This window comes from Clostridium sp. D5 (assembly GCF_000190355.1).
In the GTDB taxonomy this organism is placed as follows: domain Bacteria; phylum Bacillota; class Clostridia; order Lachnospirales; family Lachnospiraceae; genus Faecalicatena; species Faecalicatena fissicatena_A.
Map to the genome: position 1 here is coordinate 1,225,336 of NZ_GL870809.1, position 43,395 is coordinate 1,268,730.

At 47.2% G+C, this 43,395-nt stretch carries 35 protein-coding genes; 27 read left to right on the plus strand and 8 right to left on the minus strand.

Annotated features, from left to right (window positions below):
• Together HMPREF0240_RS25285 and HMPREF0240_RS05140 are read right to left on the minus strand one after the other, a co-directional pair.
• The coding region (locus tag HMPREF0240_RS25285) for an HTH domain-containing protein (RefSeq protein ID WP_347462560.1) at window positions 1-143 on the minus strand (143 nt) is incomplete at its 3' end.
• 155 nt (window positions 144-298) lie between these two features.
• Window positions 299-1,165 carry an Rpn family recombination-promoting nuclease/putative transposase gene (locus HMPREF0240_RS05140; protein WP_050794479.1) on the minus strand — a complete coding sequence of 289 codons (867 nt, stop codon included), beginning with the start codon at window positions 1,163-1,165 and terminating at the stop codon, window positions 299-301.
• A 687-nt stretch (window positions 1,166-1,852) separates the two neighbouring features.
• On the opposite strand from HMPREF0240_RS05140, the gene HMPREF0240_RS05145 reads away from it, so the two are divergent.
• Complete coding sequence (locus HMPREF0240_RS05145; RefSeq protein ID WP_009002383.1) at window positions 1,853-3,238, plus strand: MATE family efflux transporter; 1,386 nt, start codon at window positions 1,853-1,855, stop codon at window positions 3,236-3,238.
• 249 nt (window positions 3,239-3,487) lie between these two features.
• Here the strand turns inward: HMPREF0240_RS05145 and HMPREF0240_RS05150 are convergent, their stop codons facing one another.
• The gene (locus HMPREF0240_RS05150; RefSeq protein WP_009002384.1) at window positions 3,488-4,384 is read right to left on the minus strand and encodes a YitT family protein; all 897 of its coding nucleotides are present in this window, start codon (window positions 4,382-4,384) and stop codon (window positions 3,488-3,490) included.
• 230 nt (window positions 4,385-4,614) lie between these two features.
• On the opposite strand from HMPREF0240_RS05150, the gene HMPREF0240_RS05155 reads away from it, so the two are divergent.
• From HMPREF0240_RS05155 to HMPREF0240_RS05190, 7 genes are all read left to right on the plus strand, one after another.
• Window positions 4,615-6,525, plus strand: coding sequence for an EAL domain-containing protein (locus HMPREF0240_RS05155; protein WP_009002385.1), 1,911 nt, complete (start codon window positions 4,615-4,617; stop codon window positions 6,523-6,525).
• A gap of 162 nt (window positions 6,526-6,687) precedes the next feature.
• Entirely contained in the window at window positions 6,688-7,320 is a 633-nt protein-coding gene (locus HMPREF0240_RS05160) for a cytidylate kinase-like family protein (protein WP_009002386.1), read from the plus strand.
• Between the two features lie 161 nt (window positions 7,321-7,481).
• A complete protein-coding gene (locus HMPREF0240_RS05165) occupies window positions 7,482-8,630 on the plus strand; it encodes a ComEC/Rec2 family competence protein (RefSeq protein WP_009002387.1) in 1,149 nt (382 codons plus the stop codon).
• A gap of 215 nt (window positions 8,631-8,845) precedes the next feature.
• Complete coding sequence (locus HMPREF0240_RS05170) at window positions 8,846-9,838, plus strand: J domain-containing protein (RefSeq protein WP_035312407.1); 993 nt, start codon at window positions 8,846-8,848, stop codon at window positions 9,836-9,838.
• A gap of 660 nt (window positions 9,839-10,498) precedes the next feature.
• Window positions 10,499-11,743, plus strand: coding sequence for an extracellular solute-binding protein (locus HMPREF0240_RS05180; RefSeq protein WP_035312409.1), 1,245 nt, complete (start codon window positions 10,499-10,501; stop codon window positions 11,741-11,743).
• Window positions 11,744-11,745: 2 nt separating this feature from the next.
• On the plus strand, window positions 11,746-12,612 hold the full coding sequence (locus HMPREF0240_RS05185; RefSeq protein WP_242833293.1) for a sugar ABC transporter permease: 867 nt from the start codon (window positions 11,746-11,748) through the stop codon (window positions 12,610-12,612).
• Window positions 12,609-13,439 carry a carbohydrate ABC transporter permease gene (locus HMPREF0240_RS05190; RefSeq protein ID WP_009002391.1) on the plus strand — a complete coding sequence of 277 codons (831 nt, stop codon included), beginning with the start codon at window positions 12,609-12,611 and terminating at the stop codon, window positions 13,437-13,439. The genes HMPREF0240_RS05185 and HMPREF0240_RS05190 overlap by 4 nt, the downstream gene beginning before the upstream one ends.
• A 160-nt stretch (window positions 13,440-13,599) precedes the next feature.
• Here HMPREF0240_RS05190 and HMPREF0240_RS05195 read toward each other — a convergent pair whose 3' ends face one another.
• The 3 genes from HMPREF0240_RS05195 to HMPREF0240_RS05205 form a co-directional block, all read right to left on the minus strand.
• A complete protein-coding gene (locus HMPREF0240_RS05195; protein WP_009002392.1) occupies window positions 13,600-14,202 on the minus strand; it encodes a glycerol-3-phosphate acyltransferase in 603 nt (200 codons plus the stop codon).
• Entirely contained in the window at window positions 14,202-15,332 is a 1,131-nt protein-coding gene (locus HMPREF0240_RS05200; protein ID WP_009002393.1) for a glycosyltransferase, read from the minus strand. The genes HMPREF0240_RS05195 and HMPREF0240_RS05200 overlap by 1 nt, the downstream gene beginning before the upstream one ends.
• Before the next feature lie 65 nt (window positions 15,333-15,397).
• The gene (locus HMPREF0240_RS05205; RefSeq protein WP_009002394.1) at window positions 15,398-16,318 is read right to left on the minus strand and encodes an AEC family transporter; all 921 of its coding nucleotides are present in this window, start codon (window positions 16,316-16,318) and stop codon (window positions 15,398-15,400) included.
• 360 nt (window positions 16,319-16,678) lie between these two features.
• Between HMPREF0240_RS05205 and rhmD the strand changes: the two genes are divergently transcribed.
• From rhmD to HMPREF0240_RS05235, 6 genes are all read left to right on the plus strand, one after another.
• On the plus strand, window positions 16,679-17,872 hold the full coding sequence (gene rhmD / locus HMPREF0240_RS05210; protein ID WP_009002395.1) for an L-rhamnonate dehydratase: 1,194 nt from the start codon (window positions 16,679-16,681) through the stop codon (window positions 17,870-17,872).
• 27 nt (window positions 17,873-17,899) lie between these two features.
• Window positions 17,900-19,282 (plus strand): GntP family permease, encoded by a 1,383-nt coding sequence (locus HMPREF0240_RS05215; RefSeq protein WP_009002396.1) that lies wholly within the window; start codon window positions 17,900-17,902, stop codon window positions 19,280-19,282.
• A 281-nt stretch (window positions 19,283-19,563) separates the two neighbouring features.
• Window positions 19,564-20,319 (plus strand): IclR family transcriptional regulator, encoded by a 756-nt coding sequence (locus tag HMPREF0240_RS05220; RefSeq protein WP_035312411.1) that lies wholly within the window; start codon window positions 19,564-19,566, stop codon window positions 20,317-20,319.
• A 4-nt stretch (window positions 20,320-20,323) separates the two neighbouring features.
• A complete protein-coding gene (locus HMPREF0240_RS05225) occupies window positions 20,324-21,220 on the plus strand; it encodes a dihydrodipicolinate synthase family protein (RefSeq protein ID WP_009002398.1) in 897 nt (298 codons plus the stop codon).
• Between the two features lie 64 nt (window positions 21,221-21,284).
• Window positions 21,285-21,791, plus strand: coding sequence for a YhcH/YjgK/YiaL family protein (locus HMPREF0240_RS05230; protein ID WP_009002399.1), 507 nt, complete (start codon window positions 21,285-21,287; stop codon window positions 21,789-21,791).
• 13 nt (window positions 21,792-21,804) lie between these two features.
• Window positions 21,805-22,956 carry a zinc-binding dehydrogenase gene (locus HMPREF0240_RS05235; protein ID WP_009002400.1) on the plus strand — a complete coding sequence of 384 codons (1,152 nt, stop codon included), beginning with the start codon at window positions 21,805-21,807 and terminating at the stop codon, window positions 22,954-22,956.
• A gap of 349 nt (window positions 22,957-23,305) precedes the next feature.
• Here HMPREF0240_RS05235 and HMPREF0240_RS05240 read toward each other — a convergent pair whose 3' ends face one another.
• Together HMPREF0240_RS05240 and HMPREF0240_RS05245 are read right to left on the minus strand one after the other, a co-directional pair.
• A complete protein-coding gene (locus HMPREF0240_RS05240) occupies window positions 23,306-23,752 on the minus strand; it encodes a GatB/YqeY domain-containing protein (protein ID WP_009002401.1) in 447 nt (148 codons plus the stop codon).
• Window positions 23,753-23,828: 76 nt separating this feature from the next.
• Window positions 23,829-24,476, minus strand: coding sequence for a phosphate propanoyltransferase (locus HMPREF0240_RS05245; protein ID WP_009002402.1), 648 nt, complete (start codon window positions 24,474-24,476; stop codon window positions 23,829-23,831).
• Window positions 24,477-24,699: 223 nt separating this feature from the next.
• Here HMPREF0240_RS05245 and HMPREF0240_RS05250 point away from each other — a divergent pair, with 223 nt between their 5' ends.
• The 13 genes from HMPREF0240_RS05250 (at window position 24,700) to HMPREF0240_RS05310 (ending at window position 42,760) form a co-directional block, all read left to right on the plus strand.
• The gene (locus HMPREF0240_RS05250) at window positions 24,700-26,331 is read left to right on the plus strand and encodes a Na/Pi cotransporter family protein (RefSeq protein WP_009002403.1); all 1,632 of its coding nucleotides are present in this window, start codon (window positions 24,700-24,702) and stop codon (window positions 26,329-26,331) included.
• An 85-nt stretch (window positions 26,332-26,416) separates the two neighbouring features.
• Complete coding sequence (gene spoVT, locus HMPREF0240_RS05255) at window positions 26,417-26,962, plus strand: stage V sporulation protein T (RefSeq protein ID WP_009002404.1); 546 nt, start codon at window positions 26,417-26,419, stop codon at window positions 26,960-26,962.
• A gap of 250 nt (window positions 26,963-27,212) precedes the next feature.
• The gene (locus tag HMPREF0240_RS05260) at window positions 27,213-27,599 is read left to right on the plus strand and encodes a TIGR04086 family membrane protein (RefSeq protein ID WP_009002405.1); all 387 of its coding nucleotides are present in this window, start codon (window positions 27,213-27,215) and stop codon (window positions 27,597-27,599) included.
• A gap of 153 nt (window positions 27,600-27,752) precedes the next feature.
• Entirely contained in the window at window positions 27,753-27,896 is a 144-nt protein-coding gene (gene scfA / locus HMPREF0240_RS05265) for a six-cysteine ranthipeptide SCIFF (RefSeq protein ID WP_009002406.1), read from the plus strand.
• Between the two features lie 189 nt (window positions 27,897-28,085).
• A complete protein-coding gene (gene scfB / locus HMPREF0240_RS05270; RefSeq protein WP_009002407.1) occupies window positions 28,086-29,507 on the plus strand; it encodes a thioether cross-link-forming SCIFF peptide maturase in 1,422 nt (473 codons plus the stop codon).
• On the plus strand, window positions 29,494-31,719 hold the full coding sequence (locus HMPREF0240_RS05275) for a protein translocase subunit SecDF (protein ID WP_009002408.1): 2,226 nt from the start codon (window positions 29,494-29,496) through the stop codon (window positions 31,717-31,719). Before scfB ends, HMPREF0240_RS05275 begins: the two co-directional genes overlap by 14 nt.
• Window positions 31,720-32,495: 776 nt before the next feature.
• Complete coding sequence (gene recJ / locus HMPREF0240_RS05280; protein WP_009002410.1) at window positions 32,496-34,208, plus strand: single-stranded-DNA-specific exonuclease RecJ; 1,713 nt, start codon at window positions 32,496-32,498, stop codon at window positions 34,206-34,208.
• A gap of 168 nt (window positions 34,209-34,376) precedes the next feature.
• Window positions 34,377-36,680: a bifunctional (p)ppGpp synthetase/guanosine-3',5'-bis(diphosphate) 3'-pyrophosphohydrolase gene (locus HMPREF0240_RS05285; RefSeq protein WP_009002411.1), complete on the plus strand. Its 2,304-nt coding sequence runs from the start codon at window positions 34,377-34,379 to the stop codon at window positions 36,678-36,680.
• Between the two features lie 4 nt (window positions 36,681-36,684).
• A complete protein-coding gene (locus HMPREF0240_RS05290) occupies window positions 36,685-37,305 on the plus strand; it encodes an MBL fold metallo-hydrolase (RefSeq protein WP_009002412.1) in 621 nt (206 codons plus the stop codon).
• Window positions 37,306-37,385: 80 nt separating this feature from the next.
• Complete coding sequence (hemZ, locus tag HMPREF0240_RS05295; protein ID WP_009002413.1) at window positions 37,386-38,813, plus strand: coproporphyrinogen dehydrogenase HemZ; 1,428 nt, start codon at window positions 37,386-37,388, stop codon at window positions 38,811-38,813.
• Complete coding sequence (hisS, locus tag HMPREF0240_RS05300; protein ID WP_035312412.1) at window positions 38,804-40,069, plus strand: histidine--tRNA ligase; 1,266 nt, start codon at window positions 38,804-38,806, stop codon at window positions 40,067-40,069. Before hemZ ends, hisS begins: the two co-directional genes overlap by 10 nt.
• Before the next feature lie 76 nt (window positions 40,070-40,145).
• A complete protein-coding gene (aspS, locus tag HMPREF0240_RS05305) occupies window positions 40,146-41,930 on the plus strand; it encodes an aspartate--tRNA ligase (protein ID WP_009002415.1) in 1,785 nt (594 codons plus the stop codon).
• 11 nt (window positions 41,931-41,941) lie between these two features.
• Window positions 41,942-42,760 (plus strand): MurR/RpiR family transcriptional regulator, encoded by an 819-nt coding sequence (locus tag HMPREF0240_RS05310; protein WP_009002416.1) that lies wholly within the window; start codon window positions 41,942-41,944, stop codon window positions 42,758-42,760.
• The last annotated feature ends 635 nt before the right edge of the window (window positions 42,761-43,395 follow it).

Here is a 43,395-nt window from a genome sequence, read left to right on the forward strand (position 1 = left end):
TTTTTGGGGGTATTTCCAGCCTGATAGCTAATCCAAAAATCCTCCTTAAATTTTGCAGTATGGCTCAGCTTAAACTTCGTTACTTTCAGTGTATATGGATTTTTTATTAATTCTTTCATTTCTTTTGGGGTGTATTCTCGCATATCATTCTCCTTTAGATGTGTTTATTATATATCAACATCTATCAGAGATAAAGAACCCCTTCTTTACACTGTCCACTTTTAAGGTTTTATGCCTTCTTTTTAGTGTCCATTTTTAGGGAACCCTTCTTCTTAATGTGTCCACATCTATGGGTACATTATACGATGATTCCCGTTTCAATTCCCTTTTCCAGTCCTTTTTCGATTCCTTCTTCCACGCCATCCTGATACAAATCTTCTAATGCTTTACACATATTCACGGTTCCTCCCTCTTTCGCATTCACCGTTTTCAGATGCTGCCCTGATCCCAGCATCGCACGAACGGCATTATAAGTATCCTGATTAACCTGTGCAAAAAATGTCCTGTTATTCTGCACATAGTTTTTCATGCCCTCTTTATTTTTTCTATATTTTAACATGCCGAAAATGATCTGTAAATCAGTTTGAAAACACTCGAGATTTTCCAGCTTCTTAGGATCTATCAAATTTATCCTGTAATTCGGCACATACTTCTTCAGCATCCGGTAATCTATCCGATCCAGCCCCAGAAGCCCATGCAGATCCAGATTTCCGTCCCATTCGTCTTCGCCATAATAAAAAACAATATTAAGGACAGGTGATAATAAGTCCATCTTCTTCATACCGGAAAGGAATTCGGCCCATCCTTTCATATCTTTTTTACCCCGGTGATTTTTCCGCAGGGCATTGACCTGATCCACATAACTCAAGGCATCGTACAGCATCTCCCGCACAGGCATGGCATAATGAATCTCATCCTGATTCTCACACGCCAGCACTACAATCCTGGTGCCGTCATCCGCTTTCATCATAATGTCGCGGTATCTCTGAACCGCAATCTCTTTCCCATCGGTTTTCCTAAGAACCAGCCCCTGTTCTCCATCTTCCACCGACATATTTTCCGCCGTAAAGACCTGTCTTCCCTGATAAAGAGAACCGTTTATTAAATCAGCAAAACGGTCCTTATCAGAAAGCCAGTGTTTCATATACACATTATTTTTCCCCATATTCAATTTTCTCCTTGTCAGATTTTATAAAGTGAAAACAATTGTGCCCATCGACAAGCATCACTCTTCCAATACGTATCACCTACCTGCATTTTTACATAGTTTTTTTCGGTTTAGCCATACTCCAACCCTAAGAACATAAACTCAGAGCCTTCCCTGTATGCTGTAATCTTTTCCAAACATTGAATAATCCGGCGAATCTGCCAAAAAGAACGAGATCGATGATCCCATATATCATTGAATATAAAGAATGTTTGAAATGCCCCCACACGACTCTTCCGGGGTACATTCACCTTACCATATTCGTGATCCCCTTACAAATAAAATATCTATAAATTAAAAAAGACTAACTGAGATCCCCCAAATACACGCTCCCTATATTAACAATATGATTTAGCTCACGAGCTTTAGCCTCGTGAGCGTATGGCAGGCAAAAATAACAAAATGGCATTGCAGTCTGGCAACAATAACACCTATAAAATTCATACAAGTAAGATACCATCCCCGCAAAGCCAGCCCCATCCGCCTCCTCCGCCCGGCGTCCCCATACCCGCCATTCCCAAAACAACTCATACCCATATCCTGTTTCGAGCAAAATACTACATTCATTGTACAAGAAACTACATTCTGCTTTTACAGTTAATGATTATAATAGAACATGTTTAGAAAAAGACAGGAGGTATAGATATGACGAAAAAAATGACAGAAGGCAGCCCGGCGAAACTGATTGTGATGTTTACGATTCCTTTGCTGATTGGAAATATCTTTCAGCAATTATATAGCATGGTAGATACTTTGATTGTGGGCAGAACCCTGGGTGTGGATGCACTGGCAGCGGTGGGGTGTACCGGAAGCATCAACTTTCTGATCCTGGGGTTTGCAATGGGAGTAAGCACGGGTCTGGCGATTATTACGGCACAGCGGTTCGGGGCAAAAGATGAGGAGGGGGTCAGAAGAAGTGTAGCGGCGGGGGCGTGGATCAGCCTTGGAGTGACAGTTGTGCTTACAGCGGTTTCCGTACCTCTGGCCAGACAGATTCTGGAATTGATGAATACGCCGATGGAAATAATAGACGGTGCATATGACTATATTATTGTAATATTCTGGGGAATTATAGCTTGCATGCTATTTAATTTTCTGTCCAATATTATCCGGGCTCTAGGGGACAGCAGGACGCCACTTTTATTCCTGGTTATCGCGTGTATCCTGAACATAGTACTGGATTTCGGACTGATACTCGGAGCGGGAATGGGGGTAGCTGGTGCGGCCTGGGCGACCATTATCTCTCAGATGGTGTCTGGACTTCTCTGTCTGTGGTATATCAAAAAGAAGCTGCCGATTCTGCACCTGTCGAAGGACGACTGGAAGGTATCCGGATGGGATATGAAACAGCACTTTAAGATATCAATGCCGATGGGATTCCAGATGTCAATTATTGCCATCGGGGCGGTGGTACTGCAGTTTGTACTAAACGGGCTCGGCTCTGCTGCAGTGGCAGCATTTTCAGCTGCGCAGAGGATTGACCAGATTGCCGGACAGCCCATGAATTCTTTTGGCACCACCATGGCTACTTACGCGGCCCAGAATTACGGAGCCGGGGAAATTGGCAGGATAAAAAAAGGGGTGCTGCAGTGCTGCCTGATCTCTGTCGGTTTCAGTATTGCTGTAGGGCTTGTAAATGTCTTTGCAGGTTATCAGATGGCCGGGTTCTTTGTGGGAGACGGAGAACGGGCGGTGCAGTCTATGGCGCAGACCTACCTGCAGATTAATGGGGCAATGTATTTTGTGCTGGCGTTGCTGTACATCTTCAGGTTTACACTTCAGGGTCTGGGAAAAGGATTTATGCCGACGGTAGCCGGTGTTATGGAATTGATTATGAGAACATTTGCAGCCGTCTTTTTGACTGCGGCTGTCGGCTTTGCCGGAGCATGCTGGGCAAGTCCGCTGGCATGGGTTGGCGCGTGCATACCTCTGGCTGTAGCATATTTCCTGACTATGCGGCGGCTGTCGGCTGGATTGAATAAGAGGGAAAACGGCAGGATGAGTCAGGAGGCTGAATCAGAGGCAGCGTAAAAAATATCAAATGGAAAAAATAAAAAACCCCCGGGACAGCGTGAACTGCTCCGGGGATTTTTATGGAGAAAATCTCATACCCCAGGGCACACCGTAACTCATGCCCTGCGGGCGGATCTGCAGCAAGCTGCAGAATAATGTATACAAAAGAAAACTGCAAAATTAGTTTGAAAGAACCTGCCTGGGGGAATTTTCCGGCAGACAGATCTACTGAATCGGGCAGAAGAAAGTGTGAACCGGCCTCAGTGATCAGGGGTACAGCCTCTTCTCAAAGTTGCCGCATACCGAGCATCCCTCTGTAAATATCATAAATGCATTGGGATCGATGCTCCGTACAATTCGTTTTAACTGATTGACCTCATATTTTGAAATTACCACAAACAGAATATAGGAGGTCTGGTTAGTATAGGCGCCGGCACCGTCCCAGTTGGTAACTCCGCGTCCGGTTTGGTCGATAATGGCGCGGGAGATGCCCAGTTTTTTCGTAAATATCATGACGCTCATATTGATGTTCTGAATATGTACTCTATCGCAGGCTATGGAATATACAACCCCGTAAATCAGAGAATAAATCACGATTTCAATGTTAAACAGCATGAGGCAGATGCCATACACAAAGCAGTTAATGATAATGGAAACCTTGCCTACACTGAATCCGGGAAACTTTTTGGAAAAGTAGATTCCAAGGATATCCTGCCCGCCGCCCGAACTTCCTCCGCGGAGAATCATGCCCGAACCGGTCCCCGCGATAATGCCGCCGATGACACAGGCAGTCAGGTAATCGTCAATGATCGGTCTGGATGGAATGGGGATAAAGGTGAGCGCCGCTGTCTGTATAATAATTGTTATAATGGAGCGCACAAAAAAAGCCTTGCCCATCTTACTCCACGCCATATATATCAGGGGCAGATTGATCAGAAAATAAATAATACCGGCAATATCTGTCTGTCCGAGAGAAAAGGGTAGTACTTTTATGACAAAAGTCCGGATCAGCTGGGAAATTCCCATAAAGCCGCCATTATACAGTGAAAGCGGTATGATAAATACATTCAGTCCAAATGCAAACAAGATAGAGCCCGCAGTTGCATTGCCCATGCCGAACAGTCGCTGTTTCTGCTGCTCGCTTAAAGAATTAAAAAATGCCATTTTATTTTCCCCCACTAAAGCGATAAAGTTGCTAATGTGTATATATTCTAGCACTTTGATTTCGGCAATACAAGACAAGATATGACAAAAACTTATAATAGTTCATTATGAGCGTATAAATAAACATTATAAAGAGATTTCCTTATAAAAGGCAGGAAAGTAATGGTTTAATATAGAAAAAAATCGTGCTATAATTATCTTTATTTACAGAAAGTTTATGGGGTGTTTTTATGATAAAATGGTCTCTCGCGGGAGAATTCTGGGCTTTTATAGTCATTGTTATTCTTATGCTGTATTTTCATGAAAAACGGCCGGTAATCAATACCAAAGACAAGCTGTATCGGAGTTGTCTCTGGATGTCCATGCATTGTATCGGCTTAAATGTTCTGTGTGTGATACTGATCCGGCAATCGGATAAGGTGCCGCGCTGGCTGAACGTACTTATGAACAGTATTTATTTCATGATGATCGTGGTGGTTTGCTCTATGGTGTCGGCGTTTGTATTTATCATGATGCTGGAGCATGTTTATGAGAAGTACTGTCTGAGACGTGTATTTACAGGATTGATTGCCGTAAATGTACTGTATCTGGCAGCTGTGCTGTGGAATATAAAGTCCGGCATCATATTTTATTTTGACAGTGCAGGTATCTACCATAGGGGGACGTGGAACGGTCTTGGATATGCAGCGGTGGCAGCGGAAATATGCATGATATACATATGTTTTCTGAAAAACCGTCCAAGTGTCAGTAAATCGATGGTGAGAGTGATCTGTACGATCCCTCCGGTTACCATTCTATTATGTGTTTTTCAAGTGCTTTTTCCCGAGATTATATTAAATGAAACGGCTATGGCAGTTGCCAATCTAATCCTGTTTATTGCTTTTCAGAACAGGGCATTGAGACGCGATTATCTGACGATGGTGGGAAACCGGGAGAGTTTTTATGAACACCTTACGCTGCGGCTGGCCGGGGAGCAGGAGTTTCAGCTGATTCTGCTGTCTCTGCGTCAGTATGACATCGTCAATCAGAATTACGGGCATCAGAAAGGGGATGAGATTCTCTATGCGGTTGCAACAGAGCTGGGCCGGCTGATCCCGGGGGGAGAAGTGTTCCGTTTTGGAAATGTAGATTTTGCAATGCTCATTCCTTTGCAATCACAGGAACAGGCCGCAATTAATTTCCGCACAGTGAAAGAGCGCTGTGATGAGACCTGGAGTGTGGGGAATATTCACACTCATGTGCGCACGGCGTTTATGTATCTGGAATACCAGGGAGGGGAATGTACCCCTTCACAGATGATGGAATATCTGGACTACGGGCTGCGAAAAGCGAAGGAAAAGCCGGGAGTCAGTATACATTTTACAGAAGAGTTACTGAAAGAATACAAAGAGGAAAAGCGGATTCTGGAAATTATGCAGCGGTCCGTAGAACAGAAGCGGTTTAGAGTCTGGTATCAGCCAGTGTACCATCTGGGAGTGGGCGTGCGGTCGGCCGAGGCGCTGCTGAGGCTGAATGACTATGAAGGCAATCCCCTTCCGCCATCCAGATTTATTCCTATTGCAGAGGAGTCGGGGCTGATTGACGAACTGAGCTGGATCGTTCTGGAGGAGGTGTGCTCATTTCTGGAACAGAATGAAACCGATAAAATAGAGAGCATATCTGTGAACCTTTCCATGCAGCAGTTTGCTGATATAAAAATATCCGGGAGAATCCAGGAGTGTCTTAACCGGCACCATTTGAGTCCGGACAGAATTAAAATAGAAGTAACAGAGAGGGTGCTGCTTCAGGATATGGAGTACATGAAACATGTAATGAAGGAAATGAATCATGCAGGCATCAGATTCTATCTGGATGATTTTGGTACAGGCTACTCCAACCTTGCCAGCGTTCTGGAATTTCCGTTTGAATGTGTGAAGCTGGATAAAAGCCTTCTGAAAGGATTCCCGGAAAATCCGGATTCTGAGAAGATGGTCCGGATGCTGACAGAACTTTTTCACAGCTTTGGAAACAGTGTCGTTGTGGAAGGTGTGGAGGATGCATCCCAGGCGGAACAGCTCCATAGAATAGGAGTGGACCGGATTCAGGGCTACTATTACAGCCGTCCTCTGCCGCAGGAGGTTTTTGCAGAAGAGTTTATGTGAAAAAACGGCGATACTGTGCACATCAGCATGTGTGTATGGTAACGTTACAGTTTAATTTATACTGGAAATAATTGATAAAGATTGAACTGTTCCGGTACAATGGAGTATAATATAGTTAACAATGAGGCGGCGTTTCAATGTCAGAGATGAGGAGTTGATTATATGACAGATCACACGATTATAACCATTGGCAGACAGTTTGGAAGCGGCGGGCATGAGATTGGGAACCGTCTTGCTGAGCGGCTGGATATCCCGCTTTATGACCACAATCTGATCCGGATGGCGGCCAAAGAGCTGAAGGTGAGCGATGAGGAGGCATCCCGGGTAGACGAGACCATACTGGGAAGATTTTTATCCGCTTATGTAGTCGGTACCGGGGATTACACAGCGTTTATGGGACAGGAAGTATACGGGGTGCCTTTAAGCGACCGGATGTATGAGACGCAGACGGAGATCATTAAGAAGCTGGCGTCCCGGAGCTCCTGTATTTTCGTGGGCAGGTGCGCGGACTATGTGCTTGGAGATTATACGAACTGTATCAACATTTTTATACATGCCTTTAAGGATGACAGAATCCGGAGAATTATGAATATTTATAAGCTGACTGAGAGACAGGCGTGGGATAAGATCAAGAAAGTAGATAAGGAGCGCAGGCTTTATTATGAAATGCACACCGGACGTGAATGGGGCAGCAGTGAATCACACGAGATGCTGTTCAATGCCAGTCTGCTGGGTGTAGACGGGGTTGTGGATGCGATGGAAGCAATTTATAAAACCTGGGAAGGCAGAAAGTGATGAAGAAACATGGAAAGAAATTGATTCCCTCGGCGAATTTGAGTTAAGATATATGCAGAGCAGGAGATTCTGTCTGATATGGCAGAGTCTCCTTTGTATATGAGGCCGGATTTATGGATGGGGATACCGAAACAGACCGAATAGAATAAGGGGATGGATTTATGAACAGAGGATATTGGAAGAAAAGGTTACTGGCCGCATTTCTGCCGGTTTTTCTGGTGGTTTTTGGATGGATGGCAGGAGTTCAGCAGACCAGTGCAGCAAAAACAGCGGGAGGCAGTGACCGGCTGGAAGTCCATTTTATGGATGTGGGGCAGGGAGATGCTACACTGATCATGACGGATGGGCACGCTATGCTGATAGATGCGGGGAATAACAATAAGGGTACAGCAGTCCAGAGCTATCTGCAGAAGCAGGGAATTAAAAAGTTGGATTATGTTATAGGAACACATCCGGATGCCGACCATATCGGCGGCCTGGATGTAATCATATATAAATTTGACTGTCAAAAAGTGCTGCTTCCGGATTACCGGAAGAATACGAAGACCTTTGAAGAAGTGGAAGATACCATGAACACAAAAAACTATAAAGCAGTTTACCCCTCCGTGGGGGACACCTATCAGCTGGGGGATGCTGTGTTTACCGTGACAGCTCCGGCTGATAAAAAGTTTGACAGCGCCAATGATTATTCCATTTCGGTCCGGCTGCAGTATGGAAACAATACGTTTTTATTTGTCGGGGATGCCGAGGAGGATTCCGAGAAAGAAATGTTGAAAAGTAACCAGGAAATCGGTGCAGATGTGTATAAGGTAAGCCACCATGGAAGCAAAACGGGGACATCAGAGGAATTTCTGGAGAAGGTGGATCCACAATACGCCGTTATCAGCTGCGGGGAGGACAATTCTTACGGCCATCCTCATGCAGAGGTTTTGAATCTGCTGCGCCGCGAAGGGATTAAGGTATTCCGGACGGATGCACAGGGGACCATTGTGGCTGTATCCGACGGAAAGAAGATTACCTGGAACATGTCACCGGATGAAAGCTGGAAGGCGGGAGAGCCTAAAGGTACCCGCGGAGATGGGGACAGCAGCGATTCTGACAATGTACAGAAGAAATCTGAAAAAAACGCAGCGGGGACAAAGAACTCCGAAGGATATATTTTAAATACGAATACAATGAAAATCCACCGGCCATCCTGCAGCAGTGTAAAAAAGATGGCGGACAAGAATAAGGCAGAAACGGATAAGGCAATCCAGGAGCTGGAAAAGGAGGGGTACAGTCCTTGTAAAAACTGTCTGGGGACACTGTAAATTTTTCTTGACAGCTTGATAGTTGTGTGTTATATTACAAGTAGAACAAACGATCCTTAACAATAATTTTATTGCAGGACAGCATGTTTTCCCCGGAAGCAATTTCGGGGATGTTTTTTGATTAGCCTGGAGCTTTTATATCAGATAAATGTAAAATGGATTAAAAGAGAAAGCTACAGAAAAAAGCCAGCAGGAAAGACCAGGAGGTGATGACATTGGCTGCAAAAAGAGATTATTATGAGATTCTGGGAATTGACAAAGGTGCAGACGAGAACACGATAAAAAAGGCGTACCGCAAGCTCGCCAAAAAGTACCATCCAGATACAAATTCCGGCAATATCCAGGCGGAACAGAGCTTTAAGGAGGTAACAGAAGCATATACAGTATTAAGCGATCAGGAAAAACGTAAATTATATGACGAGTTCGGCCATACGGCTTTCGAAGGTGGTTTTGATGCGGACGCAGCAAAAGCGTACAGCCGTCAGAACAGTGGGCAGAGAGCGTATCACTTTGAAAACGGCAATATGGATGATATATTCGGCGGCATTTTCGGCGATATGTTCAGCAGAGGAGGTTCAGGCGGATTCGAATATCAGAATTTCACCGGCAATGGATTCGGCGGAGGCAGCTATGGCGGCAGAAAGACATTTCGCAGAAAAGGAGCAGACCTGCATGCGGAAGTTTCGGTCAGCTTTGACGAGGCGGTATTTGGATGTGATAAGATCATCAATCTGCAGAATCAGAATGCCGCAGATACATCCGTGCAGTCCCTTCAGGTTCACATACCCGCCGGTATTGAAACCGGAAAGAGCATCAGACTGCGCGGTAAAGGTGCGCCGGGATCCGGCGGCGGCCAGCCCGGAGATCTGTTTCTGAAGATAAAAGCCGGCAGTAAAGCCGGATTCGAAAGAAAGGGAATGGATATTTATACAACCGTTTCCATCCCATTTACAACCGCTGTATTCGGCGGGGAAGTCACGGTAGAGACACTTTACGGGAACGTCCTGTGCAAGATCAGGGAAGGAACACAGTCGGGGACAAAGATACGTCTCAGGGGCAAAGGAGTCGTTTCCATGAAAAATCCGGAGGTGCACGGAGACCAGTATGTAAGCGTACAGATACAAGTGCCGCAAAACTTAAGCAGCGAAGCAAAAGAGAAATTGCGGGAGTTTGAGACTGTGGAGCGTGGGGGGAGGAGGTACGCCTGATTGAAGCCTGGATCCCCGATGAAGACAGGAGGCGGGAGGCTGGCGGGAAAGTATCTTCAGTTTCCGGGGGCGGACGCTTTGTGAAGAAACACTAACAGCAAAACAGGAGAATCTTATGGCTGCAGGCGGATTCACTGAGAAAGCCTGATGCTTTCTCAGCTCAGCCGCCTCAAATCTTGATTTTGAGAATCAAGATTTGGCCATAAGATTCTCCTGTTTTGCTGTAAGTGTTTCTAATCACACGCTTGAAGCCCCCGGAAACTGAAGATACTTTCCCGCCAGCCTCCCGCCTCCTGTCTTCATCGGGGATCCGGGCTTCAATCAGGCTATGTGCATCCAGGCGGGTGGAGGTCAAATCCCGGGAGGAATTTCGGACGGGATAGGCGGATGCGACTGGCTGCGCGGGCGACATTGCGGTGTAACAGTCCACGCAACCCCCCTGCAGTGCTTCCGTACAGTGTTCCCCCTTTCAGTTATCCCCTTTTCAGAGTTTCTCGTTTCTGCGAAAAGGTGTTGTAACCTCTGGTTTGTTAGTGGTATCATATAGAAAATGTCGAATTATGTTGTTTGCTGTGTTTTGTACAGGGCAGTATATTTTTTTTATTACGGGAAAGAGTAAAAAGTTTGAAAGAACATGGTACTACTAAGGAGGAGAAGGTTATGAAGAAAGTAATCAGTGTTGTGTTGTGCCTGGGGCTGACTATGGGGATGATGGCCGGATGCGGTGCGAAGGAAGAGAATGAAGGGAGCCGGCAGATTACTTTTATGATACCGGACTGGGGAGTGCCCAATGATGAACTGCTGGCGGAGTTTACAGAAGAAACCGGGATTGATGTGGTGATTAATGAGGTGAGCTGGGATGATATCAGGGATAAGATTGCAATCGCTGCTTCCGGCGGTTCTTCGGCTGCGGACGTGGTGGAAGTGGACTGGTCCTGGGTGGGCGAGTTCTATGCTGCGGACTGGCTGGAGGAGATCGAGCTGCCTGAGGAAGAAAAAGCAGATATGCCTACACTGGATACATTTACAGTAGAGGGTAAAACGCTGGCTGTTCCCTATGCCAATGATTACCGGCTCTCCTACTATAATACAGTGCAATATAAGGAAGCAGGAATTCAGTCGCCTCCAAAGACCTGGGATGAGGTTTATGAAAATGCAAAAATACTGAAAGAAGCAAAGGTGGTGGATTATCCTTTTGCAATCCCTTTGAATGCGGAGGAAGCTGCCACTACATCACTGATCTGGCTGGCTTATACAATGAACGGCGTTGTGTTTAATGGGGATGGAACGCTGAATCGGGACTCCGTGCTGGCGGCGCTGAACTATGAGGAGAAGATGCTGCAGGAGGAACTGATTGACCCTTCCGATAAAACGTCATCCGGCATGGATGCATATCGGAGGCTTCTGTCAGGGGATGCCGGTTTTATGACGGGGCCGACATCGTTTGTAGCCAGAAGCAGCAACAGCGAAGAATGTAGTGTTGTGGGGCAGATAGAGTCGATTCTGGTGCCGGGGAAGATCGGGAATTCTGAGCATACCATGGCGCTTCCTGAGGCGATTGGCATTACAAAGTTTTCTAAAAATAAGGAAGATGCAGAGACATTTGTGAAGTGGTATACTTCTCCAAAGATGCAGAAAGAATTATATAAGACAAACAGCGCGATCCCTACTCACAATACCGTATTGGAGGAGCTGATAAGCGATGGTACGATTACTGATTCCGGTGCTATGCTGGAGGAGGCTAAGCGGATTTCTTCTCCGTTCCCGAATGGTGTGCCTTCTTATTATTCGGAGATGAGCAATGCTATTTACAATGCGGTGAATAAGATGGCCCTCGGGGAACTGACTTCTGAGGAGGCCTTTGCAGAGATGGACGGTAAGATAACGGAACTGGCAGGAAAATAATGATGAAAAAAGCATTACCATATCTATTACTGGCGCCCATGATGATTATCATGGGTGTCTTGGTATTTTATCCGGTGATTGAAACATTTTCATATAGTCTGAAAAAATGGAAGCTGACCGCGCCCGGTGACATTTCATTTGTGGGTCTGGGCAATTATGTCAGTGTATTAAAGTTGCCTTCCTTCTGGTACAGCCTGCAGAATACGCTGTTTCTCCTTGCGGTGGTTGTTTTGTTTACTACAATCATCAGTATAGCGGTGGCGCTTTTTCTGAATGTAGAATCCCGGGTATCCGGATTGATGCTGGCTGCAGCAGTCCTGCCGTGGGCGCTTCCGCCCTATGTCAATGGGGTACTGTGGAAGTTTATCATGAGCTCGGGGTATGGATTCCTTAACAAACTGCTGATCACGCTGCACGTAACGGATCAGCCTGTGGAGTGGCTTTCTTCTCGATGGCTCCTGCTTTTGGCAGTTGCGCTTGTGGTAACATGGCGGAGCATTCCTTTTATGGCACTGGTGTGTCTGGCAGGAAGAAAAGCGCTGCCGGGAAGCCTGTATGAGGCGGCGAGAATCGATGGGGGCAGCAGTTTTCAGATTTTCCGGAAAATTACGGTTCCGCTGATGCTGCCGTTTGTAGGAATCGGGATCACCAGCACATCGGTAACGGCAGTGAACGTATTTGACGAAATCGTGGCACTGTCCGGCATGGGGGACCTGGGTAAGAATATTGTTGTCGAGAGCTACCTGACGACATTTTCCTTCCTTGATTTCGGAAAAGGAAGCGCTATTACTTATCTGGTCATGCTGCTTGCGGGCATTCTTGGTATCTTCTATTTACGCAGTCTGAACAGGGAGGTGATGTACGGATGAAAATAAAAAAAGGATACTGGATCTTTATGATTCTGTTTCTAATCTGTACAGTCGGACCTTTTGTCTGGGGATTTTTGATTTCTGTGACTCCTGAGTATGGGATGTTTGGAAAATCATCCAGCCTTTTGCCAGAGCAGATTACCTGGAATAACTATAAGATACTGCTGGGCGGGGGGCGGCAGGGACAGTTGTTTTTTACAGGGATGTTGAATTCTCTGAAGGCCGTGGCGCTGACGCTTCTGCTGGGAATGCCGGCTGCGCTTCTGTCTGCCTATGCTTTGGCAAGGATGGAGTTTCAAGGGAGAAAGCTGATCAAAAATATGCTGCTGATCACGATGGTGATACCTGTCATGGCAACGATTATACCGATTTATAGAATATATGCAGATTATCAACTGCTGGACAATATTTTCTGGCTGAGTGTTATATATGTGAGCGCACTGCTTCCTGTGACAACATGGCTTATATCTAATTATTTTGCCACGATTCCGAAAGAACTGGAGGAGGCGGCGCTGGTGGATGGCTGCGGAAGAATGCGGGCGTTTTTGCGGATTATCCTTCCGGCTTCCGGACCGGTGGTTGTATCAGCGGCTTTGATTCTGTTTTTGAATACCTGGAGCCAGTTCCAGATTCCTCTGATTCTGGCATCGTCCCTGGCGACAAAGCCTGTCGCGGTTGTCACTTCGGAGTTTATGACAAAGGATGCTGTTCAGTATGGAATTACAGCGGCGGCGGGGATCTGTGCAGTGGTGCCTCCGGCGGTGCTGGCACTGGGGCTTCGACGGTTCCTCATATCGGGAATGATGGGCGGGGCGGTTAAGGAGTAGAGGGGACGCGAAATGAAGGAACAGCCGTAAGCCCTTCGTGGGTACCGGACAAGGAAGGAATTGCGTATCAGGCGGCGCACCATGAGCTGCTGGGCAGCGGCAGAGGAAAAGACACAGGAAACGGGAAGCGTCGGCCTGCCTAATGGTATGCAGTGGTACGTTAACGGCTGCGCTGGATAAAGCGGATGCTGACTGGTTCTTTTTTATATTTCAGAACATGTTTCAGAATCACGATAGATGAAATCAGCAGTGTACCAAAACGAAGAGACGGGCTGCAGAGATGCCGTATACTGGTGATGCTGAAACAGAGGTACGTTATAATGCTGCGCAGGAGATGAGGGTGTATCACTATCACCAGGGTAAATAACAGATAAAAAAACGCCAGCAGCAGTACGGGATACAGGTTGGGCAAAAGACCCAGCAGACATCCGAAGGAAACGGCGATCGCCTTGCCCCCTTTAGATACCTGCAGGAACGGAAAAGCGTGGCCGATAACGGGAGCGGCCAGTATAAAACCAAAGAGCGGGTTGCGGATGTCCAGTATATGTGCAGCAGCAAAAACAGGAACAAAACCTTTTGCCAGTTCCAGCAAAAGGACAAGGGAACCCACTTTTTTCCCGGCCAGCTTAAAAGCGTTAAAAGCACCGGGGTTCCCGTCACTGCCGGCTGTCCTGACATCAACTCTGCAGAGAAATCCCGGGATCAGCAGGGCATACAGTACGCTGCCGGAAAGATATCCGAGCAGTATGAAAAGATAATACATTACACTTCACCTCCGGACTTTCTGCAGATACGGCGCAGGAGTTTATAGGTTCGAAATGCTGCGTCACCTGGAATCACTGAGGCCTGTGAGGCACGCATGGCCTCCCTGCGTCGGGGATCCCGAAGCAGGCTCTGACCAGCGGCAATCTGACCATAGAATTTATCTGAGGTTACGGAAAGTCCGCGGGCCAGGAAAAATTCACGATTCCTTGTTTCGCAGCCGGGAATGGGCGTTGTATGGACGAGTGGAACTCCCTTTACAGCCGCCTCTGTGGTGGTCAGCCCGCCGGGCTTTGTAAAGAGTACATCGCTTGCATCCATATAGGCGGCTATATGCTCAGTATAACCTACAATTCTGACATTGGAAGCTCTGCCAAACTCTCTTTTCAGGATGCAGTATAATTTTTTGTTTGTGCCGCAGATGACGATGATATATTCATCCGGCTGAATCCGCCTGAGCAGCTCCGCCACGAACAGCTGGATCTTTCCAAAACCCATGCTGCCGCTTATGATGAGATACACATGTGCATCGTCCGGTATATTGCAGATCTGCCTTGCCGCTTTTGGCACCCTTGGATTTGAAAATGCCTGGCGGACCGGTATTCCGTAAGGCTTCAGCCTGCGTTCGGGCAGCCCTCTGGCAGTAAATTCCTCCTTCAGCTCTTTGTGGGGAATTACATAGTAATCGCAATCCGTTTCTTCCCAGAACGGAATGCAGGTATAGTCGGTCTCAACGGCCACTACTTTATGAGCCAGCATTTTCTTATGCTTCATGTAGGTAAGTGTCTCCGCCGGAAACAGATGCGGTGTGGCTATGACATCATAATCGTGTTCCTCCAGATACCGCTTCAAAGGTTTTGCAAGCAGGGCGTTTGCATAATATACGGGGGACTTGCGGTGTGAAGAACTGACAAGACCTCCAAGTTTATATAAAAACTGAAAAAAGCGGGGGGCATGTTTAACAATCGTTACATACCCGCCGCCTACGAGACGGGACACACGTTTGCCGGCAAGCTGCATGATGTCAAGCATATCCGCTTCGTCTCCGTGAAGGCGGATACACTCCTGAAGTGCTTTCCCCGCATAATTATGTCCTTCTCCTGTGTTACATGATAAAATCAATACCTTCATAAATACTCTCTCTGAATCTGATGATTAGTCTCCTTTACAGGATATCCAATTTCTCCCTATTATTCCTATTTTATTAAAAATCCGGCAATAAATGTGACGACAGGAATCGTCACCATAGATAAAACAGTGGTAAATGCGAAAATTTCTGAGGCATATGTATAGTTTTTATTATAACGAATAGCCATCATTGTCATCGTGGTTGCTGTAGGACATGACGCCGCGATTAATGTCGTATATGCAATGTCGTGGTCAATCCGAAACAGGAATAAGAATACAGTTACTGCCAGAGGCACCACCATCAGTTTCAGAAAGCTGACCCAGTAGATGTGCAGGTTGCTGAATATTTTTTTCAGGTCGGCCTGTGCGACAGAAAAACCGGCAACCATCATGGCCAGAGGCGTATTCATATCTGCAATATAATTCATAGAATCAAGAACGGTTGCAGGAATCCGCAACTGTGTAAAAAACAGAATCATGGCGGCACACGTAGCAATGATCATAGGAGAGAGAAGCCCCTCCTTCAGCTGGCGGAAAGAAATCTTATTCTCCAGCAGGCTGAGGCCGTGAGTCCATGTAAACAGATTGAACATGGTCATATATGCTGTGAGATAAAAAACCCCTTCGTTTCCCAGCACACTGTAGATCAGCGGAATTCCGATAAATCCGCAGTTGGAATAGATCGAGCCGAAACGATCGAGATAATAATTTGGATTGTTTTTTTCGGGAATCAAAAAACGTGCGATTATAATTGCGATGACATGGGCTGCGAAAGCGGCTGCAAATGCAATCAGAAGCCCTTTGACAAGCCTGGCATCATAGTCTGTCTGATAGACCGTAATAATCAGGCAGGGATTCACAATCATGAGAAGCAGATTGGATACGGATCTGTTTCCTTCCTGGTTTACGATTTTCCGTCTGTAGCAGACAAAAGCTAAAACCATAATAATGAGCATTTTCAGCAATTGATTAAAAATTAATAGAAACATAGCAGATTCTTTTCCCTCTCATACAGAAATTCCAGCTCCGGCAGCCAATACCAAGTTTTAGCGAAGCAGACAGATCACCGGCATGCTTAATGGTCAGTTAACAACTCAATTAGTATACTTTATAATTGTTTAAAAATCAATCCTGTAAAAGTGGGGTGAATTTTGAGAATTGTACATTATGCACAAAAACAGAATGCGGTTTTTGACTATAGTGTGGAAAAAAACGTTGAATGTTGACTTAATTATAAAGAAATGATAAACTAATTATGAAATGAGAATCTGATTCACATATATGAATCAATGGAACGGAGTATATTTTGAACTGTGTCATTTTAATGAAAAGAAAGGAAGGTACTTATTATGGCATTAATGGGAAGAAAGATTTCAGCAATCCGTGCTTATGTAGTTGAGGGAGGCGGCGCTGATTACCACGATCAGAGCGACGATCACTGGATCGTAAAACAAATTGCAACTCCTATGAGCATTTATCCAGAGTATAAAGCGACAAGATCCAGCTTTGGAATCAATGCGCTGAAGACACTTGTGGTGGAAGTTGAGGCGGATAATGGTGTGACTGGATTCGGTATTACGACGGGCGGATATCCGGCAGCATGGCTGGTTATGAATCATCTGGACCGTTTTGTAGTGGGCAAGGATGCCAATGAGATAGAGATCATCTGGGATCAGATGTATCGCGCATCACTTTACTATGGACGTAAGGGCGTGGTTATGAATGCAATATCAGCGGTTGACCTGGCGCTCTGGGATCTGCTTGGAAAGCTGAGAGAAGAGCCCGTTTACGCAATGCTGGGAGGAAAAGTACGCGAGGAACTTACATTTTACGCTACAGGCCCAAGGCCGGATCTTGCAAAGGATATGGGATTTGTCGGAGGCAAGATTCCGCTTGTTTACGGACAGGACGATGGAATGGAAGGCCTGAGGAAGAGCATCGAACTGGCAGCCGACATGCGTGAAAAGTGCGGGGATGACTTCCTGCTGATGTGGGACTGCTGGATGGCACTTGATCTGTACTATGCAAAACGTCTGATGCAGGCTTCCGCGGATTTGAAGTTTAACTGGATAGAAGAATGCTTCAACCCGGATGACTACTGGGCATACCGTGACCTGAAGAAAGCGGCAGGCAACCAGATCATGGTAACGGGCGGTGAACATGAAGCGTCCAAATTCGGATTCCGTATGCTGATTGAGGACTGCGACCTGGATGTAATTCAGCCGGATGTTGGCTGGTGCGGCGGTATGACAGAGCTGATCAAGATCGGCAACATGGCTGAGGCACACGGCAAGCTGGTAATTCCTCACGGAAGCGGTACATATAGTTATCATTATGTTACAACTAAGACGAATTCACCGATTACAGAGTGTCTGATGATGGCGCCTCAGGCTGACAAGGTAGTACCTCAGTACTATCCGCTGCTGAAGGATGAGCCGATGCCTGTGAATGGTAAGCTGAAAGTAGGCGATAAGCCGGGATTCGGTGTGGAATTGAATAAGGATAAGACACTCATTGAAGTGAAGAAAGGCACAAGACTGTAAAAGCTGCCGTTTATGTAGGAGGGAAATATGTCAACAGCATTCTTAATTATAAGTTTAGTTATCTCAATCGCAGTTGTTGTATTGTTTATCATCAAGGCCAAGATGAATCCGGCGATCGCCCTGATCCTGGGCTCTCTGCTTCTTGGCGTTCTGACAAAAGTACCGCTGGTGGATATCACGGCCGCGGACGGCGCGGTAACAACCGGCCTGGTAAATGTTATTAACAATGGTTTCGGCAGCATGCTGGGAAGTATCGGATTCCCGATCGGCCTTGGCATTATCCTTGGCCAGTTTGTGAGTGATACCGGCGGTGCGAGCGTGATCGCAGATAAACTGGTATCTGTATTTCCAAACAAATGGGCGATGTACGCGGTAGGATTTGCCGGATTTGTACTTTCCATCCCTGTATTTTTTGATGTAACATTCGTCATTCTGATCCCGATCGGTGTGGCATTGATGAAAAAGCTGAACAAGGGAATCGGCTATATTGTAGGTGCGATCTCCATCGGAGCAGGCGTTGCACATACCCTGGTTCCTCCGACACCGAACCCGCTTGTTGCACCGGAGTATTTTGGATTTGACCTTGGCATCATGATCGCAGCCGGACTGCTGTTCGGTATTCCTATGGTTCTGATTGCTATCAAGATTCACGGATTCTTAATGAACAGAGGACTCTGGAATGCAGACAAAGATGAGAACGGAAACGGCCTGAATGTAGATGAGCTGGTTCTGCCGGATAAGCTGCCGGGATTCTTTGTGTCACTGCTCCCGATCCTGCTTCCGATTATCTTTATTCTTTTGAATACAGTAGCGGGCGCTATGATGGATTCTGTTCCGACCTGGATTGATTTCCTGGGACAGAAAACAACATCCATGCTTCTTGGTACACTGGCAGGTATGATAATTGCAATTAAATATCTGGGACTGGAAAAGACAGAAAAAGTGGCTACAACAGCGCTGAAATCTGCGGGACTTGTTTTCCTGATTACCGGTGCGGGCGGTTCATTCTCTGCTGTAATCACTGCATCAGGTGTGAGTGAAGCGATTAAAAATATGGTATCCAATATTTCCAACAATATCGTAGTGATCCTGCTGATTGGCTGGATACTGGGACTGCTGTTCAGACAGATTACAGGTTCCGGTACAGTAGCTTCACTGACTACGTTTGCAATTATGCAGAGCGTGGCAGCGACTGTAGCAATTCACCCGGTATTTATCGCACTGGCATGCCTGGACGGTGCTCTGTTTGGTGCGACAGTCAATGACTCAGGATTCTGGATTGTATCCAATATGACAGGATTCAATTTTACCGGCGGATTGAAAACATATACTTTGGGGCAGGCGATCGCTTCGGTTGTAGGTATTATACTGATTATTATAGTAGGTTTGATTTCATGCCTGTTTATCTAGTGCAAAATATATCAGGTATGATATGAATATTCGGTAAGACTGATCTGCCGGGCCGCGTCAGATAAGACCGCGGCAGAATGCAGAAGTGTACAGGCCCCTCAGGAGTGAGGGGCTTGCGCACTTTGTATTGGAGATTTGTATTTAAATAGGAAGAGATGGCATCGGCAGCAAGCTCTGCACAGCTCTTCCAAGTTGACAAGAAAAGTTGAGCGTGGTAAGGTAATTTTATGTTGAAAATGGGGGGAGTCGCCCTTTGAAAATGAAAGGAGCAGGTGTATTATATGGCGGTTAAATCGGCGGAAAGAGTTTTGAAAATCTTCGAACTTTTAGAAGGAAGCTCCGATGGGCTGACGAATAAGGATATCAGCACTTGTCTGAATTATGCTCCAAGCAGTACGATAGCCCTTCTGCAGACGATGGCGGAGAACGGCTACCTGGCGGTGGATGAACAGAAGCGGTATTCACTGGGAGGGAAGCTGGTAAGTCTTGGCGCAGTTGCGGCATCCAGATTTGATATCGGCAGGATGGCAACACCTTATTTAAAGCGTCTCATGCAGACGCTGGGTGAAACATGTTTCCTGGGAGTCCTCTCGCAGGGAGAGATTGTGTATATAGCGAAGGAAAACTGTGAGCGGACCATTAATACAAATGCACAGATTGGTTCCAGAAAGCCGGTCTACTGTACTGGTCTGGGAAAAGCATTTCTCTCGTTTCTTCCGCCGGAGGAAAGCCGGGATATCATGACTGGGCTGGAATTCACTGCATTTACGGAAAATACAGTAAAGAATGTGGAAGAACTGAGAAAGCAGCTGCAGGAATTCCGTCTCCAGGGATATGCGACAGATGACCAGGAGATCGAAGAGGGCTTATGGTGCCTGGCAGTTCCGGTGTACGACGGTTACCATAGAATGATAGCTGCGATCAGTGTATCAGGCCCAAAAGAGCGCATGATGGACAAGAAGGAATTAATCATAGAGGAGATGCTGAAAGCAGGAAAGAGCTTATCCAGAGAGCTTGGGTATCAAAAGGAGGAATAATAGAATGAAGAAACTGTGTGGCGTGAATCCACCTGTCATCACGATATTTGATGAGAAGTGTAAGATTGACATTGAGGCGAGCAAGAGACAGGCGGATTTCCTGATCTCTAAGGGCGTGGACGGACTGGCTTATCTGGGAACATCCGGAGAATTCAGTATCATGACGGTAGAAGAGAAAAAGAATTTTATTAAGGCGATGATAGATCACGTCAACGGGCGTGTGAATGTGATTGTAGGTGTCGGTGATACCTGCCTGGAGAATACGATGGAGCTTTTGAAGTATGTGGAGGCCGCCGGCGCTGACGGTGTACTTCTGATTAATCCATATTTCAGTGTATACAGCTCTGATATGGTGGAGGCATATTTCGGATATGTGGCTTCTCACACTTCTCTTCCTATTATAATATACAATTTTCCGGATCTGACCGGATACTGCTTCAATGCGGATGTGGTGGCCAAGCTTGTGAAGGACAATCCGAATATTGTGGGAATCAAAGATACGATCAATGATTTTAACCATGTGCTTTCCATGCAGAAGGTGAAGGAAGTGAATCCTGATTTTTCTGTTTTCTCTGCATATGAGAACCAGGCGATGGGACTTCTCGTCTGCGGTGTGGATGGTTTTATCAATGCAACCGCCAATTTTGCTCCTGAGTTTACGGTTAACACGTACCAGAGTGCAAAGAGGGGTGATTATAATGAAGCGGCCCTCTGGTTTAATAAGATGGTAAATGCTATGGATATCTATGGTTACAGCACACCGCTGTTTTTGGCATGTAAACAGGCGATGTATTACCGGGTACTGAATCAGGATGGCCATGAGAGGCTGCCGGCTCTTTCCCTGGATGCAGAGGCTAAGGCCAATGTATATAACAAGATGAGACAGCTGAAACTGCTGTAGGCAAAGGCAGATAGCGATGCGGCCGCCGAAGGCACTTATTTATAGATTGGAGAGGTAGCAAAAAATGATAATGGATAAACTGGAACATTTCCGCTATTATCAGCGGTGTGTGCCTGAATTGTGGGATGCAGTACGTTTCGTGGAACGTGTGGAAAAGGAGCGCCTTCCGGCGGGCAGATACCCGGTTGGAAAAGGGTTCGCATTTGTTCAGGAGGGGCAGACCAGGAGTTTTGAAGAGGCGGATTTTGAAACCCATGACAAGTATCTGGACGTGCAGATTCTTCTGGAAGGCTCTGAGATGTGGGAATATGCTGACAAAGCGGATCTGACAGTGAAGACAGCCTATGATCCCGAAGCAGATATTGAATGGTTAACCGGGCAGGGGGAGAGAATTCAGATGAAGCCGGGGATGTTTTATCTGGTTTATCCAACGGACGGACATAAGCCCTGCTGTCATGAGAGTGTACCTTCCTCCTACCGGAAAGTGGTTGTGAAGATCAGGATTGACAAGCTGCTGCACGGAGTAAATACAGGCAGAAGCGGAGTGCAGCACAGGCGAATGTCCTGGTAAAGGAGATACGAAGATGGATTTAAAGATTGATGATATAGTAAAACAGGTTCTCTCTGAAGTCGGGACACACAAAGAGAACAGAACAGCATTTACCCTGGAGCGGATGCCGGTATTCACGGGCAATGAGACGGGAAAGAGTGCCGTGCTGGTGTCTCCTGAAAGTTATGAACTGAAAGAATATAAGCTTCCGGAAATCGGAGCGAAAGAGATTCTGGTTGAAGTGGAAGGCTGTTGTGTGTCACCTTCCGATACCATAGAATTTATGAAAGAAAAAAGAGTCGGACAGGCTTCCCTTCTGGGACAGCAGGGAACCGGCCGGATTGTGAAACTGGGCAGCCCTTCCCTGCAGGATGCGGCGGGCGTTCCCCTGAAGATTGGTGACCGAGTGACGTCAGTAAAAAGGGCCGGCGGGGCAGCATCCGCCTACGGCGGAAACCGCAGCAATACCGGAGCAGGCCCCACAGGCTGGTTTTCCAACTATGTAGTGCTCCGTGCAGACAATCAGATTTATCAGGTGAATGATCTGGATCTGGAATCCCGTCTGCTTACGGAGACAGTGATTGCAGTGAACAGTGCAGTACAGAGGACCGCCAAGCTGGGACACCTGGATTCTTCAAAACGTGTCATCGTACTTGGCTGCGGTCTGAAAGGCCTGACAGCCATAGCCATACTAAACTGTATGGGCATCTACAACATCATAGCAATTGACGGAGAAGAAGGTTCCCTCAAACAGGCCAGAGAGTTCGGTGCCAGAGAAACCATAGACTACCGTGACAAAAAAGGCATCCAGGCCGTGATGGAAAAGATAAAGAAATACTTCGGCGGAAGCCTCGCAGATGCCGTATTCCAATGCACAGCATCGCCCCTTGGACGCAGCACAGCAAAACGCTTTGCAAAAAACAGCGGCAGCATATGCGAACTGGAATACGTTCTCGGCAAGCCCAAAACAGCCGTAAGACACTACGAAGACTCCATGCCGTCAGGAGGCAGATACTACACCTCCCGCGACTACCAGGAATGCTTCGAACTTCTGAAAAAAGCTGCCCAAAAAGAAATCCCCCTCTACCGCCTCATCACCCACCGCTACCGCCTCGAAGAAATCAACGAGGCCCACTGGTCAGCCATAAGAGGCGAGGGTTTAGCAATAGCTGTATTCAACAGATAAGGTCTTTTCTATACAGCTCCTCTTTCAGAAACATGACGCCAATTCGTTCCGATCCACCGCTCCCGCCTCCCGACAGGATGCACCAAGCCCGGGGGACCGGGACGTATGGGATTTTCAGGGGCGTCAAGAAAGATGTGCTAGATTTACTTAAAGTCCAAAAAGGCCGATTGCAGGCTAAAAATATGATCTCCGAATCATATTTTTACTTTGACCTGACATGCGAAATCATCAGATTTCGGATGGCATGTCAAAGCTGCCTGCAATCGGACTTTTTGGACTTGTAGTAAATCTCACGTCTTTTGCCCGCCCCAGAAAATCCCCTACGTCCCGGTCCCCCGGGCGGCCCCTCTTACTCCATAAAGGAAGCCACAATCGTGCTTACGAGTTTTCCATCAGCCTTTCCTTTTACTTTAGGCATGAGTTCTTTCATGATCCTGCCCTTATCCTTTGCCGTTGGAGCTTCGATTCCAAGATCAGCAAGCACGCCCTTCACGATTTCCCGGATCTCTTCTTCGCCCATCATCTGCGGAGCATATTCCTCCAGAACAGCCAGACGTTTTTGGCACTCCTCAATAATATCAGTGCGGTCTTCAGGAGTCATTTCCAATGTTTCCTTCGTCTGTTTGATCTCCTTCAGGATAACCTGACTTTCTTCCTCTTCCGTTAAATCAGCGCGTTTGTCGATTGCCTTGTTTTTCAGGGAAGATAAAAGAAAAGAGAGGGCCGCCTTTCTTTCCTTGTCTCCGGCCTTCATAGCAGCCATCATAGCACTTCTTACTTCATCAATTTTACTCATGTTAAAATACCTCCGTTTTTCAATTGTCAGAATTGTGTGGGATTTGCGTGGGGGTCTGACCCCTTTGCCAAAGGGGTCAGACCCCTCTGTTGATTCCGGACTGCAGTTCATCTGCCCATGTCTGCAGATTATAAGTATGCCCGTCAAATAATTTTAAAATCACGCCGGTTGGGTTGTCCTCGTTAGCGAAGGCATTGGCTTCGTCTGTATCCACATGCATGGAAAGCGAGAATTTGGGGCTGACCCGGACGACCACATCGGAAAAGATGAGGGAACGCTCATAGCTTGTGGTTATGACGAACACAATATCATTGTCATGGACATGCGCCCTCAGGGCGTCGATGGGGGTCATGTGGATGTGCCGCTTGGCTACGATCACCCCTTCCTTCAGATCCACTTTTCCGCGGGGGCCAACCAGGGTACAGCCAGGCGTGCCGGCAATATCCCCGGACTGGCGGATGACACTCGGTATGCCCAGCCGGCGGGTATCTGTAACGGATATCTCTACCTGGGTTGCGGGGCGGAACGGGCCGAGTACGATCACCTTTTCGAAACGTCCTTTTGGACCGATCACTGTCAGCCTTTCTTTACATGCATACTGTCCGGGCTGGCTGAGTTCCTTAGTATAGTTCAGACGGGCGCCGGGACCGAATAGTTGTTCAAAGTCTTCCTGGGAGACATGGATATGCCTGGCGGAAGTTTCTATTGGAATTTTCAGGCTCATATGTTCTTCTCCATCCTGCGTGTGTTTTATATTTCGTACATATTAAATATTAGCAGAATAAAGTGAGGTTTTCAATATCTTCCTGCCGGATTTACCGTAAGGCTTATGGATATTAAGAAAGTGCTAAGAAACAGGCCGGTCAGATTGACCATGTGTTTTTGGTCATGTTAATCTGTGTTAAGAATGCGTAAAAATTCTGGTATGCAAAGGAGAAGCATGAGAGATGGGTATTAAGGATATACTTGCATTGCTGGGAGGGCTCGCGCTCTTCTTATATGGAATGCAGATGATGAGCAGCGGCCTGGAGGCTGCTGCAGGAAACCGGATGAAATCAATTTTGGAAAAACTGACATCCAACAGAGTAAAAGGTGTATTGGTGGGGGCCGGAATTACTGCGGTCATTCAATCGTCTTCCGCCACAACCGTAATGGTAGTCGGATTTGTAAACTCAGGCCTGATGACGTTAAAACAGGCTGTCTGGGTTATTATGGGGGCAAACATAGGCACGACCATTACCGGCCAGCTGATCGCACTTGATATTGGAGCCATTGCCCCGATTTTTGCAATAGGCGGTGTCGCAGCCATCATGTTTGTGAAAAATGAGAAGGTACACCATATCAGCAGTATTTTTGCGGGACTTGGTATCCTTTTTATGGGAATGGATATGATGGGAAATGCCATGGAGCCTCTGCAGAACTCACCGGCATTTATTCAGTTCATGACTACATTTAAAAACCCTCTTGTGGGAATACTGATAGGAGCCGTATTTACAGCAATCATACAGTCCTCCTCAGCCTCAGTCGGAATCCTGCAGGCGCTGGCGGGGACAGGTATGATCCCGCTGTCCAGCGCGGTTTATATCCTGTTCGGACAGAATATTGGAACATGTATTACTGCAGTTCTGGCCTCTATTGGGATGAAAGTAAACGCAAAACGTACAACGGTGATTCATCTGATGTTTAATATATTTGGCTCGGTGCTGTTTACCCTGGTCTGTATGTTTACGCCCTTTGTTTTATGGATGGAGGCACTGGCACCGGGCAACCCGGTGTCACAGATTGCCAATGTACATACGGTATTTAATATAGTGACAACTCTGATTCTGCTTCCGTTCGGAGAGTATATGGCGGGTATGGCCGTAAAGATCCTTCCTGACAGCAAAAAAGAAGAGGAAGAAGAGTACAGGCTCAAGTATATAACCAGATTCGAACCTTCATATGCGATTGGACAGGGTGCTGTAGCAATTTCCCAGGTGGAAAATGAAGTGGGGAGAATGCTGGGAATGGTAGAGAAAAATATTTCCCATTCCTATGATATTCTTATGAAATATGACGAAAAAGAACTGAAAAAAATCCGGGAGCGGGAGACTTATATTGATTATCTGAACCAGGAGATAGCCGGTTATATTGTATCGCTTATGGCAAATGAAATGTCTATGTCAGATTCGCGGCAGATCAATGGATACTACGTGATCATAAGCAACCTGGAGCGGATCGGTGACCATGCCGTTAACCTGGCCGGATATGCAAAAGACCTGAAAGACTGGAATGGTGAATTTTCGGATATTGCCAAAGACGACCTGAAAAATATGAAAAAGCAGTGCCTTGATGCCCTGCACATTTTGAACAGACAGGAAGGAGATCTTCCCGCAATTATTATGAATCAGGCAGCAGCAATGGAGCAGAAGATTGATGATACGAGAGAAAAATATTTTAAAAAGCAGATGCAGCGCCTGAAAAAAGGAAAATGCCGTCCACAGAGCGGAATTGTATTCACAGAGATCCTGACAGACTTCGAAAGAATCGGTGATCATGTTAAAAACATAGCAGAACAATATGTAGAAATGGAAAACTGACAGGAGCACGAATATTTTCCTCTATTTAACAAATACTAGTAGAAGTGCTAATGATTACTAAGACGTTAAATGGAGGAGTTTCTTTATGAAAGCTACAGGAATCGTAAGGCGGATTGATGACCTGGGCAGGGTGGTCATTCCGAAGGAAATACGGAGAACCCTGCGGATTCGGGAAGGGGATCCGCTGGAAATATTTACAGACAGAGAAGGCGAAGTCATACTTAAGAAATATTCCCCGATCGGGGAGCTGGGGACGCTGGCTAAACAGTATTCAGAAAGCCTTGCTCAGACGATGGGATGTACAGTATGCATTACGGACAACGACCAGATAGTGGCCGCTTCAGGGAGCGGAAAAAAGGATCTGCAGGATAAGTATATCAGCAAAGAGCTGGAGAAGATAATTCAGACAAGAGAACAGCTGCTGGCAAGATCCGACAGCACTAAATATGCAGCGATTATCCAGGACGAAAAAGAATTCAAAGAGGAAGTCGTTTGCCCCATTCTCTGCGAAGGGGATGCCATCGGTGCAGTTGTTTTTCTGAATAAGGATGAAAAGAAAAAATTCGGCGAGCTGGAACAGAAAGTCGCAATGAGCGCGGCAGGTTTTCTGGGACGCCAGATGGAGCAATAAACAAAAATATAAAAAACAGAACCGGTGGAGACAGCATTTTTACACTCCGCCGGTTTTTTCCGTTTATCAGATGATTCCCGGAATTCCTGTTTCTGTATGGGGTGATCCGCCATAAATGCGGATTTTTTCAGCAAAGAAAGGTATATTCCGCAAAGGACAATCATATGTTGTATTAGTACTAGTACATCGTAAAATAATTAACAGTCAGTTACTTGTTTTACGATGTACTAGATGGACGAGGAGGAATTAGATGGAGAATAAGACAAATAAGCGGCAGGGGGCTGAAGGAAAGGCGATCTGGCTTTTAAAGGCTCTTTTGAGCGCTTATGTGGTGACGGGAATCCTTCTGCTATTACTGACTCTGCTGCTTTATAAATTGAATCTGGATGAGGGAAAAGTAACAGGAGGTATTATTGCTATTTACGTAGTTTCCACTTTTGTGGGCGGATTTGTGGCAGGAAAGCTGGCGAAATTCCGGAAGTTTGCATGGGGGCTGACCATTGGAATTCTGTATTTCGGACTGCTGCTTCTGATCTCCCTTGGAGTGTACCGTTCCATGCAGGGGGGCGGGGCAAATATACTGACCACATTTCTTCTCTGTGCAGGAGGCGGGATGCTGGGCGGCATGGTATCCTGACAATCCGAGAATACAAAAAGGACATGAAGCCGGAAAATGTCGGAAAAGCGGCCATTTTCGTTCACGAAAAAAACACTTTAAAAACTACAGGCTCTGTGCTATAATGTTACGAGGTAAATACATGCCTGTAGCATGAATATAGGAGGAGAGAACATGAAACATATTAAAACACTGAATACACAGACATTAAACAATACAGTAAAAAAAGGCGGCTGCGGAGAATGCCAGACATCCTGCCAGTCAGCATGCAAGACTTCATGTACAGTAGGAAACCAGACCTGCGAGCACAAGAAATAGCATATCTGAAGTGAGAAACTGAATATAAGCACAGCATTTACACAGCGGCAGATGATCGGGTGTATGCTGTGCTTTAAGAGTATTTAAGAGTACCAATCAGGGCAGCGACCTCGGCCGCTGCCTTACGCTTGTTACCGGGAATTTTGTCCCGGAAGCGTCTGAATTAAGATGAAAGTGAGGGTATCTGTTGTGATACATCAGTACCAGAATAATGGGTATAACATTGTCCTCGATGTGAACAGCGGCGCTGTCCATGTAGTGGACAAGATTGCATATGACGTGATCGGATGTCTGGAGGCTATGAATCCTTCCCACACCGTTGAGACACTTCAGGAGGAAGCAACTTACCGCTGCCTGAAGGAAAAGCTGGGGGAGGACTGCAGCGAATCGGATCTGCGGGAAGTGCTGGAGGCAGTGACTGAGCTGACGGAATCCGGCCAGCTGTTTACAAAGGATATCTACGAAGATTATATCGGAGAGGTAAAGCAGCGCAAGACGGTGGTAAAGGCACTGTGCCTGCACATCGCACATGACTGCAACCTGGCGTGTAAATACTGCTTTGCGGAAGAAGGGGAGTATCATGGAAGGCGTGCTCTGATGTCCTATGAGGTGGGCAAAAAGGCGCTGGATTTTCTGATTGCCAATTCCGGGAGCAGAAGGAACCTGGAAGTGGATTTTTTTGGCGGGGAGCCGCTGATGAACTGGCAGGTTGTAAAAGACCTGGTGGCTTATGGAAGAGAGCAGGAAAAACTGCATAACAAGCATTTTCGTTTTACACTGACAACGAATGGCGTTCTTCTCAACGATGAGGTGCAGGAGTTTGTAAACCGTGAGATGGACAATGTAGTATTGAGCCTTGACGGAAGAAAAGAAGTAAATGACAGAATGCGGCCCTTCCGGAACGGAAAGGGAAGCTATGACCTGATTGTGCCGAAGTTCCAGAAGCTGGCTGACAGCAGGAATCAGGAAAAATATTATATACGCGGTACATTTACCAGGGAGAATCTGGACTTTTCGAAGGACGTGATGCATTTCGCTGAACTGGGATTTGAACAGATATCCATAGAACCGGTGGTTGGTGAGGAGACAGATCCATACGCCATACAGGAGAACGATCTTCCGCAGATTTTCAGCGAATATGATACGCTGGCTAAGACGATGGTGGAGCGGGAGCGAAAAGGCAAAGGGATTACATTCTTCCATTTTATGCTGGACTTAGAGGGCGGGCCGTGCGTGGCCAAGCGGCTGTCCGGCTGTGGTTCTGGAACCGAATATCTGGCGGTGACGCCGTGGGGAGATCTGTACCCGTGCCATCAGTTTGTGGGGGATGAAACATTTTTGATGGGAAATGTGGACAGTGGGATTGTGAAACCGGAGATTGCAGATGAATTCCGCAGCTGCAGTGTCTATTCCAAAGAAAAGTGCCGGAACTGTTTTGCAAGATTCTATTGCAGCGGCGGATGTATGGCCAATTCTTACAAATTCCATAATACAATCCACGATACTTATGACGTAAGCTGTGAGATGGAACGTAAGCGTGTGGAATGCGCGATTATGATAAAGGCTGCATTGGCAGATGAAGAAAGGAATGTGACTCATGAAGAAAAGTAAAGGCGTAATCAGCCTGATTCTGACGGTTGCCCTGATTGCCCTGCTGGGCTTTACAACGGTAGTTGGATTTGGGAAAACAGGTTCAGGCGCGGCAAAGAACATCAAACTTGGATTGGATCTGGAAGGCGGTGTCAGCATCACCTATCAGGTAAAAGGAGAGAAGCCGTCCCAGTCTGATATGGATGACACGATCTACAAGCTGCAGAGGCGTGTAGAACAGTACAGTACAGAAGCAACGGTATACCAGGAAGGCGAAGACAGAATCAGTATCGAAATCCCCGGTGTTAAGGATGCCAACAAGATACTCGATGAGCTGGGGCAGCCCGGTTCCCTGTATTTTATCCGGGAGAAGGACAGTGAGGGCACTGCGAACTACAGTCTGGACTCCTCAGGAAAATATAAGCTGGATAAGACAATTGAAGAGCTGCAGGAAGATGGTTCTATCGTCCTGAACGGTACGGATGTTAAGAATGCACAGGCAGCGACGACTCAGGATGACCTGAAAAATAAGGAAAACATCGTGCAGCTGTCCTTCACAAAAGACGGGACAGAAAAGTTTGCGGCAGCTACGAAATCGGCGGTTGCAGCAAAGGAGACAATTGCAATCTATTATGACGGAGAGCTGATCAGCGTTCCGAGTGTAAATACAGAGATCAAAGACGGCGAGGCACAGATTTCAGGAAGCATGACCTACGAGGAGGCAGACAAGCTGGCTTCTACCATCCGTATCGGTGGTCTGAGCCTGCAGCTGGAAGAACTCCGCTCCAATGTAGTCGGCGCACAGCTCGGTGAAGAGGCAATCAGCACCAGCTTAAAGGCCGGTGCCATAGGGCTTGCCCTTGTATTTATCTTTATGTGTTTTGTTTACCTGCTCCCTGGACTGGCAGCAAGTATCGCACTGATCATCTATACAGGGCTGATTCTTGTCCTGCTGAATGCATTTGACATTACGCTGACCCTGCCGGGTATTGCAGGTATTATCCTTGGTATTGGTATGGCGGTGGATGCTAACGTTATTATATTCGCCAGAGTAAAAGAGGAACTGACTGCCGGCAAGTCCGTAAGGTCAGCACTGAATGCCGGATTCCACAAGGCAATGTCTGCCATCCTGGACGGCAATATCACAACATTAATCGCTGCAGCTGTTCTGTGGCTCAAGGGAAGCGGTACTGTCAAAGGTTTTGCGCAGACGCTGGCTCTTGGTATTGTAGTTTCTATGTTTACTGCACTTGTTATCACCCGTCTCATCGTGTATTCATTCTATGCCGTAGGCATTCACAACGAGAAGGTATATGGACGTGTGAAAGCGGAGCGCAAGCCAATTGATTTCCTTGGAAAGAAAAAGGCATTCTTCGGAATATCGATCGCACTGATTCTGGTAGGCTTCGTATTCATGGGGATCAACGGAGGACAGGGAAAAGGCGTTCTGAATTACAGCCTGGAATTCAAGGGCGGTACGTCTACGAATGTGACCTTTGAACAGGAATACAGCCTGGAAGAGATTGATAAGAATATCGTGCCTCTGATTGAGGAAGCAACCGGCGACAATAATGTACAGGTTCAGAAGGTGGAAGGAACAAGCCAGGTCATCTTCAAGACACAGACACTGGAACTGGACAAGCGTGAAGCATTCAATAAAGCAATGGTTGATAACTTTAAAGTAAATGAAGACGAGATTACGACTGAAAATATCAGTTCAACAGTCAGCTCCGAGATGAGACAGGACGCGATTATAGCAGTTCTGATTGCAACAATCTGTATGCTGCTTTATATCTGGTTCCGGTTCAAAGATATCCGGTTTGCGACCAGTGCAGTACTGGCACTGCTGCATGACGTGCTTATCGTACTGGCATTCTATGTGATTGCAAGGGTATCCGTCGGTAATACATTTATCGCATGTATGCTGACCATTGTAGGTTACTCGATCAACGCGACCATCGTTATCTTCGACAGAATCCGTGAGGAGATGAAGACAAAGAAACGCGGAGAGGATCTGTCAGAGCTGGTAAACAGATGTATTACACGTACACTGACACGTAGTATCTATACCTCCTTAACAACGTTTGTTATGGTGGCGGTATTGTTTATCCTGGGCGTAAGCTCAATTAAAGAATTTGCACTGCCTCTGATGGTGGGTATTATATGTGGAGCTTACTCATCTGTATGTATCACGGGGGCACTGTGGTATGTGATGAAGAAGAGGAGTAAGTAAGAGGGGCGGCGGGGGCGCCTGAGAAAATCGGGATGCTCCGCTGCTGTCCGGTGAGGCTTGTGCTGATTCCGGAAACCGGCCGCTTAGCTAAGAAGCGCTAACTGCGAAAAAGCCGCATTTTATGGAACCGAGCGTATTCACTTAGAAAGCTGATGCTTTCTAAGCTCAGACGCTCTGGATAATTGATTCGGAATCAATTATCCTCCATAAAATGCGGCTTTTTCGCAGTAAGCGCTTCTAAGCACGCTTAAGGCTTCCGGAATCAGCATAAGCCTCACCGGACAGCAGCGGAGCATCCCGATTTTCTCAGGCTGGACGCATCCTTGCGGGAGGATAAAGCTTAAGGGGGGACTCTTTGACGGGAGAGGGGGGGATGGGGGTGGCGGAACGGGTGTTAATGAGCGAACGTATTTGTCGTAATTCGTCATATTACGGCATATTACGACAGGTTCATGTTGACAGGGGGATGGGTTTGTGGATAATATGGTACTGATATGTTTAATACAGATGGGCGCGTAGTGTATTCCCTGGTCTAGAGGGCGGATGATACTATGGAAAACAGGATGCCTGTAGGGGCTGTCTGTAATATATGACTTGACGGGCAGGGCGCGGTAAGCTGAAGTATTATGTTTGGCCAAGGGGCACCCCGTAATGCATGCCCTGTGGTTTGGTCTGCGGCTAAGCGGCAGAATAGTATATACCCAGAGGGGATTTCGTAACTCATGTGCTGAAGGGATACTTTGGATGAAGAAATAGATGTACGAGGAGGATAAAAGGTGGAAAAGTGGTTTGTTTGTATGAAGAAGGCGGATTTTAACGGGATCGCTGATAAGTACCATATTTCCCCGATTCTTGCGAGGCTGATACGGAACCGGGATATGATGGAGGACGGGGAGATTGAGTTTTATCTGAATGGGACGATTGCGGATTTGTATGACGGGATGCTGATGATGGATATGGATAAGGCCGTGGAGATTCTGGCGGAGAAGATCCGCGGTGGGGATGCGATCCGTGTTATCGGGGATTATGATATTGATGGAGTGAATGCGACTTATGTGCTGCAGGAAGGGATATCCAGGCTGGGCGGCGTGGTGGATACGGACATTCCGGACCGGATCCGGGATGGGTATGGGCTGAACCGTATGCTGATTGACCGGGCGCTGGAGGATGGCATTGATACGATTATTACTTGTGATAATGGGATTGCGGCTTCGGATGAGATTGCTTATGGAAAACAGCAGGGGCTTACGATTATTGTGACGGATCATCATGAGGTGCCGTATCTGGATGCGGGCGGTGAAAAAGAGTATCTGCTGCCACCGGCGGACGCTGTGGTGGATCCGCACCGGCCGGACTGCGAATATCCTTTTAAAGGGCTTTGCGGAGCGGCAGTGGCCTATAAACTGGTGGAAGCGCTGTATGAAGTGATGCAGAAAGATGTGGATGATATTGATTATCTGATGGAAAATGTGGCCATAGCTACTGTAGGGGATGTCATGGATCTGCAGGGAGAAAACCGGATTTTTGTGAAACAGGGGCTGGAAATGCTGAAGCGTACCGGCAATCCTGGACTGAAAGCGCTGATTGAGTGTACGGGGGTTCCTGTAGACAGGCTGTCTGCTTATCATATCGGGTTTGTTCTGGGTCCGTGTATCAATGCCAGCGGCCGGTTGGACACTGCGAAACGTGCGCTGGAGCTGCTGAATGCTCCCAGCCGCAGAGAGGCGGTAATGCTTGCCGAGGACCTCAAGGCGCTTAACGACAGCCGTAAGGAAATGACGGAAAAGGGCGTGGAACAGGCGGTAGATCAGATTGAAAATACTTCTCTGAAGGAGGATAAGGTTCTCGTTGTCTATCTTCCAGAGTGCCATGAAAGTATAGCAGGCATTATAGCGGGAAGAATTAAGGAACGGTATTACCGGCCCACTTTTGTACTCACACAGGGTGAGGAGGGAGTGAAAGGCTCCGGACGTTCCATTGAATCCTATAATATGTTTGAGGAAATGTGCAGATGCAGGGCGTTGTTTACGAAGTTCGGCGGCCATAAACTGGCCGCAGGGCTGTCTCTCGAGGAGGATAATGTAGACCGGTTCCGGGAGACGATCAATGAACTGGCTGTTTTGTCCGAGGAAGACCTTTTGCCCAAAGTGTCCATTGATATGCAGCTTCCGCTGGCTTATGTGACGGAAGCTTTGGTGTCGGAACTGGAGATTCTGGAACCCTTCGGCAAAGGAAATACAAAGCCGCTTTTTGCAGAAAAAAACCTGAAAGTGCTGAGGCCCAGAATTATCGGAAAAAATCAGAATGTTCTGAAATTTCAGGTGCAGGACAAACGGGGAAACCAGATGGAGGCAATTTATTTCGGGGATGCAGCGTCCTGCCTGGAGTATATCAGGCAGAAGGAGGAGATGTCTTTCACTTTTTACCCATCTGTGAATGAATATATGGGAAAGAGAACACTGCAGATTACGGTGGTAAATTATCAATAGTACTGTTTTACGTTACGCTTCAGACCGTGCCGTGCACCCCGAAGGGGGTGAACAGTAACCATATTGCGCGTTTTTACGCCTATTTATGGACGAAATAGTTTGAAAATTGTTAAAATAATGTTATACTTAAGGGTATGAAACTTACGATAGAAGAAAGGGGGAATTGATATGGCGGGAACTCCGGAATATGAATTGCTGAATAAAAATCTGGAGATTGTGGATGGGCATGCAGTGAAAGCGCCCGAAGATTATCAAGACCCTGAACAATTATATCAGGCACTGATAGCCAGAGTCAGGAAATATCACCCATCCGCAGATATTACCATGATTGAGAAGGCATATACGACGGCAAAGAACGCACATAAGGACCAGGCCCGTAAATCAGGCGAGCCATATATCATTCATCCTCTCTGGGTAGGCATTATACTTGCCGATCTTGAGATGGATAAGGAGACCATTGTTGCGGGAATGCTCCATGATGCCGTGGAAGATACGGATATGACGCTGGAGGATGTGGCCAGAGAGTTCAGCGAGGAGGTTGCGCTTCTGGTTGATGGGGTCACAAAGCTGGGGCAGCTGTCCTATTCCCAGGATAAGCTGGAGGTACAGGCAGAGAATCTGCGTAAGATGTTTCTGGCCATGGCGAAGGATATCCGGGTCATCATCATCAAGCTGGCGGACCGGCTGCACAATATGCGTACGCTGGAATTTATGACACCTGCCAAGCAGAAGGAAAAAGCCAGAGAGACGATGGACATTTATGCTCCGATCGCACACCGGCTTGGTATTTCCAAGATTAAGACGGAACTGGATGATCTGTCGCTGAAGTATTCTCAGCCGGAAGTTTATAATAATCTGGTGAAGGATCTGAATGAACGTAAGACCGAGCGGGAGGAATTTGTACAGCAGATTGTGGCTGAGGTTTCCACTCATATGAAGAATTCCCACATTCACGCAAAGGTTTACGGTCGTGTAAAGCATTTCTTCAGTATCTATAAGAAGATGGTCAACCAGAATAAAACACTGGATCAGGTTTATGACCTGTTTGCCGTGCGTATCATCGTGGATTCTGTTAAGGACTGCTATGCTGCGCTGGGTGTGATTCATGAGATGTACACGCCGATACCGGGGCGTTTTAAAGATTATATTGCGATGCCGAAAGCGAATATGTACCAGTCCCTGCACACGACTCTAATGGGGCCATCCGGGCAGCCGTTTGAGATACAGATCCGTACGGAAGAGATGCATAAGACCGCGGAGTTCGGTATTGCCGCACACTGGAAGTATAAAGAGAGCAGCGCCGGAAAGAGCGCGAAGGCCCAGGAGGAAGAGAAGCTCAGCTGGCTGCGCCAGATTCTGGAGTGGCAGCGGGACATGTCTGACAACCGGGAATTTTTAAGCCTGTTAAAGGGTGATCTGGATTTATTTGCAGAAGATGTATACTGTTTTACTCCCAACGGGGATGTCAAGAATCTGCCAAACGGTTCCACACCGGTGGATTTTGCCTATGCAATCCACAGTGCGGTGGGCAATAAGATGGTAGGAGCCAGAGTGAACGGGAAGCTGGTCAATATTGATTACAAGATACAGAACGGTGACAGGATTGAGATCCTGACGTCCCAGAATTCAAAGGGCCCCAGCCGTGACTGGCTGAACATTGTCAAGAGTACCCAGGCCAAGAATAAGATTAACCAGTGGTTTAAGAGAGAGTTCAAGGAAGACAATATCATCCGTGGAAAAGAAATGATTGCTTCTTACTGTAAGGCGAAGTCCATTAATTTGCCTAATATAATGAAGGCGAAATACCAGCAGACAGTCCAGCAGAAATACGGATTCCGTGACTGGGATGCAGTGCTGGCGGCGCTTGGCCATGGTGGTGTGAAGGAGGGCCAGGTAGTAAACCGGCTTGTGGAGGAATACGAGAAGGAACACAAGAAAACAATTACGGACGAGACAATCCTGGAAAAGATCTCCGAAGCGAATAACCAGAAGGTGCATATTGCCAAGTCCAAGAGCGGGATTTTGATCAAGGGGATCGATGATATGGCAGTACGTTTTTCCAAGTGCTGTAATCCGGTGCCGGGAGACGAGATTGTTGGTTTTGTAACCCGCGGCCGTGGGATGTCGATTCACAGAACAGATTGTGTTAATATGATCCACCTTTCTGATACAGAGAGGGAGAGACTCATTGATGCGGAGTGGGAAGAAACCGCAGCAGAGGAGAACGGTGGACAGTATCTGGCGGAACTGAAGATGTTTGCCCATGACAGACAGGGGCTTTTGCTGGAGATTACCAAGATTTTCACGGAGGCTAAGATTGATGTGAAGTCCATGAATATCAGGACGAGCAAAAAAGGAACGGCTTCTCTGGATATGGGATTTATTGTCCATGGCAGAGATGAACTGAACCGTGTGATTGAGAAGCTGCGCCAGATCGAAGGCGTGATGGATATTGAAAGAACGGCGGGGTAGAGAGATGAAGATTGAGAAATTTGTGATCGGAATAATCGGAACGAATTGTTATCTTGTACAGAACGAAGAAACAAAAGAATGCTTTCTGGTGGATCCGGCCATTTGTCCGGCAGAACTGGTGAGCCATATAAAGAGCCAGGGACTTGCGCTGAAGGCAATTTTGCTGACACACGGACATTTTGACCATATTATGGGGATTGATGGGTTCCTGAAAGAGTTTCAGGTTCCCGTTTATGCACACGAGGAAGAGAAGCTGCTGCTAAATGATCCTGCCATGAATTCTTCTGTTAATTATGGACCAGGCTACACATTTTCAAGGGCAGAGTATCTGAAAGATGGACAGAAACTGACGGTCGCGGGGATGGAGATTGAAGTGCTGTATACACCCGGACATACGATCGGCGGATGCTGTTACTATATTCCGGACGAAGGAGTACTGTTCAGCGGGGATACGCTTTTCTGGACTTCCATCGGCAGAGATGATCTGCCCACAGGGAGCTGCAGTCAGCTGATTCGGTCTATTCAGGAAAAGCTGATGTGCCTCCCGGATAAGACGCAGGTTTATCCGGGACATATGCAGGAGACTTCGATTGGATTTGAGAAGATACACAATCCATTCATATAGTGTAGGAATATAAATGTAACAGTTTAGACTTGTCTGAACTGTTACAAATAAATAACCTATAGTCAGGAATTTAATATATTATGATTGAAATCAGCAGTAAAGATACTTTATATATGTATAATTTATATCATATCACGAAAGCCTTTTTCCCGAATGAAGAGATCAGGCAGAATGTGGATGACGGGCAAGAACCTCTGGTAAGACTGGTGTTGGAAGGGGGCTCTTGCTTTTCCATTCCGGCGGATGAGGCCGGACATTCCCAGGACAGGCAGGAGATAAAGCGGCATGTTACGAAATTGACTTATGATTATCTGAGCAGCATGACCGGGCGGAATCTTGCGTGGGGGATGCTGACCGGCGTCAGGCCCACGAAGCTGGCAATGCAGAAGCTGGAAGCCGGTATGAGTGAAGAAGAAGTGATCAGATTTCTTGAAGACACATATGGGGTCAGTCCCTTAAAAGCAAGGCTCGGCTGCGAGATCGCGGACCGTGAGAAGAAGCTTCTGAAGAGGCTGGACTGCAAAAATGGATACAGCCTCTATGTCGGGATTCCATTTTGCCCCAGTATATGTTCCTACTGCTCCTTCGGTTCCTCGCCTCTGGATCGCTGGGAGGACCGGATGGATCTGTATATGGATGCCCTCTGCAGGGAAGTATCGGCAATCGGGAAGGCGGCGAAAGGCCGAAAGCTGAATACCATTTATATCGGGGGCGGCACACCAACTACACTGAATGCAGCGCAGCTGGAAAGGCTGTTAAGTCTTCTGGAGAAGGAGTTTTCTTTTGATGACTTGCTGGAATTTACGGTGGAGGCAGGGCGGCCGGACAGTATTACTGCTGAAAAGCTGGAGGTGCTGGCGCGGCATCCGGTGACGCGAATTTCCGTAAATCCGCAGACCATGCAGCAGAAGACGCTGGATGCAGTGGGACGCAGGCACAGTGTCCAGGATGTGAAGGACGTGTTCCGGCTCGCGAGAACTTTAGGTTTTAAAAATATTAACATGGATCTGATTGCGGGCCTTCCCGGTGAAAATGCGGCAGATATGCGTGATACGCTCAGCCAGATTGAAGGACTTGGGCCGGACAGCCTGACGGTTCATTCACTTGCGATCAAAAGAGCGGCAAAATTCGGTCAGGAAAACCGGAAGATAGATCTGCATTCCGAGATTGCACAGATGATGGAAGAGAGCGCTGCGGCGGCAGAAAGAATGGGGCTTTTACCCTATTATCTGTACCGACAGAAAAATATTGCGGGAAATTTTGAGAATGTTGGCTATGCAAAGGTTGACAAAGCCGGAATATACAATATACTAATTATGGAAGAAAAGCAGACAATTCTCGCGGCGGGGGCAGGAGCCTCCACGAAAATCGTTCTGCCGGAGAAGATTACCCTTGAGAACGGCAGGCAGACAAGCCTGGTGAGAATTGAGAATGTAAAGGACATTGCGGAGTATATTGGCCGCATTGATGAGATGATAGAGAGAAAAGGAGAATGGTTATGGCGTTAAAGAAAAAACCGGTTACCGGGATGAAGGACATGATGCCCCAGGAGATGGAAATCAGGGATTACTGTATCGGGCTCATTAAGGAAACTTACAAGGCATTTGGGTTTTCATCGATTGAGACTCCATGTGTGGAACACATTGAAAATCTGTGCAGCAAGCAGGGCGGAGATAATGAGAAACTGATTTTCAAGATTCTGAAAAGAGGAGAAAAGCTGAAGATCGATACGGCTCAGGATGAGGGAGATCTTGTGGACGGGGGCCTTCGCTATGATCTGACGGTACCCCTCTCACGTTATTATTCCAACAACGCAAATGATCTGCCATCCCCTTTCAAAGCGCTTCAAATGGGAAATGTATGGCGTGCTGACAGGCCCCAGAGAGGGCGTTTCCGCCAGTTTATGCAGTGCGATATCGACATCCTCGGGGAACCGGGCAACCTGGCCGAGATCGAACTGATTCTTGCAACCTCCACACTGCTTGGGAAACTGGATTTTAAAAACTTTACCATCCGCATCAATGACAGAAGATTTTTGAAGGCAATGGCGGCGTACAGCGGATTTCAGGAGACAGACTATGAGAACGTATTTATCACACTGGACAAGATGGACAAGATCGGCATGGACGGTGTGGCAGCGGAATTAGAGGATTATGGCTATGCGAAAGAATCGGTGGAAAAATATCTTCAGTTATTCAAAGAAATTACGGGGGACGTGGAAGGCGTACGTTACTGCAAAGAGAAACTGGAAGGCTTTCTCGAGGATGAAGCGGCGGCTTCACTGGAAATGATTATCACAAGCGTTGAGAGTGCGAAAGAAGCGGATTTCAGAATTACTTTCGATCCGACACTTGTGCGCGGCATGTCCTATTATACCGGAACCATATTTGAGATCTCCATGGACGAATTCGGCGGTTCCGTGGGCGGCGGCGGACGCTATGACGAGATGATCGGAAAATTTACCGGGCAGAACACGCCTGCGGTAGGATTTTCCATCGGCTTCGAGCGGATCGTCATGCTGCTGCTGGAGAGAGGCTATCAGGTGCCTGCCAGCCGGGATAAAAAAGCATTTCTCCTTGAGAAAAACATGCCCCAGGAAGGCATGCTGAAAGTGCTGAATCTGGCGAAAGAAGAGCGGGCAGCAGGACGTCAGGTCATGATTGTCAATATGAAGAAAAACAAAAAGTTCCAAAAAGAACAGCTGGCAGAGCAGGGCTACGAAGACATCGTAGAGTGCTATCGCGATTCGATAGAAAACCTGTAAATGTGAAAAATGTGTGAACGGGGTCTGACCCTTTTGCAAAGGGGTCAGACCCCTATGAAGAAAGGATGAATGGGATATGGCTGAATCAATGAATGGATTAAAGAGAACTCACCGCTGTGGTGAGTTATCCAGTGCGAATATCGGCGAAATGGTGACGGTAATGGGCTGGGTGCAGAAGAACAGGAATAAGGGCGGCATTGTGTTTGTGGATCTGAGAGACCGCTCCGGTATTCTACAGATTGTCTTTGAGGGAGATGACAAGGCGGCCCTGATTGACAAAGCAGCGAAGCTGCGCAGTGAGTTTGTAATTGCGGTTGTCGGCAAAGTAGAGGCGCGGAGCGGCGCTGTGAATGAGAACCTGGCAACGGGTGAGATTGAAATCAGGGCGGAGGAACTGCGGATTCTTTCAGAATCAGAGACGCCTCCTTTCCCGATTGAAGAGAACAGTAAGACGAAGGAGGAACTCCGTCTGAAATACAGATATCTGGATCTGAGAAGACCGGATCTGCAGAGAAACCTTATGATGAGAAGCCAGATTGCGACTCTTACCAGACAGTTCCTTTCTGATGAGGGGTTCCTTGAGATTGAGACTCCGATACTCGGCAAGAGTACACCGGAAGGGGCAAGGGATTACCTTGTGCCGAGCCGTGTCCATCCGGGCAGCTTTTACGGGCTTCCGCAGTCCCCTCAGCTCTTCAAGCAGCTGTTGATGTGTTCTGGTTATGACCGCTATTTCCAGATTGCAAAATGTTTCCGCGACGAGGACCTTCGTGCAGACAGACAGCCGGAATTTACTCAGATCGATATGGAGCTTTCTTTTGTGGAAGTAGATGATGTGATTGATGTAAATGAAAGACTTCTTGTGAAACTGTTTAAAGAGGTTCTGGATGTGGAGGTTGCACTTCCCATTCCGAGAATGACATGGCAGGAAGCCATGGACCGTTACGGTTCAGATAAGCCGGATACCCGTTTCGGCATGGAGCTTGTGGATGTGACAGAAGTGGTCAAAGGCTGTGATTTTGTCGTATTCAAGGGCGCCATTGAGAATGGGGGTACAGTCCGCGGTATTAATGCCAAAGGACAGGGCGGCATGCCGCGTAAGAAGATCGACAAGCTGGTCGATTTTGCAAAGGATTTCGGAGCAAAAGGTCTTGCTTATATCGCACTGCAGGAAGATGGAAGTATGAAGTCTTCTTTTGCGAAGTTCATGACAGAAGAAGAAATGCAGGGACTTGTGCAGGCAATGTCCGGTGAACCGGGAGACCTGCTGCTGTTTGCTGCCGACAGGAACAAGGTAGTCTGGGATGTCCTGGGAAATCTGCGCCTGGAAATTGCAAGGCAGATGGAAATCCTGGACAAAAATGAATATAAATTTGCATGGATAACAGAATTCCCGCTTCTCGAATGGAGTGATGAGCAGAACCGCTTTATGGCTATGCACCATCCGTTTACAATGCCGATGGAGGAAGACCTGCAGTATATCGATTCCGACCCCGGCAGAGTGCGTGCAAAAGCATATGATATCGTGCTGAATGGAAATGAGATCGGCGGTGGCAGTGTCCGTATCTTCCAGAATGACGTGCAGGAAAAAATGTTCGAGGTCCTCGGCTTTACAAAAGAGCAGGCCTATGAGCAGTTCGGTTTCCTTTTGGATGCTTTCAAATACGGAGTTCCGCCTCACGCAGGGCTGGCTTACGGGCTGGACCGCATGGTGATGCTGATGGCAAAGGAAGACAGTATCCGTGATGTAATGGCATTCCCGAAGGTAAAGGACGCTTCCTGTCTGATGACAGAGGCACCGAGCCTCGTGGATGAAAAGCAGCTGGGAGAACTGGGTCTGGAACTGCAAAGCGCTGAATAGGAAGGTGAGTCATGTATATTGTTGCTTATCGGCTGATTAATTTACTGAATGATTCTGAATATGATTCTACCGACGCCCATATCGCGGAGAGTCTGCTGGGTATTATAACGGAAATTGAACATATGCCTATCGACCAGGTTGCCGACAAGTGCCATATATCCAAATCCACATTGTCCAAGTTTGTAAAAAGACTGGGATTTGAGGATTACAAGGAATTCCGCGACAATGCGCGCAACGAAAAGAAGAGGGCAGGATACCATAACTACGAAGAGAAAGTCCCCATGGACAGATTCATCGAGCAATACGGTATCGAAAGATATCTGGGTGTACTTTCCGGGGATATTGAGCACTTTTTATCGGGCATAGAAAGAAATCAGATCCGGGAACTCGCAAAAGCGCTGCATGAATATAAAAAAGTAGCGGCCTTTGGCTCTGTATATTCGGAGACTGTGGCGATGGATTTTATGTATGAGATTGCCGGAGTAGGAAAATACATCAAGACCAATATCTATGATGTAAAGCAGGAACAATATATCAATGAGGCGGATGAGGATACACTCATCATCATTTTCTCAAATTCAGGACAGTATATCTATGAAAATGGAATGAAACCCCTGGACCAGTCCAGGTCTTTCGTCCGTAAAACCAAGGGCAGAATAGCCCTGATCACCTCCAATAAGGAGGCGGCATACGACCCAAGCGTCAGCTATCCGGTGCTTTATCACTTCACGACACGGGTACAGAACCACCCAATCATAGAACGAATCATAATGGAGATGATTGTCGATGAGTTTAAAAGGACTGGAGGGGGTCGCAGTACAGGCGCGTAGAGCGCCGTCCGCCGCGGGAAACGGATATAGGGGGCATGGGACGCGGGGGTACGGCTGCAAGCTGGAGTATAAGTAAAAAAGAATGAAAACCGGGGCAGACCTGGCCACATCACCCGAAGCCTGATGGCTTCGCGCGCTGGGGCCAGGAATTTTTGTGATTCGGAATCACAAAAATTACCCCGGTTTTCCTTCTTTTTTACTTTACTCCAGCTAACAGCCGTACCTACGCGTCCCATGCCCCCTATATCCGTTTCCCGCGGCGGACGGCGCTCTACGCGCTGTACTGCTGGGTGTTCCCGGGTGGGGGACGATGCTGGATGCGCTGGAAGGTACGAGGACGGGGGATGCGGAATGAATGGTGGGGGTAATGAGCTGGTGCAGCAGATATCCGCCCGGCCATTCTGATCCACTGCTCCCGTCCAGCGCTTCCTGCCGGGAAGAAAATCCGACCTCCCGACCGGATGGACCCAGCCTGTCAGGGGCGGAGGGGCTGCGGCAGGGGGGAACTTTGGGGAAACTTTTTGAGGGCATAGAGAGCGCCTTAGTATCACTTGATAAAAACCACAGCGGATGAGAAGGCTAAACTCTGCTTCCGAAGCAGAGTTTAAGCCGGCCTGAGCCGCGCAATTCATCAG

Coding starts and splice junctions, on each gene's coding strand:
- HMPREF0240_RS05140 (WP_050794479.1), bottom strand. CDS start 1,165: ATGGGGAAAAATAATGTGTATATGAAACACTGGCTTTCTGATAAGGAC.
- HMPREF0240_RS05145 (WP_009002383.1), top strand. CDS start 1,853: ATGACGAAAAAAATGACAGAAGGCAGCCCGGCGAAACTGATTGTGATG.
- HMPREF0240_RS05150 (WP_009002384.1), bottom strand. CDS start 4,384: ATGGCATTTTTTAATTCTTTAAGCGAGCAGCAGAAACAGCGACTGTTC.
- HMPREF0240_RS05155 (WP_009002385.1), top strand. CDS start 4,615: ATGATAAAATGGTCTCTCGCGGGAGAATTCTGGGCTTTTATAGTCATT.
- HMPREF0240_RS05160 (WP_009002386.1), top strand. CDS start 6,688: ATGACAGATCACACGATTATAACCATTGGCAGACAGTTTGGAAGCGGC.
- HMPREF0240_RS05165 (WP_009002387.1), top strand. CDS start 7,482: ATGAACAGAGGATATTGGAAGAAAAGGTTACTGGCCGCATTTCTGCCG.
- HMPREF0240_RS05180 (WP_035312409.1), top strand. CDS start 10,499: ATGAAGAAAGTAATCAGTGTTGTGTTGTGCCTGGGGCTGACTATGGGG.
- HMPREF0240_RS05185 (WP_242833293.1), top strand. CDS start 11,746: ATGAAAAAAGCATTACCATATCTATTACTGGCGCCCATGATGATTATC.
- HMPREF0240_RS05190 (WP_009002391.1), top strand. CDS start 12,609: ATGAAAATAAAAAAAGGATACTGGATCTTTATGATTCTGTTTCTAATC.
- HMPREF0240_RS05195 (WP_009002392.1), bottom strand. CDS start 14,202: ATGTATTATCTTTTCATACTGCTCGGATATCTTTCCGGCAGCGTACTG.
- HMPREF0240_RS05200 (WP_009002393.1), bottom strand. CDS start 15,332: ATGAAGGTATTGATTTTATCATGTAACACAGGAGAAGGACATAATTAT.
- HMPREF0240_RS05205 (WP_009002394.1), bottom strand. CDS start 16,318: ATGTTTCTATTAATTTTTAATCAATTGCTGAAAATGCTCATTATTATG.
- rhmD (WP_009002395.1), top strand. CDS start 16,679: ATGGCATTAATGGGAAGAAAGATTTCAGCAATCCGTGCTTATGTAGTT.
- HMPREF0240_RS05215 (WP_009002396.1), top strand. CDS start 17,900: ATGTCAACAGCATTCTTAATTATAAGTTTAGTTATCTCAATCGCAGTT.
- HMPREF0240_RS05220 (WP_035312411.1), top strand. CDS start 19,564: ATGGCGGTTAAATCGGCGGAAAGAGTTTTGAAAATCTTCGAACTTTTA.
- HMPREF0240_RS05225 (WP_009002398.1), top strand. CDS start 20,324: ATGAAGAAACTGTGTGGCGTGAATCCACCTGTCATCACGATATTTGAT.
- HMPREF0240_RS05230 (WP_009002399.1), top strand. CDS start 21,285: ATGATAATGGATAAACTGGAACATTTCCGCTATTATCAGCGGTGTGTG.
- HMPREF0240_RS05235 (WP_009002400.1), top strand. CDS start 21,805: ATGGATTTAAAGATTGATGATATAGTAAAACAGGTTCTCTCTGAAGTC.
- HMPREF0240_RS05240 (WP_009002401.1), bottom strand. CDS start 23,752: ATGAGTAAAATTGATGAAGTAAGAAGTGCTATGATGGCTGCTATGAAG.
- HMPREF0240_RS05245 (WP_009002402.1), bottom strand. CDS start 24,476: ATGAGCCTGAAAATTCCAATAGAAACTTCCGCCAGGCATATCCATGTC.
- HMPREF0240_RS05250 (WP_009002403.1), top strand. CDS start 24,700: ATGGGTATTAAGGATATACTTGCATTGCTGGGAGGGCTCGCGCTCTTC.
- spoVT (WP_009002404.1), top strand. CDS start 26,417: ATGAAAGCTACAGGAATCGTAAGGCGGATTGATGACCTGGGCAGGGTG.
- HMPREF0240_RS05260 (WP_009002405.1), top strand. CDS start 27,213: ATGGAGAATAAGACAAATAAGCGGCAGGGGGCTGAAGGAAAGGCGATC.
- scfA (WP_009002406.1), top strand. CDS start 27,753: ATGAAACATATTAAAACACTGAATACACAGACATTAAACAATACAGTA.
- HMPREF0240_RS05275 (WP_009002408.1), top strand. CDS start 29,494: ATGAAGAAAAGTAAAGGCGTAATCAGCCTGATTCTGACGGTTGCCCTG.
- HMPREF0240_RS05285 (WP_009002411.1), top strand. CDS start 34,377: ATGGCGGGAACTCCGGAATATGAATTGCTGAATAAAAATCTGGAGATT.
- HMPREF0240_RS05290 (WP_009002412.1), top strand. CDS start 36,685: ATGAAGATTGAGAAATTTGTGATCGGAATAATCGGAACGAATTGTTAT.
- hemZ (WP_009002413.1), top strand. CDS start 37,386: ATGATTGAAATCAGCAGTAAAGATACTTTATATATGTATAATTTATAT.
- hisS (WP_035312412.1), top strand. CDS start 38,804: ATGGCGTTAAAGAAAAAACCGGTTACCGGGATGAAGGACATGATGCCC.
- aspS (WP_009002415.1), top strand. CDS start 40,146: ATGGCTGAATCAATGAATGGATTAAAGAGAACTCACCGCTGTGGTGAG.
- HMPREF0240_RS05310 (WP_009002416.1), top strand. CDS start 41,942: ATGTATATTGTTGCTTATCGGCTGATTAATTTACTGAATGATTCTGAA.